This is a genomic window from Streptomyces sp. NPDC001599 (assembly GCF_042893535.1).
GTDB lineage: Bacteria > Actinomycetota > Actinomycetes > Streptomycetales > Streptomycetaceae > Streptomyces.
Genome location: NZ_JBIAVA010000024.1, coordinates 1 through 57005 on the forward strand (window position 1 = coordinate 1; position 57005 = coordinate 57005).

Consider the following 57005-nt stretch of genomic DNA (forward strand, 5'->3'; position numbering starts at 1 on the left):
GAACCACACCAGCGACCAGCACCCGTGGTTCCAGGAGTCCCGCAAGAACCCGGACGGGCCGTACGGCGACTACTACGTCTGGGCCGACGACGACACCCGGTACGCCGACGCCCGCATCATCTTCGTCGACACCGAGGCCTCCAACTGGACCTACGACCCGGTCCGCGGCCAGTACTACTGGCACCGCTTCTTCTCCCACCAGCCGGACCTCAACTACGAGAACCCGGCCGTGCAGGAGGAGATGCTGGCCGCCCTGAAGTTCTGGCTGGACCTGGGCGTGGACGGCTACCGCCTCGACGCCGTGCCCTACCTGTACGCCGAAGAGGGCACCAACTGCGAGAACCTGCCCGCCTCGCACGCGTTCCTCAAGCGGGTGCGCCGGGAGATCGACGCGCAGTACCCGGACACCGTGCTGCTGGCCGAGGCCAACCAGTGGCCCGAGGACGTCGTCGACTACTTCGGCGACTACGCCACTGGCGGCGACGAGTGCCACATGGCCTTCCACTTCCCGGTCATGCCCCGCATCTTCATGGCGGTCAGAAGGGAGTCCCGCTACCCGGTCTCGGAAATCCTCGCCAAGACCCCGGCCATCCCGTCCGGCTGCCAGTGGGGCATCTTCCTGCGCAACCACGACGAGCTGACCCTGGAAATGGTCACCGACGAGGAACGCGACTACATGTACGCGGAGTACGCCAAGGACCCGCGCATGCGCGCCAACATCGGCATCCGCCGCCGGCTCGCCACCCTGCTGGACAACGACCGCGACCAGATCGAGATGTTCACCGCGCTGCTGCTCGCCCTCCCGGGATCCCCGATCCTCTACTACGGCGACGAGATCGGCATGGGCGACAACATCTGGCTCGGCGACCGCGACGCCGTGCGCACCCCCATGCAGTGGACGCCCGACCGCAACGCCGGCTTCTCGACCTGCGACCCGGGCCGCCTCTACCTGCCCGCGATCATGGACCCGGTCTACGGCTACCAGGTCACGAACGTCGAGGCGTCCATGGCCTCGCCGTCCTCCCTGCTGCACTGGACCCGGCGCATGATCGAGATCCGCAAGCAGAACCCCGCCTTCGGCCTGGGTACCTACACCGAGCTGCCGTCGTCCAACCCCGCGGTCCTGGCCTTCCTGCGGGAGTACGAGGACGACCTGGTGCTGTGCGTGAACAACTTCGCGCGGTTCGCCCAGCCCACCGAGCTGGACCTGCGCGAGTTCGCCGGACGCCATCCGGTCGAGCTGTTCGGCGGGGTCCGCTTCCCCGCCATCGGTGAACTGCCGTACCTGCTGACCCTCGGGGGCCACGGCTTCTACTGGTTCCGGCTCACCCGAGTCGCATCCCGCATCGGCCGCCGCGCTTGAGCGTGGGCCGAGGAAAGGACGCGTCACCATGCCGAAGACCGCACCCCTGCGCCCCAGACGCAGGCAGCTCGCCGAGCCGATGGCGTCGCTCGGCGAGTTGCTGCGCCAGTGGCTGCCGCGCCAGCGCTGGTTCGCCGGCAAGGACCGGCCCGTGGCCGAGCTGGGTCTGCTGTCGATGACCGAGCTGTTCCCGGGCTGTCTGCACCTCCTGGTGCACACCGGGCAGGGCTCCGTGCCCTCCCCGGGCGGCGCTCCCCCGGCCGGGGACTGCTACCAGTTGCTCCTCGGCGTGCGCGAGCAGCCCGCGCCGCGGCTGGGCAGGGCCGTCATCGGGCAGGTGCAGGACGGGCCGCTGGCCGGGCGGACGGTCTACGACGCGCTGCACGACCCCCGGACCGCACAGCTTCTCCTGGAACGGCTCCGGCACCCGGGGAAGGCGGGCCCCCTGCGCTTCGAGGCCGACCCCGCGCGGCCGGTGCCCGGCCATCTCGCGCCGCGGCTCCTGGACGCCGAGCAGTCCAACTCCTCGCTGATCTACGGCGACGAGTTCATCCTGAAGCTGTTCCGCCGCATCCAGCCCGGCGTCAACCCCGACCTGGAGGTGCCGGACGCGCTGGCCCGGCAGGGCTGCGGCCGGGTACCGGCGCCGGTGGCGTGGATGCGCACGACCCATCCGTACGGGGCGACGCTCGGCGTGCTCCAGCCGTTCCTGCACGGTGCCTCCGACGGCTGGACCCTCTCCCTGAACGCGCTCGCCGCCGGGGACGAGTTCACCGTGCAGGCCCACGAGCTGGGGCAGGCGATGGGCGACGTGCACCTCGCGCTGGCCTCGGCCTTCCCGGTCGGCGCGCCCGGCGAGAACGGACGCACGGCGGCGGCGATGACCGAGCGGCTGACCGCGGCGGCGCACTGCGTACCGGCGTTGCAGCCCTTCGTCCCAGGTCTGCGGGCAGCCTTCGCGGCACTGTCGACCTGCGACTCCGGGCCGCCCGCCCAGCGCATCCACGGCGACCTCCACCTGGGTCAGGTGCTGCGGGCCGGCCGGGACTGGTTCGTCATCGACTTCGAGGGCGAGCCCTCGCGTCCGCTGGCCGAGCGGCGCAGCGCCCACTCCCCCGTGCGGGACATCGCGGGGATGCTGCGTTCCTTCGACTACGCCGCCCGGCAGCGCCGGCCGTGGCGCCCGGAGTGGGCGCGCCGCTGCCGGGAGGCGTTCTGCGCGGGCTACGCCGCCCGCGCCGGGTGGGACCCCCGTAAGAAGCACGGCCTGCTGCGCGCCTACGAGACGGACCGTGCCGTGTATGAGGTGCTGTACGAGGCCCGGCACCGCCCCGACTGGCTTCCCGTACCCATGGCGGCGATCGAACGACTCGCCGTGAGAGGAGACTGACCCGTGGCCCTCCGCGACACCTCGATCCCCGAGCCGTCCGGTCCCGTCGCGCCCGCACCCGGTGCGTGCGCGACCGCGCCGCCGCTGGACCCCACCGACCGGGGGCGCCTGCTGGCGGGCGCCCACCACGACCCGCACGCACTGCTGGGCGCCCACCCGGTGCCCGGCGGCATCGCCTTCCGGGCGCTGCGCCCCTCCGCCCGCGAGGTGGGTGTGGTCGTGGACGGCGAGCGCCACGCCCTCACGTCGGAGGAGGACGGCCTGTTCTCCGGTGTCCTGCCGCTCGCCGGGATCCCGGCGTACACCCTCGTGGTGTCGTACGAGGACGGGGCGCCGCAGGAGACGCACGACCCGTACCGCTTCCTGCCCGCCCTCGGCGAGCTGGACCTGCACCTGATCGGTGAGGGCCGGCACGAACAGCTGTGGCAGGCCCTCGGCGCCGAGCCGATGACCCACGAGGGCGTCACCGGCACCCGGTTCACGGTGTGGGCGCCGAACGCCCAGGGAGTGCGCGTCGCGACCGACTTCACGCACTGGGACGGCACCGCGTTCCCGATGCGTTCGCTGGGTTCGTCCGGGGTGTGGGAGCTGTTCCTGCCGGGCGTCGGCGAGGGCACCCGGTACAAGTTCGAGATCCACTCGCGGTACGGGCACCGGTTCCTGAAGGCCGACCCGATGGCCCGCGCGGCCGAGGAGCCGCCGAACACCGCGTCCGTGGTGACCGCCTCGCGCTACGAGTGGGGCGACGCCCGGTGGATGCGGACCCGCGCCGACACACCCGTGCACGAGGCGCCGCTCTCGGTGTACGAGGTGCACCTGCCGTCCTGGCGGCCCGGGCTGACCTACCGCGAGCTGGCCGAGGAGCTGCCCGCCTACGTCAAGGACCTGGGCTTCACCCACGTCGAGCTGATGCCGGTCGCGGAGCACCCGTACGGGCCGTCCTGGGGCTATCAGGTCACCGGCTTCTACGCGCCGACCGCGCGCCTCGGCTCGCCGGACGACTTCCGCTTCCTGGTCGACGCGCTGCACCGGGCCGGGATCGGCGTGATCATGGACTGGGTGCCGGCGCACTTCCCGAAGGACGACTGGGCGCTGGGCCGCTTCGACGGCGACCCGCTGTACGAGCCCGGGGACGACCGGCGCGCGACCCACCCGGACTGGGGTACGTACACCTTCGACTTCGCGCGGACCGAGGTGCGCAACTTCCTCGTGGCGAACGCCGTGTACTGGTGCGAGGAGTTCCACATCGACGGCCTGCGCGTGGACGCCGTCGCCTCGATGCTGTACCTGGACTACTCGCGCGACTCCGGCCAGTGGGAGCCCAACCAGTACGGCGGCCGGGAGGACCTGGCGGCCATGGCCTTCCTCCAGGAGATGAACGCGACCCTCTACCGGCGCTGCCCCGGCGTGGTGACCATCGCCGAGGAGTCGACCGCGTGGGGCGGGGTGACCCGGCCGACCGACACCGGCGGGCTCGGATTCGGCCTGAAGTGGAACATGGGCTGGATGCACGACTCGCTGGAGTACGTCGCCCACGAGCCGGTGCACCGCAAGTACCACCACCACGAGATGACCTTCTCGATGGTGTACGCCTACAGCGAGAACTACGTGCTGCCGATCTCCCACGACGAGGTGGTGCACGGCAAGCAGGCGCTGGTCTCGAAGATGCCCGGCGACTGGTGGCAGCGACGGGCGAACGTGCGCGCCTACCTGGGCTTCATGTGGGCGCACCCCGGCAAGCAGCTGCTGTTCATGGGGCAGGAGTTCGCGCAGGGCGCCGAGTGGTCGGAGAAGCAGGGCCCCGAGTGGTGGCTGCTGGACGAGGGGTACCACTCGGCGGGCGACCACCGCGGAGTGCGGGACCTGGTCCGCGAGCTCAACACCCGCTACGCCCGCACCCCGGCCCTGTGGCAGCGCGACACCGACCCGGCCGGCTTCCGGTGGGTCTCGGTGGACGCGGCCGAGGACAACGTCTTCGCCTTCCTGCGGTACGGCAAGGACGGCACTCCGCTGCTGGCGGTGTCGAACTTCTCGCCGGTCGTGCGGCACGCGTACGGGCTCGCCGTCGGCGACGAGGCCGTCGCCTGGCAGGAGGTCCTCAACACCGACGCCGAGGAGTACGGCGGCAGCGGCGTGGCCAACCCGGACCCGGTGAAGCCGGAGGACGGGAGCATCCGGATCACGCTGCCCCCGCTGGCGACGGTGTGGCTGATGCCGTACGCCCTGTGAGCCGGCCAGGTGTCCGGCCGGCTGTCCGGGGCAGTCGGTCGGTGGCACCGGCCCACAGAGAGGCGGCATCACGTGCGCACCGTCGGAGTGGAGGAGGAGCTCCTCCTGGTCGATCCCGCGACCGGTGAGCCGCGGGCGCTGTCCGCCGCCGTACTCGCCCGGGCCTTCCTCGACGGCTCCGGGCAGGACGTGTTCGAGAAGGAGCTGCACGAGCAGATGCTCGAGTTCGCCACGCATCCGCAGGCGGACATGGGGCGGCTGCACACCGAGATCGTCCGCTGCCGCGAGGAGGCCGGGCGGCATGCCGGGGGGATCGGGTGTGCCGTCGCCGCGCTCGCCACCTCACCGCTGCCGGTGACGCCCTCCATCGGCGTGAACCGGCGCTACGAGTGGATGGCCGAGCAGTACGGCGTCGTGGTCCACGAGCAGCTGGTCCTGGGGTGCCACGTGCACGTCTCGGTCGACTCCGACGAGGAGGGCGTCGCGGTGATCGACCGGGTGCGGCCCTGGCTGCCGGTGCTGGCCGCGCTGAGCGCGAACTCGCCGTTCTGGCAGGGCCGGGACTCCTCGTACAGCAGCTATCGCAGCCGGGTGTGGCAGCGCTGGCCGTCGGCCGGTCCCACCGAGCTGTTCGGCTCGGCGGAGCGTTACCACCGCAGGGTCGCGGACATGCTCGCCACCGGGACGATCCTGGACGACGGGATGGTCTACTTCGACATCCGGCTCTCCCAGCGGTATCCGACGGTCGAGTTCCGGGTCGCGGACGTCTGCCTGGACGCCTCCACCGCGGTCGTCCTGGCCGCGCTCGCCCGCGCGCTGGTCGACACGGCGGCGCGGGAGTGGCGCGAGGGCGCGGAACCGGCCGAGCACAGTGTGAGCCTGCTCCGCCTCGCGGCCTGGCGGGCCGCCAGGTCCGGGCTGACGAGTGAGCTGCTCCACCCGGCGACGATGCGGCGGATGCCGGCCGAGACGGTCGTACGGGACCTGCTGGAACACGCCGGGGAGGCCCTCGCGGCCGCGGGCGACCTGGAACGGGTGCGCGAGGGTGTCGAGGAGCTGCTGCGGCACGGCAACGGCGCCCGGGTCCAGCGCGAACTGCTGGTGCGCACGGGCAGCCTGCGGGAGGTCGTCGCCGCGTGCGTGCGCCGCACTCAGGCGGCCTGAGACATCAGTGGATCAGGGGCATCAGTAGATCAGAGGCCTCGGTAGATCAGGGGCCTCAGTAGATCAGCACGAGGGCGTAGCCCAGCAGGCCCGCCGCGAAGATCAGCACGACCGCGAGGATCAGGGCCATCGGCCCCTTGGCCCAGCCCTTGGCCGGATTGCTGAGCAGGTCCTGCGGGCCTGCCTCGGGCATGCTGCTCTCCGCCGGCGGGGTCTCCCCGGGCGGCACTCCGCCGCCCGGCTCCAGGCCGGTGCTGAGTCGGGGTTCGGGATCCGGATTCACGTAGCTCATGTCCCCCGAGTCCCCCGATCGGGCCGAGATCACCGGGTGGGAACACTTCTGCCGTCCGGGCCCCCCGCCGCCTGCGGCTGGGCTAGCCTCCGAGCACCGTCGACCACGGTGTTCGTCCGGGACGTCACCGTCCGTACATGTCAGGAGCCGGCGCATGCACGACCCCGCACTCGCTCCCCGGACCGTCCCGCGGCTGACCGGCGGTCTCGCCGACAGCCTCTTCGAGACGGCCGCCCGCACGCCGACCCTGCCGATGCTCGCCCGCCGCCGCGGTCCCGGCTCGACGGCGTGGGACGAGGTGACCGCGGTGGAGTTCCGCGACGAGGTGGTCGACCTGGCCAAGGGCCTGATCGCGAGCGGGGTCTCGCCGGGCGACCGGGTGGCGATCCTGGCCCGCACCCGGTACGAGTGGACGGTCTTCAGCTACGCCCTGTGGACGGTGGGCGCCGAGGTGGTGCCGATCTACCCGACCTCCTCGCGCGACCAGGTCGAGTGGATCCTGCGGGACGCGGGCTGCGTGGGCGTGCTGGTCGAGGACGAGCAGAACGTGATGACCGTCGGCTCGGTGTGCGCGTCGCTGCCCGCGCTGCGCCACGTCTGGCAGCTGGACGCGGGCGCGCTGGACACGCTGGTGGCGCGCGGCGCGTTCCTCTCGTCCGCCACGGTCGACTCCATGCGCCGCATCGTGCTGCCGGACGCCACGGCGGTGGTGGCCTACACCTCGGGCACCTCCGGCCGCGCGCGGGGCTGTGCGCTGAGCCACCGCGGCCTGGCCGGCCCGTGCGACACGCTGCTCGCCGGGTGGGGCCACACGGTGGCGCCGCCGGGAGAGCAGGGCGCGGTCCTCGCCTACCTGCCCTTCTCGCACGTGTACGGGCTGATGATCCAGAACCTGTGCGTCCGCGGCGGGTTCCTGATGGCCCACGAGCCCGTGCTGACCGGGGAGGCGCTCTCCTCGGCGCTGCGTTCCTTCCGTCCGACGTATCTGTACGCCGTCCCGTCGGTCCTGGAGAAGATCTACAAGAATTTCCTGCGCACGGCCCAGCAGGCGGGACGCGGTGCCCTGTTCGAGCGGGCCGCGGACACCGCGCGCGACTTCGCCACGGCGCTGGAGCGCCGGCGCCTGGGCAGGGGAACCGGGCCCGGATTCGACCTGCGCCTCCAGCACGCCCTGTACGAGCGGACGGTGTACCGGCGGCTGCGCACCGCGCTGGGCGGCCGGGTGACCCGGGCGACGTCGGGCGGTTCGCCGCTCAGCCGCGAGCTCTCCCTCTTCTACGAGGGCATCGGCGTCTACGTGCACGACGGCTACGGGCTGACGGAGACCAGCGGCGGGCTGACGATGCAGCCGCTGGGCCGGGAGAAGTCGGGCACCGTCGGGCAGCCGCTGCCCGGCATGGAGATCCGGGTGGCCGACGACGGGGAGATCCTGGTGCGCGGGCCGTCGCTGTTCCAGGGGTACGTCGGCGACGAGGCCGCCACCCGTGAGGTGCTGCGCGGCGGCTGGCTGGCCACCGGCGACCTCGGGCACCTGGACGACGAGAACTACCTGGCGATCACCGGCCGCAAGAAGGACGTGATCATCACCAGCGGCGGCAAGAGCGTGGCCCCGGCCGCCCTGGAGCAGCGGCTGCGGATGCACCCACTGGTCCACCAGGCGGTGCTGGTCGGCGACAACCGGCCCTGCATCGGTGCGCTGATCACCCTCGACCCGGAGTTCCTGACGCACTGGCGGGCGTCCCTGGCCCTGCCCGGCGACGCCCCGGCCCGGGAGGCACGCGAGGAGAACGCGCTGCGGGAGGAGATCGCGCGGGCCGTGGCCGCGGCCAACAGCGCGGTGTCGCGCTCGGAGTCCATCCGGGTCTTCCGGGTCCTGCCCGACCCCTTCGACGTGGCGGGCGGACTGCTCACCCCGTCGATGAAACTCCGGCGGGACGAGATCGTACGGACCTACTCCCTGGAGATCGACGCCATGTACGAGGCGCGGTCCCACCGCCGGCCGGCCCCGCCGCCCCGGGAGCCGGCCGGCTGGGAGGAGACGGACAACGTGTTCTTCCGCTGACCCGGCACCGGGCCCGTCCCCGGCCCGGCACACCGGCGCGACTAGGTTCGGCCCGCACGGGAACTTACAGACGAAGGGGATGCGAAGGAGAAGGAACGACGCCCGGCCGCTGCCGGGCCGGGAAGGCGCAATGGCAGCCGAACCGCGTTGGGACAGGACACTGGCTTCCGAGGAGATCACGAACCGCACCGCCAGCTTCACCGGGGAGCTGCACAACGTGACCGGTGCGCGGCTGGTCGCGGAGGAATTCCTCTACGACCTCGCCCGTGCGGCGCCGCCCGCGGCGCCCGAGCACTGGGACGACATCCTCCTCGTCGTCACGGAGCTGGCGGCCAACGCCGTGCAGTACGCTCCGGGACCCTTCCAACTGCGGCTGCGGCGGACCTTCGACGGCGTGCACGTGGTGATGCACGACACCAGCACGACGGAGCCCGCGCCGCGCCCCTTCCATCCGAGCAAGGGCGGCGGCGGCATCGGCTGGCATCTGATCCACACCCTGTCCGACCAGGTGAGCGTCGTCACCGGGGAACGGGGCAAGGACATCCACGTCTTCCTGCCCTGGTGACGGGCAGCCGCCGGGGCATCGCCCGCTGTCGTCGTGGACGGCGATCCGCGCAGGCCGGGCGTGACCCGTACGGGGGTAGGCGTTCGGCCGAGTGACACAGCGCTTTGTCCGCGCCGGGGACCTGGGTTAGCCTCTGGCGTATTTTTCTCCTGGGGCGCATCCGTGAACTGCGCGAACGCGGGGACGGGAGGCCGGACCGCCCGAACGGTCCGGCAGGGGGTGGTGGGTCCTCGCCACGAGGACCCCCGGGGAGCGGAACGAGGATACGCATGACCAGCGACAGCACGGGACCGGTCGACGCGGTTCCGGGCGATCAGGAGTTGCGCCGTCTCCTGGCGGGCCTGACGGCCGTGCGGGACGGCGACTTCGGCACCCGTCTGCCGGACGACGCGGACGGGCTGATGGGCGACATCGCCAAGGTCTTCAACGGCATGGTGGACCAGTTGTCCGTGTTCACCTCCGAGGTCACGCGGGTCTCCCGCGAGGTCGGCACGGAGGGCGCCCTCGGCGGGCAGGCGCGGGTGCCGGGGGTCTCGGGCACCTGGGCCGACCTGACGGACTCGGTCAACGCCATGGCGGGCAACCTCACCACCCAGGTCCGTGACATCGCCCAGGTGGCCACGGCGGTCGCCCGGGGGGATCTCTCCCAGAAGATCGACGTGGACGCCCGCGGCGAGATCCTCGAGCTGAAGAACACCATCAACACCATGGTCGACCAGCTCTCCGCCTTCGCCGACGAGGTCACCCGCGTCGCCCGCGAGGTCGGCACCGACGGCCGGCTCGGCGGCCAGGCCGACGTCCAGGGCGTCCGGGGCACCTGGCGCGACCTCACCGACTCGGTGAACTTCATGGCGGGCAACCTGACCAACCAGGTCCGCAACGTCGCCCAGGTGGCCACCGCCGTCGCCGAGGGCGACCTCTCCCAGAAGATCACCGTGGACGCCCGCGGCGAGATCCTCGAGCTGAAGAACACCATCAACACCATGGTCGACCAGCTCTCCGCCTTCGCCGACGAGGTCACCCGCGTCGCCCGCGAGGTCGGCACGGCCGGGAACCTGGGCGGGCAGGCCCGGGTGCGCGGGGTCTCGGGCACCTGGAAGGACCTCACCGACAACGTCAACGTGATGGCGTCGAACCTGACCGGTCAGGTCCGCTCCATCGCCCAGGTGGCCACCGCCGTGGCCCGGGGCGACCTGTCGCAGCGGATCACCGTGGACGCCGAGGGCGAGGTCGCGGCGCTGGCCGACGTGATCAACACCATGGTCGACACGCTGTCGGCGTTCGCCGACGAGGTCACCCGCGTCGCCCGCGAGGTCGGCACCGACGGGCGGCTCGGCGGCCAGGCGAACGTACCGAACGTCGCCGGGACCTGGAAGGACCTCACCGACAACGTCAACTCGATGGCCAACAACCTGACCAACCAGGTGCGCAACATCGCCCTGGTGACGACCGCGGTGGCCCGGGGCGACCTGTCCAAGAAGATCGACGTCGACGCCCGCGGCGAGATCCTCGAACTCAAGACGACCATCAACACCATGGTCGACCAGCTCTCCGCCTTCGCCGACGAGGTCACCCGGGTGGCCCGCGAGGTCGGCACCGAGGGCAGGCTCGGCGGCCAGGCCGAGGTGGAGGGCGTCTCCGGCACCTGGAAGCGCCTCACGGAGAACGTCAACGAACTGGCCGGCAACCTCACCCGCCAGGTCCGCGCGATCGCCGAGGTCACCTCCGCCGTCGCCGAGGGCGACCTGACCCGGTCGGTCACCGTGGAGGCGTCCGGCGAGGTCGCCGAGCTGGGTGACAACATCAACGCCATGGTGGAGTCCCTGCGCGAGACCACGCGGGCCAACCTGGAGCAGGACTGGCTCAAGACCAACCTCGCCCGCATCTCCGGCCTGATGCAGGGGCACCGGGACCTGCCCGTCGTCGCCGAGCTGATCATGGACGAGCTGGTGCCGCTGGTGTCGGCCCAGTACGGCGCCTTCTACCTGGCCGAGGACGGGGACGACGGTCCCGAGCTGCGGCTCGTCGGCTCCTACGGCTACCCGGAGGACACGGCCAGACCCACCCGTATCGCCTTCGGCCGCACCCTGGTCGGCCAGGCCGCGCGCAGCCGGCGCACCATCATGGTGAACGAGCTTCCGCCGGGCTACCTGACCATCTCCTCGGGGCTCGGCGAAGTGGTCCCGGCCGCGCTGGTGCTGCTGCCCATCGTGGTCGAGGGGCAGGTCCTCGGGGTCATCGAACTGGCCTCGGTCGCCGCCTTCAGCCAGATCAACCAGGACTTCCTGGAAATGCTGATGGAGACCATCGGCGTCAACGTCAACACGATCGTGGCCAACGCCCGTACCGACGAACTCCTCGCCGAGTCGCAGCGCCTGACCGGCGAGCTCCAGGCCCGCTCCGCGGAGCTGCAGACCCAGCAGGAGGAGCTCCAGCACTCCAACGCGGAGCTGGAGGACAAGGCGTCCCTGCTCGCGGCGCAGAACCGGGACATCGAGGCGAAGAACCTGCAGATCGAGCAGGCCAGGCAGGAGCTGGAGGCGCGCGCCCAGCAGCTGTCGCTGGCCTCGAAGTACAAGTCGGAGTTCCTGGCCAACATGAGCCACGAGCTGCGCACCCCGCTCAACAGCCTGCTCATCCTGGCCCAGTTGCTCGCCCAGAACCCCTCGCGCAACCTCACCCCGAAGCAGGTCGAGTACGCGGGCATCATCCACTCGGCGGGCTCGGACCTGCTGCAGCTGATCAACGACATCCTGGACCTGTCGAAGGTCGAGGCGGGGAAGATGGACGTCTCCCCCGAACGCGTGACGCTGCGCCAGCTCATCGAGTACGTCGAGGCCACCTTCCGGCCGATGACGAGCCAGAAGGGCCTGGAGTTCAGGGTGACGACGGCCCCCGGGGCACCGGTGGACCTGCTGACCGACGACTCCCGGCTGCGGCAGGTGCTGCGCAACCTGCTGTCGAACGCGGTGAAGTTCACCGAGCGGGGCGGCGTGGAGCTGACCGTCGAACCGGCACCGGACGACGCGGTGCCCAGGGGCGTGGTGCGGGGCGGGCCCGTGGTGGCCTTCCGGGTCAAGGACACGGGCATCGGCATTCCCGAGCAGAACCTGGAGTCGATCTTCGGCGCCTTCCAGCAGGCGGACGGCACGACGAGCCGCAAGTACGGCGGCACCGGGCTCGGCCTGTCCATCACCCGGGAGATCGCCCAGTTGCTGGGCGGCGCCGTCACGGTGGACAGCACGCCCGACCGGGGCAGCACCTTCACGCTCTACCTGCCGGTGGCCCGGCCCGACTTCGAGGACCTGCTGGCCCGCTCCCCCGAGCACCTCGCGGCCGACGCGTCGGCCGACGTCCTCGACCGCCCGGCACCGGTGGCCGAGCTGACCGGCGGCCACCGCCGGCGGCCCCGGCGCCTGCTCGTCGTGGAGGAGCGTCCGCGCGGTCTGCTGACCCTCGTCGCGGAGAGCGTGGTCGCCGACCTGACCCACGGGCGGGACGACGCGGGCGACCGGCCCCCGCTCGACGTCATCACGGCCGTGAGCGCCGAGGAGGCCGCCGGAGCACTGGCCGCCGAGCCGTGCCACTGCGTCGTCCTGGAGCTCGGCATGCCGGACGACGAGGCGTCCCGCTTCCTGCGGGCGCTGCGGGGCGACTCGGCGCTGGCGAGCGTGCCGGTGCTCGTGCACAGCGGCCACCGGGCGGACGCCGCCGTGGAGGAGGACCTGCGCTCGCGCACGGCCGGCGGGACGCTGGAGTTCCTGGCCGGCCTCGACGAGCTGCGCGAGCGCATCGCACTTCACCTGGCCGCCGAGGAACCCGGGGACGTGCTCTCCCTGGTGCGGCCGGAGGAGCCGCCGCGTCCGGACCCGCGGGCCGGTCAGGGTCCGCCCGCCGGGCGCACCGTCCTCGTCGTGGACGACGACGCGCGCAACCTGTTCGCGCTCAGCGGGATCCTGGAGCTGCACGGGTTCCGGGTGCTGCACGCGGAGAACGGCCGCCGGGGCATCGAGGCGCTCATGGCCCACCCGGACGTCGCACTGGTCCTGATGGACGTGATGATGCCCGAGATGGACGGCTACACGGCGACGGCCGAGATCCGCCGCATCCCGAGGTACGCCGAGCTGCCGATCATCGCGGTCACGGCGAAGGCGATGCCCGGCGACCGGGAGAAGAGCCTGGCCTCGGGTGCCAGCGACTACGTCACCAAACCCGTCGACACCCAGGACCTGATCGCCTGCGTCCGCCGGTGGCTGCCCGCATGAGCGTGTCCGAGCAGCCCGGCGAGCCGGGCGCCGGTGTCCGGCTCGCCGGGCAGGTCGGCATGACGCCGCTGTCGCCCGTGGGCAGGCTGGCGGCCACGGTGGACCGGCTCAGCCGCGAGGTGCGGGCCGCCCAGGCGGAGGCCGAGGGCCGGGCGCTGATCGAGCTGGCCAAGGGCATCCTGGTCGCGCGGCTCGGCTGCGGCCCGGCCGAGGCCGCCCGGCAGCTCGCCGAGCTGGCCGAGCAGTCCGGGGCGACGCCGCTGGAGTTCGCGGTCGACGTCATCAACCAGGCCGCCCGGGACCGCGTGTCGGAGGTGACGGACGCGTTTCTCGCGGCCACGGCCGCGGTGCGGGCGGCGGCCCCCGAGGACGGCACGGACAACCCGGACAACTCTGACAACGCGGGCGGCAATCGCGCCGGGGAGGCGGGCGAGGCGGTCGCCGAGTCCGCCGCCGTACGCCTGCGGGCGGCCGAGAGCGGCGCACTGGCCGCGGACGACACCCAGGCCGTCGCCGACGCGCTCCTGGAGCAGGCGCTGCGCCCGCTCGGCGCGGTCGCGGTGGCCATCTGGTCGGCCGGGTACGACGGGTCGCTCACCCTGGTGGGCAGCGCCGGGTTCCCGCCCGCCGAGGCGGCCCGCTGGCGGTACGTGCCGCCGGACGTGGCGACGGTGGCCCGGTGCGGACTGACGGAGCGCTCGGGACAGTGGTTCGCGTCCCTCGCCGGGACGGGGCTGCCCAGCGTGGGCCGGCACCAGTACCCGGACGGCGGCAGGGTCGCCGTGCCCGCCGGCACCGGGGGGCGCATCCACGGCGTGCTGGAGATCGCCTGGCCGGTGCCGCTGGCCCCGCAGCCCCCGCAGGTGGTCCGTCAGGTGGAGGCCCTGGCGGAGCTGTGTGCGCACACCCTGGAGTCGTACACGCCGCCGCGCGAGGCCGGGCAGGAGCCGCGGGTCCTCCCGGACGCGGTGGAGCTGATGGACCTGGCCGACGGGCTGCACGACCCCGCCCTGGTGCTGGTGCCGCACCTGGACGCGGCCGGGCAGCTGGCGGACTTCCGCATCCAGCACGTGAACAGGCGCTTCATGGATCCGGCCGGACGGCCGCGTGCCGTCGTGGGCGGTGCGCTGCTGCTCGAGGCCTATCCGATGGCCGCCGGGGACAGCGAGCTGTTCCAGAACGTGGAGCGCGTGTACGCCACGGGCGAGCCGTTCCGCGCCCGGCATCTGAACCTGACCGCGCTGGTGGACCAGGTGCCGCTGTCGGCCGTCGCGGACATCAGCATCAGCCGGCACGGCAACGCGGTGCTGCTCATCTGGCGCATCGAGGACGAGACGGCCCGGCTGGCCAGCCTCCTCCAGCACGCCCAGCGGCTCGGCCGCATCGGCGGTTTCGAGGAGAACCTGCTGACCGGCGAGATCACCTGGAACGGTCAGCTGTTCGACCTGTACGGGCGCCCGCACACGAGCACGCCGGTGCCGCTGGAGGAGCTGGCCGCCCACGCCCACCCGGACGACGCCGTGGCCATCGGGCGGTTCCTGCGCACGCTGCTGCACCACCGGCGGCCGGCGTCGGCGGCGTTCCGGCTGCGGCGGCCCGACGGGGTGACCCGGCACGTGCGGGTGGTGGCCGAGCCGGTCCTGGACACCGACGACCGGCTGCTCCTGGTCCGGGGTGCCTGTCAGGACATCTCGGCCCAGCACTGGACGGAGGTGGCGCTCGCCGCGACCCGCGACCAGCTGGCGCACACCGAGCAGCAGGCCGTCGAGCGCGCCCGGCTCACCCTGCAGTTGCAGCACGCCATCATGCCGCCCGCCCAGACCCCGCTGCGGGTGCCGGACCTCCAGGTCGCCGTACGGTACCGGCCCGCGGAGACGGAGCAGCTGGTGGGCGGCGACTGGTACGACGCGGTGATGCTGCCGAGCGGTCTTGTGCTGCTGTGCGTGGGCGACGTCGCCGGGCACGGGATAGAGGCGGCGACGAGCATGGTGGTGCTGCGCAACGCGCTGCGCGGCCTCGCGGTGACCGGGGCCGGTCCCGGACAGCTGCTGTCCTGGCTCAACATCGTGGCGCACCATCTGACGGGCGGGGTCACCGCCACGGCGGTGTGCGGCCTGTACGACCCGGCCCGGCGCACGCTGCGCTGGGCCAGGGCGGGCCATCTGCCGCCGGTGCTGGTGCGGGGCCCGGGAGCGGAGCCGCTGCCGCTGGTGCGGGGCATGCTGCTGGGTGCGGTGGCGGAGGCCGCGTACGAGGAGGCGGAGGCGCAACTGGCCGCCGGGGACACGCTGCTGATGTACACCGACGGCCTGATCGAACGCCGCGACCGGCCGGTGGAGGAGGCGCTGGCCCAGCTGCTGAGCACGGTGCGTCCGACGCCCAACACCCTGGACCAGCATCTGGACCGGCTGCTCACCTACAGCAGGTCGGACACGGACGACGACACCTGTCTGGTGGGCATCCGGGTGAGCTGAGGCACGGTGGGGCGAACGGGCCCGGCCGGCAGGTGTGGAGTCGGGATCCGGGGGTATCCGCCCGGCGCGGTGGGCCACACGCCGGTCCGCCGCGCCGCCGCGTTGTTGGAGGTACACGTGCCCATAGCCCAGAACCCGTTGTCCGTCGAGGTGACGCTGCCCCGGGAGGATGTCGCGCTGCTCAAGGTGGAGGGGTACCTGGACGTCGACACGGCGACCGAGTTCCAGCACCATCTGGCCAACCAACTCCACCACGGCCGCAGGCACTTCCTGCTGGATCTGTCGGCGGTCCCGTTCATGGACTCGTCCGGCATGAACATCATCCTGCGGGTCTACCAGGAGGCCCGTGAGCTGCCGGGCAGCGTGCACATCATCTCGCCGGCCCCGGCGGTGCTGCGCGTCCTGGACCTGACGGGGGTGAGCATCACGGTGCCGGTCTCGGAGAGCCTCGACGAGGCCCTCGCCCGTGTGGACGCCCAGCCGGAGGGTCCGCGGGTGCCCGACGCCTGAGCCGCCGCACGCCCGCGTCCCGCCCCGTGCCGGTCGTGCGGAAGCGGGTGACGCGCCAGGTCGGCGGGTGGTTAGAGTTGTCGACCGGCTTGGGTCACGCCGCCGGCACACCGTCCCGGTCGGGGTGGGGTGCGGCGCAACGCGGATGAGGAGTGGGACAGGTGCCGGAACAGGCGGAGGGAACGGCGGGAGCGCCGACGCGCGAGGTCAGGGACTTTCTGCGGCGCCACCGTGAGCAGATCGCCCAGCGATGGGCGGACGAGCCCTTGTTCCGGGCGGTGTTCACCGTCTCGCGCGACGAGGCGGTCGAGGCGGGCAAGGCCGTCGTGGACGCGCTGGCCCAAGTCGCGGACGCGGCGCGGGTCGAGGACCCGGACGCCGCCGGATTCACGGCGGTGCGCGAGCAGTTGGCCCGGATGGGCGCGGCCCGCTCGCGCGCCGGGCTGAGCACCGCACAGGTGTCGAGCGAGCTGGCCGCGCTGCGTCCGCCCGTCGAGAACCTGCTGGTGGCCGCCCTGCCCGAGCAGTACCCGGCGGAACACGTCCGGGACTGTGTCACCGCGCTGAACGTCCTGATGGGCACCCTGCGGGTCGTGGTGATGCAGACGGCGCTCAGCGAGGGGCAGGCGCTCATCGACCGCCAGCGGCTGCAACTGCTGGAGGTGGCCACGCCGGTCATCAAGCTGTGGGACGGCATCGTGGCCGTGCCGCTGATCGGCACACTGGACAGCGCGCGCAGCCAGGTGGTGATGGAGACCCTGCTGGAGTCCATCGTGGAGCAGCAGGCGCGCTACGCGATCCTGGACATCACCGGCGTGCCGACCGTCGACTCGCTGGTGGCGCAGCACCTGATGAAGACGGTCGCGGCGGCCCGGCTCATGGGCGCCGAGTGCATCGTCTCCGGCATCCGGCCCGCGATCGCGCAGACGATGGTCCACCTCGGCCTGGATCTGGGCACGGTGGTGACCCGGGCGAGCCTCGCCGACGCGCTGGGGTACGTGCTGCACCAGCTCGGGGTCGGCATCGTGACGCCCGGCACGAACGGTGCGGTCGCGCGGTGAGCCAGGCGTTTCCCGGGCCCCACGGGGCTCCGGTGACAGGGCATGTACCGGTGCTCCGGCTCGGTGAGGTCCTGCTGGTCACCCTTCAGGGGGATCTGCACGACAGCACGGCGCAGCAGCTCCAGGAGGATCTCGCCGAGACCATCGTGCGCAGCGGCGCCACCGGCGTGATCATCGACGTCTCCGGCGTGGAGATCGTCGACTCGTTCCTCGGCCGGGTCCTGGCCGAGATCGCCGGACAGACCGGTCTGCTGGCGGCGCGGACCGTGCTGGTCGGGATGCGGCCCGCGGTGGCCATCACCCTGGTGGAGCTGGGGCTGACGCTGCCGGGCGTGCACACCGCGCTCAGTACCGAGGTGGCCCTGGAGCTCCTCAGGCAGCAGGCCCCGTCGTCCCGCTTCGGCGGCCTGCGCCAGGAGAGTCAGTGATGCACACCGCCGCGGGCTCCCAGGCCCGCCTGCCGATCCGTTCGGACATGGATCTGGTATGGGTGCGACAGCATGTGCGCCAGGCCGCCGCCCAGCTCGGCTTCGGGCTGGTGGACCAGACCAAGCTGGTCACGGCGGCCAGTGAGCTGGCCCGCAACACGCTCGTGTACGGCGGTGGCGGCACCATGGAGACGGAGTCGCTCGTGGAGGGGACCACGCACGGGCTGCGGCTGACCTTCAGCGACCAGGGGCCCGGCATCCCGGACGTGGAGCAGGCGCTCAGCGACGGGTTCACGTCCGGCGACGGCCTCGGCATGGGGCTGGGCGGCGCGCGGCGCCTGGTGCACGAGTTCGCCATCGAGAGCGCCCCGGGCTCCGGAACGACCGTGCGGGTGGCGTCCTGGGTGGGCCGGCCGCCACGCCCGCGTGAGGAGTCCTGATGCCCCGCGTGTGGGACGTCCCGGTGCACGACTCGACCCGGGTGCGGGACGCCCGGGTGGCCGCCGAGCACGCGGCGGCCCTGGCCGGTCTCGACGAGCAGCGGACGTCGGCGGCGGCGCTGGTGGCGACCGAGCTGGCCACCAACCTGCTCAAGCACGCGGGGGGCGGCCGGGTCGTCGTCGACGTGGTCGCCCCTGCCGTCCTCACGGCCGACGGGGAGCCGAGGCCGCGTGTGCAGGTCGCGACGCTCGACCACGGCCCGGGGATCGCCGACGTGTCCGCCGCGCTGCGCGACGGTTTCACCACCACGGGCTCCCTCGGTGCGGGCCTGGGCACCTGCGCGCGCGTCGCCGACGACTTCGACCTGCACAGCGTCCCCGGCCGGGGCACGGTGGTGGTCGCCCGGGTCGGCGTGTCCGAGACCCGCGCCGCCGATCCCGGTCCGGCGGCGCGGTTGCGGGCCGGCGCGGTGAACGTCCCGTTCGGCGGTGCGGAGTACTCGGGCGACGCCTGGGCCTGGGTGCGGGACGGCGACCTCGTCACCCTGATGCTGGCCGACGGTCTGGGCCACGGCCCGGAGGCCGCCCGTGCCTCGACCGCCGCCGTGGAGGCACTGCGCGCCTCGGCCCACCTGCCGCCCGGCGAGGCGGTGCGGCGACTGGACCGGGCGCTGTCCGGCACCCGCGGCGCCGCGGTAGCGGTGGCCCAGGTCGACACACGTGCCTCGGTGCTCCGGTTCACCGGCGTCGGCAACATCGGGGCGCGGCTGTGCGAGGGCGGCACCTGGCGGCACCTGGTGTCGCGGCCCGGCATCGTCGGCACCCACCGGCCCAGCACGCTGCGCGAGGAGGAGACGGCCTGGGCGGACGACCGGGTGCTGGTCCTGCACAGCGACGGTCTGCCGAGCCGGTGGTCGCCGACGTCCGACACCTGCCGCACCACGACCGACCCGGCGGTGACCGCCGCCGTCACGATCCGTGACGCCAGCAGCTCGGCGCGGCCCGTGCGGGACGACACCGCCGTCGCCGTGCTGGCCCCGACCCCGCCGGATGGCCCATGACCCGTACCTGGCAGATCAGCGACGTCACCGACGCGGCGGCGGCACGCATCGCCGCCGCACGTCTGGCGACGGCCTTCGGAGTGCCGCCCGTGGAACGCGCGCGGCTGACGGCCTTGCTCGGCGCACAGCTGCGGCTGTGCCTGACCAAGGGCGGCACCTGGCGGCTCGCCCTGGAGACGGGCACGGTCTCCCGCGCCGCTCCACAGACCGCGGAGCGTGTGCTGCACGCCGTGGTGACGCCGTCGCCCGAGGCCGCTGCCGCCGGTCAGCCGCCGTGGCGGGTGACGGTGCCGTGCCCCGAGGCGGCGGCGGACGTCGGCACCGACGCCGGCGCCGTGGCGGACGACCCGGCGCAGCTGGCTCAGGCCCTGCTGGGTGCCGACGAGGACACGGCGCTGGTGCTGGAGCGGCTCACCGAGCAGGAGGGCCTGGTCGACTTCCACCGGGAGGAGCTCCAGCAGACCAACCAGGGCGTGGTGGCGCTGCACGCCGAACTGGACGCCGCCGGGCGGGCCCAGCGCGAGGCGTTCGCCGCCGAGCGCAAGGCGCGTACGGAGGCGGAGCACGCCCGGCGCAGGCTGACGTTCCTCGCGGACGCGAGCGCGGTGCTGACGGCGTCGCTCGACCATCACGAGATCGTGCGCAGGCTGCCGGAGCTGCTGGTGCCGGAGTACGCGGCCGGTGTGGACATCTGGCTGTTCGACCAGGACGGCGACCGGCCGGGCCCCGCCCACGCGGCCGCCGCGGTGATCGCCGCCCGCACCGGTCGCCCGCAGTACGCCGCCGCGCACCCCGGCGGGCTGCCCGGCGTCGACGACCAGCCGCCCTCGGCGCTGGCCCCGGACCGGCCCCTGCTGTGCATTCCGCTGCCGACGCGGCAGGCTCCGCTGGGCGTGGTGACCCTGTCCCCGCCCGGGGAGCGCTGGGACCCGGACGACGCCGTGATGCTGGTGGAGCTGACCCGGCGGGCCAGCATCGCGATCGACCACGCCCAGCGCTACCAGCACAACCGCGACATCGCGGAGACGCTTCAGCGGGCCCTGCTGACGGAGCTGCCGGCCCCGCCCGGGCTCGCCCTGGCCGCGCGCTATCTGCCGGCCACCCACGGGCTGAACATCGGCGGCGACTGGTACGACGCCTTCCGGCAGCCCGACGGCGGGGTCATCGCCGTGGTCGGGGACGTCACCGGGCACGGGCTGCGGGCGGCCGTGATGATGAGCCAGCTGCGCACCGCCCTGCGCGCGTACGCGGTCGACGGGGGCAGCCCCGGGCAGCTGCTGACCCGGCTGCACACCTTCCTGCACCATCTGCAGCCCGACCTGTTCGCCACCGCGGTCATCGCACGCTTCCACCCCGACGACCCGACGGTGACGTGGGCGGCCGCAGGCCATCCGCCGCCGGTGCTGCGTACCCCGGACGGGAGGGTTCGCACCCTGGACGCCAAACCCGGTGCGATGCTCGGCATCCCGATGCGCCAGGAGATCGCGGACCACAAGGTGCCGATGGCGCCCGGTTCGACGCTGGCGCTGTACACGGACGGTCTGGTGGAGCGCCGCGCCCGCGGCATAGACCCGGGCATCGCGCGGCTGACGGACGCGCTCGGGTCGTTCGGTGCGGCGGAGCTGGACACGGACCTGGAGGGCTCGGCCGACGGGATCCTGCATCCGATGCTCAGCGACTCCGAACGGGACGACGACGTGTGTCTGCTCCTGTGTCACCTGCGCGGTACGGGCTGATCTCCCGGAAAAGTTCCAGGCGGTTCGCTCCCGCCCGGTGCGCTGCGGGCCCGGGCGGGGCATGGTGGTGATCAGGACGTGTCGCCTGCCTGCCGCACCCGGCTGGCCGAAGCGGTGCGGGCACGGTGGCATGGACGAGGTGCGAAGCGGCGATCCACGGGCAGGCGAATGGCGTTCGCGGCAGACCGCCCCGGAGCCGCAGAAAGGGATGAACACCGTGACACGACCCAGGATCCTGGTGGTCGGCGCAGGTTTCGCCGGCGTGGAGTGCGTCCGTCGCCTGGAGCGGCGGCTCTCCCCCGACGAGGCCGACGTCACCCTGGTGACGCCGTTCTCCTACCAGCTCTATCTGCCGCTGCTGCCGCACGTCGCCGCCGGGGTGCTCACCCCCCAGTCGATCGCGCTCTCCCTGCGCCGCAGCAGCCGCTACCGGACCCGCATCATCCCGGGCGGCGCCATCGGGGTGGACCTCGAGGCGAAGGTCTGCGTGGTGCGCACCATCACCGACCGGATCGTCAACGAGCCCTACGACTACATCGTGCTGGCGCCCGGCAGCATCACCCGCACCTTCGACATCCCGGGGCTCACCGACAACGCGTTCGGCATGAAGACCCTGGCGGAGGCCGCGTACATCCGCGACCACGTCATCTCCCAGCTGGACCTCGCCGACGCCAGCCAGGACCCCGTGGAGCGGGCCTCCCGGCTGCAGTTCGTGGTGGTGGGCGGCGGTTACGCGGGCACCGAGACCGCGGCGTGCCTCCAGCGGCTGACGCACGCGGCCGTCAAGCGCTACACCCGGCTGGACCCGGCCCTGATCAAGTGGCACCTGATCGACATCGCGCCGAAGCTGATGCCGGAGCTGGGCGAGAAGCTCGGCCGCGACGCGCAGCAGATCCTGACGCGGCGCGGCATCGACATCTCCCTGGGCGTGTCCATCGCCAAGGCGGCGCCCGAGGAGGTCACCTTCACGGACGGCCGGGTGGTGCCCACCCGCACGCTGATCTGGACCGCGGGCGTGGTGGCGAGCCCGCTGATCGCGACGCTGGGCGCGGAGACGGTCAAGGGGCGGCTCGCGGTCACCGCCGAGATGTGCCTGCCGAACCACGACGGGGTGTTCGCGCTGGGCGACTCCGCGGCCGTGCCCGACCTCGCCAAGGGCCAGGAGGGTGCCGTCTGCCCGCCCACCGCCCAGCACGCGATGCGCCAGGGGCGGCACGTCGCCGAGAACCTCATCGCCACCCTGCGCAACCAGCCGATGCGGCCGTACGTCCACAAGGACCTGGGCCTCGTCGTCGACCTCGGCGGCACCGACGCGGTCTCCAAGCCGCTCGGGGTCGAGCTGACGGGCCTGCCCGCGCAGGCGGTGGCCCGCGGCTACCACTGGTCGGCGCTGCGCACGGGCGTGGCCAAGGCCCGGGTGGCGGCCAACTGGGCGCTCAACGCGGTCGCCGGCGACGATTTCGTCCGCACCGGTTTCCAGGCCCGCAAGCCCGCGAAGCTGAAGGACTTCGAGTACACCGACGCGTATCTGACACCGGAACAGGTGCGGGAGCGGGTCGCGGAGGCGGACCGGGCGAAGCCGTGACGCCCGCCCGCCCCCACCTCCCGTGACGGACCGGGGCATGACATGCTGAGAAGTGGATCTCGGCGTGAACCGGCCGGGACATGGCTGGAACCGGCTGTGAGGGCCGGCTGTGAATCGGGAGAGTGTACGGCGGCGTGAAGGCAGCGGGACGCTCGGCGCGGACACGGCTGCGCGACCGCGTCGCCGCGTCCGACCCGGGTCTGTTGCGGCTGACGGCGGGTTTGCGGACGGTGGGCGCCATCGCGCTGACGCTGGGCGTGCTCGCCGTGTTCGGCGTGGACGTCAAGCATCTGGTCGCGGGCGCCATGGCGGCGATGGTCGCGACGTTCGCCATCCGGGAGAAGGAACCGGGCCCGCAGGCGGTCACACTGGCGCTGGGGCTGCCCGTCGCCCTGGCCTCGGTCTCCCTGAGCACGCTGCTCACCTCCCTGGTCGTCGTCGGCGATGCCTTCTTCGTCGTCCTGATCTTCTGCGCGGTCTTCGTCCGCCGGTTCGGCGACCGGGGCACCGCGCTCGGGCTGATCGGCTTCCAGGTCTACTTCGTGTCGCTGTTCGTCGGCGCGAAGGTGTCGGGGCTGCCGGGGCTGTGGGCCGCCGTCGCCGTGGCGTTCGCGTCCAGCGCGGTGGTGCGTTTCGGGGTGGTCCCGGCGACGCCGGCGCGCATCCTGGGTCTGCTGCGGCAGGCCTTCCGGGCCAGGCTGGCACAGCTGATCGCCACCCAGATCGAGTTGCTGGACGCCGGTCCCGACGACATCGACAAGACGCTGGAGCGCCTGCGCGAGGGCACCGCGCGCCTGCACGAGACGGCCCTGATGATCCAGTCCCGGCTGGACGAGGGCACGCCCGACGCGTCCACGGCACGCCTGGTGCAGCGGCGCATCGCGGACGCCGAGATCGCCGCCGAGCGCCTCGGTCTGCTGCTGCTGACCGCGCGCAGCGCCGAGCGGGCCGACACCCTCACGCTGCATCTGCCGGGCGCGCCCGCTCCCGCGGTGGGCCACTCACCCGCGCCCGGCGAGGCCACGGAGCTGCTGCGCCGCGATCTCACGGCGCTGCGCACCCTGGTGCTGCGGCCGCCCGCGGAGGCGCGCGGCACGGCCCTGTCCCACCTGCGCAACCGGCTGCTCGGCTACCGCGACGAGGAGAACCTGCCCGAGGCGACCGCGGCCGTCCAGGACGTGTTCCGCGGCATCGGGGAGACGGCGCGAGCGGTCATGGGCCTCAGGATCGCGCTGGACGGTCCGCAGGACGAATCCGACGACTCACCGGCCACCGCCCGTTCCCGGGAGGAGCTGGACGCCGAGGACGCGGCCATCGACGCCGGCGAGGAGGCGGCCGAGGAGGAGGAGCAGACCGGGCTTCGGCGGCCCACCACACGCGCCGCGGTGCAGGTGGCCGTGGGGTCCTCGCTGGCCATCGTCGGCGGGGAGTTCCTGTCCTCGCAGCGCTGGTACTGGGCGGTGCTGACCTGCTGGATCGTCTTCATCAACACCGCTTCGACCGGCGAGATCCTGGTCAAGGGCTACCGCCGGCTGCTCGGCACCGTGCTGGGCGTGGTGGCGGGCATCGTGCTGGCCGGCCTGGTCGGCAACCACACCTGGACCGCGTTCGGGCTGGTGCTGGTGCTGATCTTCGCGATGTTCTACACGGCGCCGCTGTCCTACACGCTGATGTCGTTCTTCGTCACCGCGATGCTCGGACTGCTGTACACGCTGCTGCACACCTACAGCCTGTCGGTGCTGCTGCTGCGCATCGAGGAGACGGCGCTCGGCGCGGCCTGCGGGATCGTGGCGGCGGCGCTGGTGCTGCCGATACGGACCGACCGGCGGACCAACGACCTCCTCGGCACGGTGCTGGAGCGGCTCACCGACGTCACGGAGGGCGCCGTCGACCAGCTCAGCGGCGGACCCGCGGCGGACCTGCTGGACACCGCGCGGGAGCTGGACCAGGCGCTGGGCGACCTGCGGGCCGCCACCCAGCCGCTGACCCATCCGATCACGCCGCTGCGGGCCCGGCGGGACACGGCCCAGTACGTGGTGGCGCTGCTGGAGACCTGTGCCTATCACGCCCGGTCGCTGGCGGCGACGGCCGAGCTGCTGCCCACCCATCCGTCGATCGCGGCCGACCCGCGGCTGCGCGGCGCGGTGCGGCGCACGGTGCGCAACATCGAGGCGATCGCCGCCCACGTCACGGACGAGAACGCCGGGACGCAGGTGGAGACCGGGCCGAGCATCGCCTCGCTGCTGGAACCGGACGCCGCCGGAGTACCGCGGTACGGCCGCATCACGGGCCGGGTGCTGCGGCACCTGGAGCGGCTGGACGAGGCGGTGGTCGGCCTCGCCCGGCCGCTGGGCGTGTCCGTCAGGGCGCCGCAGCGGTGACGGCCCCGCCCGGGTGGTGAGGGTCAGAAGTCGCTGGGCAGACCGCTCGCCTCGGCGATGCCGCGCAGCTCCTCGTTCTGCTGGTGGCGTTCCTTGAGGTAGTCGGCGATCTCGCCGAGTCGTTCGGGGTCGGAGGCGGTGGCCGCGTCGGTGACGACCCGGACCGGGCCGGTCTCGTCGGTGCTGATCTCGACGACCTCGTTGTCGAGGCGTCCGGTGACGGCGGTGGCGATGACCAGTGCGGCCTCGTCCCGGATCTCCTGGGGCAGCGCCTCGGTGCTGTCCCCGTCCAGCGAGAAGTCGATGGTCGGCATCTGCTGCTCGTCGATCGCCTGGAGGACCGGTTCCACCACGCTGAGCAGCAGCTGGTAGTCGTCGCTGGCCATGCGCACGCGCAGCAGGTCGAGGTAGACGTCCACGGGACGTCCGTCCGGCGGAGGAATCTCGTGTTCGTTCATTCGCCCCGTGTTCCCCGTGCCGGGAGGCTCAGACCCTCCGCCTACGGGCGAGGACGAACGAGAAGACGCCGAACAGCACCAGCCCCGCGGCGACCAGTGCCAGGAACCAGGGCCCGAGCGGGGTGCCGGCGAAGGAACGGAGGGTGTCGTCCAGTCCCTTCGCCCGGTCGGGTTCGTAGGCGACGGCGGCCCGTACGGCGAAGGCGCCCGCCGCGGCGAACACGATGCCGCGGGCCGTCCCGCCGCCGACGCCGGTGACGTCGACCAGCAGCCGGGCCCGGGGGCTCAGTCCACCGAGCTTCATCTTCTTGCGATAGGTGCGGCGCAGCGCCTGTACGCCGATCACCACCCCGGCGACGACGATCGCGACACCCGCGGCGCCCACGAGCCACCGGCCGGCGGGCATCTCCATCACCCTGGCCGTGACGTCCCGGGACTGCCGGTCGCTGGAGCCGCCGCCGCCCGCTCCGGCCGCGAAGGCCAGGACGGAGTAGGCGACGAACGCGTAGAAGACGCAGCGGGCCGCGGCGGGCAGGCGCTTCCTCGCCGTGTGCCCGTCCTTGCCGGTGACTCCGAAGGCCGCCTCGGACAGTCTCCACAGGGCCATTCCGACGAGTCCGGCGCCGAGCGCCCACAGCAGCACCGCGCCGAAGGGCCGGTCCGACAGCTCGGCCAGGGCGCCGCCCCGGTCCGCCTGCCGGTCCCCGCCGCCGAAGGCGATCTGCAGGGCGAGGGTGCCGACCAGCACGTAGATGACCCCGCGTGCGGCCAGTCCCGCCCGGGCCGCCCCCTCGGCCGCCGATCCGTTCGCCGCCCGCCGGGCGCGGCCTCGCCCCGTACGTGCCAGGTCGCCCGCGGCGCCTGCGTTCATGTGGTCCCCTCCCCGACTCCGCACCCGGTGGTGCCGTCCTCAGCCCGGCCGTTTCCCGTCTCAGTCCGCCACGCCCGCGTGTGCGGCGCCGGGCACGGGCTCCGGCGCGTCCGCGAGGTGGCGCCGGGCCGTCTCCAGGGCCCGCCGTACGTCACGCGTGCCGGTCGACACGCACAGCGTGTAGGCCAGGTCCCGGGTCCGCGGGCCCGGTTCGCCCGTCGCGTCGGCGGGCTCGTTCACCGCGGCGGCCTCGTACTCCGCGAGGAGTCTGCGCAGCACCGCGGGGTGTGGCATCAGCATCCGTCCCGTCCCCTCCCTGTCCCTCCCTGTGGCCCCCGCGTCCGCCATCAGGTCCGCGCCGGGTGGCCGGGACGGGCCGTGCGCTGCCCCATCGCCTCGTCGCGGACGCGGGCGCAACTGCGGCTAATGAGCCGCGAGACGTGCATCTGCGAGATGCCCAGGCAGTCGGCGATCCGGCTCTGCGTCATGTCCTCGAAGAAGCGCATGTAGAGGATGGCGCGCTCGCGTTCGGGCAGCCTGCGCAGGCCCTCCTTGGCGGACTCGCGGTCGATCACCGTGTCGTACGAGGTGTCGGCGGCGCCGAGGGTGTCCGCGAGGCTGTAGCCGTCGTCGCCCGCCGACAGTTCGGCGTCCAGCGAGAGGGTGCTGAAGCTCTCCAGCGCCTCCATACCGGCGCCGACCTCGTCCTCGCTCAGCCCGGTGTGGGCGGCGAGCGCGGCCACCGAGGGTTCGGGACTGCCCGGGCTCTGGGCGAGTTCCCGGCGGGCGACGCGCACCTTGTTGCGCAGTTCCTGGACCCGGCGGGGCACCCTCAGGGCCCACATCCGGTCGCGGAAGTGGCGCTTGACCTCGCCGGTGATGGTGGGCACGGCGTAGCTCTCGAAGGCCCCGCGCTCCGGGTCGAAGCGGTCGATGGCCTTGACCAGGCCGAGCGCCGCGACCTGGCGGAGGTCCTCGATGGACTCCCCGCGGTCCCGGAACCGCCCCGCGATGCGGTGGGCCATGGGCAGCCACGCCGTGACGAGTTCGTCGCGGACGGCGTCGCGTTCGGGTCCGTCCGCCAGCCCCGCCAGCCGGCCGAAGAGGACCATGGTGTCGGGGGCGTCGTCGTGGCGGCGGCGGGCGGAGGCGGTCGAGGGGTGGGCGGGCTGGGTGGGCTGGGGGGTACCGGGACGGATGGTGGGCGTTTCTATGAGCATGCGGATCCGCTCCTGAACGGTGGTCTCAGGGACTTTCCGCGGGAACGGCGCTGTCCGGGTCGTCCCCTGCACAGCCGGGGCACCGAAGCAGCCCTACCGCTCCCGCTGCTGCGCCTCCGGTCCGAAGCACGAATCTGCGACTGCCCCCGGCCCGGTGGAACAAACTCCGCTTTTCGAAAAGTCATCAGGACAGCGGAACGACCACCGTGATGCACTTGCCGCCGGAGGGAAGATCTGCCACCCGCACCTCGCGGGCCAGCCGGCAGACGATCGGCCAGCCCCGGCCGCCGAGGCGTCGTCGGCCCCGGTCGTCCGTGGACGGCACCGCCACCGGCAGGTCGTGGCTGCGGTCGCACACCGAGAGGCGCACGCCCGGTCCCACGACGTCGACCTGGAAGTCGGTGATGCCGCCGCCGTGCAGGATGGCGTTGGTGGTCAGCTCCGAGGCGACGAGCACGGCGTCCGACACGGCGCCCGCGTCGCACGACGCCCGGCGCCCGGCGCCGCGGCACTCGGTGACGGCGCGTTCGACCGCCGCGCGCGCGTCGGCGGGCCGGCACGGCCGGTACCGGCGGCCGGTGTCCCTGCCGCGCTGCTCGACGACGGGTTGAGTCGTGTCCCTGTCACGCATCGGTCAGCTCCCTGGTCGGTCGGACGGTCCGGTCCGGCTCTGCGCTCGCCGTGCGGCCCGTCACCTTCGGCTGACCTCTGCCGGTGGGGGCAAACCTCCGGTCCTCCGTGCGGCCCAAGGGCCATCCGGGCGCCCTGCGGGGGTAGGCGGAGTACATGACCGATGTTGTGGACGCGGACGAACTACTGCGCCGGATGCACCGCGCGAGGACCTGCGCGCTGGAGGAGGGGCGGAGCTGGCGGGCACGCAGCGAGGCGCTGCGGTCGACCGACCCGGAGGGAGCCCGGGAGGCCGCCGTACGGACGGTGGCGTACGAGGCGGTGCTGCGGGTGCTGGACGAGGTGTTGACTCCGGGCCGGAACGCGGACCGGCGGTCCCCGGCGGATTGACGCGGCGCCGGACGGGAAACCGGGTCGGCATGACAGTCGACCACCACCGCGCACCCGTCCTGGAAGCCCTCGTCGAATACCGCCGTGCGGGACGGCTGTCGTTCACACCGCCCGGGCACAAGCAGGCGCGCGGGGCGGACCCCGCGGTGCGCGAGGTGCTGGGTGACGCCGTGTTCCACGGGGACGTGCTGGCGACGGCCGGACTCGACGACCGGCTCACCCGCGGACGGGTGCTCCAGCGCGCCCAGGAACTGATGGCGGACGCCGTCCACGCCGATCACACGTTCTTCTCGACGTGCGGCAGTTCCCTGTCGGTGAAGGCGGCGATGCTGGCGGTGGCGGGTCCGCACGAGAAGCTGCTGATCGGCCGGGACGCCCACAAGTCGGTGGTCTCGGGGCTGATCCTGTCCGGCATCGAGCCGGTGTGGGTGGAACCGCGCTGGGACGCGGAACGGCATCTGGCCCATCCGCCGTCGGCCGAGTCGTTCGAGGAGGCGTTCACGGCCCATCCCGACGCCAAGGGCGCCCTGGTCACCAGCCCGACGCCGTACGGTGCGAGCGCGGACCTGAGGGCCGTCGCCGAGGTCTGCCACCGGCGCTCGCTGCCGCTGATCGTCGACGAGGCGTGGGGGGCGCATCTGCCCTTCCACCCGGATCTGCCGTCCTGGGCGATGGACGCGGGCGCCGACATCTGCGTGACCAGCATCCACAAGATGGGCAGCGGTCTCGAACAGGGCTCGGTGTTCCACCTGCGCGGCGACCTGGTACCGCCCAAGCTGCTCGGCATGCGCGCCGACCTGCTGAGCACCACCAGCCCGTCGGTGCTGATCTTCGCCGGTCTCGACGGCTGGCGCCGCCAGATGGCGCTCGGCGGACAGGAGCTGATGGGCGGCGCGCTGGAGCTGGCGGCCGGAGTCCGGGCGGCCGTCGAGGAGATCGACGGCATGCACGTCAACGATCGCGAGGACTTCTGCGGTCCGGGACTGGCCCACGGTTTCGATCCGCTGCCGGTCGTCATCGACCTCGACGGGCTGGGCGTCTCGGGCTTCCGGGCGGCGGACTGGCTGCGGGAGCACCGCGGTGTGATCGCCCACCTCACCGACCACCGCCGCATCGGCGCGCAGATCACCCACGGCGACGACCGGGGGACCGCCGGCGAGCTGCTCACCGCCCTCAAGGACCTCGCCCGGGCCGCCCCGGGCCTGAAGTCCGCTCCGCGCGTCGAGGTGCCGTCGCCGGCCGGGCTGCGGATGCCTCAGGTCTGCCTGCCCCGGGACGCGTTCTTCGGCCCCACCGAGGACGTGCCCCTGGACCGGGCGGCCGGCCGGGTCGCGGCGGAGATGATCACTCCGTATCCGCCCGGCATTCCGGCCGTGCTGCCGGGCGAGCGGCTGTCCGAGCCGGTTCTGCGCTATCTGCGCAGCGGCCTGGAGGCCGGGATGTACCTCCCGGACCCGACCGATCCGGCACTGGAGACGGTCAGGGTCGTCGCGGAGGCCGGCGAGTGAAACGGGTCACGTGTCCCGGTGCCGGTTTCGCGGAACGCACAGAGATGGTTTAGCGTTCATCCATACGTGGCGACGGAGTCGATCGAAATGTCCTCCGCGGCCACCGCTTACGGCCCTGGCCGGCCTCCCCCGTCCGGCCAGGGCTTTTTCACGCCCTCGCACCCCCGTCCCCGGTTCCGGCACGGAATCCGTACGGGATCCCGCCGTCCGCCGAGGTGCTCAGCGCGGCGACAGAGACTGAAATGGGCATAGGGAAAGCCCCGGAACCGAATCGCCGGCGAGGAGCCCCGTGCCATGACCAAAGCGATCAAACTGCTGAACGCCCTCCCCCTCCCCCAGCGCGCGCGGCTGATGGAGCTGGCCCAGGAGGTCTCCTTCCCGGAGGACGACCGGATCTTCGAGGCGGGAGGCCGGGCGGACCGCTTCTGGGTCATCCGCTCCGGCGCGGTCTCCCTGACCCAGCAGGTGACGTCCTTGCAGCGGGTCACGGTCGCCAGTCTCGGCGTGGGTGACCTGCTCGGCTGGTCCTGGCTGTTCCCGCCCTACGAGTGGGACTTCGGCGCCGAGGCGTTCAGCCCGGTGCGCGCCTACGAGTTCGACGCGGCCGCGGTGCTCGACCTGTGCGAGCGGGACCCGCAGCTGGGCATCGTGCTGGTGCGGTCGGTCGCGGAGATCCTCGCGCACCGGCTGGAGTCCACCAGGGGCCGGCTCATGGAGCACTACGCCCTGCACGGGCGCGGCTCCCTGTGAGCCGCCGTCAGACGCGGTAGCGGCGCAGCACGGGCATCGCGACGGCCAGGGCCAGCATCACGGCCACGACGAGCAGACCGCCGCCGGCCACGGCCTGCCGGGCGCCGAAGGCGGAGCCCGCGCCGCCGTGCAGGACGTCGGCCAGCCGCGGGCCGCCCGCCACGACGACGGTGAACACGCCCTGCATGCGCCCGCGCATCTCGTCGGTGGCGGCGGACAGCAGGATCGCCCCGCGGAACACCATGGAGACCATGTCGGCGACACCGGCCACGACCAGGAAGGCGACCGCGAGCCACAGACTGCCGCTGAGCCCGAAGCCGGTGATGGCGACCCCCCAGACGACGACCGCGCCGATCACCATCCAGCCGTGCCGCCGGGCCCGCGAGAAGGTGCCGGAGAACAGTCCGCCGGCCACCGCGCCGATCGGGATCGCCGCGAACAGCAGACCGAGCGCGAGCCCTTCGCCGTACGGGGCGTACGTCTCGGCGGCGAGCTGCGGGAACAGGGCGCGGGGCATGCCGAACACCATGGCGACGATGTCGGCCAGGAAGGACAGCAGCAGCACCTTGTGCCCGGCGATGTAGCGGAAGCCGGCCACCACCTCGCGCACGCCCGCGCGCCGGACCGCCGTGCCCGCGAGCGGCGGCAGCGCGGGGAGCCGGTAGACCGCCCACACGGTGACGCACAGGGCCAGCGCGTCGATCAGGTACAGCTCGGGCAGTCCGATCACCGGGATCAGCGCACCGGCGAGCAGCGGCCCGACCACCTGCCCGGTCTGCATGACGGTCGAGCCGAGGGCGTTGGCGGCGGGCAGCTCGTCCTCGGGCACGAGGCGGGCGATGGAGGCGTTGCGGGCCGGGGCGTTGAGGCCCCAGAAGGCCTGCTGCAGCGCGAGCAGCAGCATCAGCGCGGCCACCGAAGCCATGCCGGTGACCGCCTGTATCCAGAAGAGCAGCGAGGTCACCGCGATGCCGGTGTTGGTGATCAGCAGCAGCTTGCGGCGGTCCATGGTGTCGGCCACCGCGCCGCCCCACAGGGCGAAGACGACGAGCGGCAGCAGCCCGGCGAGGCTCGCGGCGCCGACCCAGGCCGAGGAGCCGGTGATGTCGTAGATCTGCTTGGGCACGGCGACCGCGGTGAGCTGGCTGCCGACGGCCGTGACGATGGTCGAGGACCACAGCCTGCGGTAGGCCGGGCGGCGCAGGGGCCGGGTGTCCATGGCCCAGCGGCGCCATCCGCGCTGCCGCGTCCCGTCCGGCGCCGGGGCCTTCGCGTCCGGTTCGGTGCCGCTCTCGCTGCTGCTCTCGCTGGTGTCCACGCGCTTCCTACATGCTCGGTACATCTTTCGATTGCGAGGATCACTATCGCAGCTTCGTTCGAGCTCGTCGGGGCGCGTACGGCCGGATCCGGCCCGCTCAGGCTCCGGCGACGAGGGAGACACCGAGGACGATCATGGTGGCGGCCACCAGTCCGTCCAGGACCCGCCAGGCCGCGGGCCGGGACAGGAAGCGGCCCAGGTAGCGGGCGCCGAAGCCGAGCGCGGCGAACCAGACCAGGCTGGCGGCGGCGGCTCCGAGGCCGAAGGTCCAGCGCAGCGGTCCGCGGTCGGCGGCGACGGAGCCCAGCAGGAACACGGTGTCGAGGTAGACGTGCGGGTTGAGCCAGGTCAGCGCCAGGCAGGTGAGCACGGCCCGGCGGCGCGAGCCCGCGGCGTCGCCGTCCGCCCGCAGCGCACCGGACGGCCGGAACACCCGCCGGGCGGCCAGGGCCCCGTAGCAGAGCAGGAAGGCGCCGCCGATCCAGCCGACGGCGGTCAGCGCGCCCGGCCAGGCCACCACCACGGCGCCGACCCCGCCGACGCCCAGGGCGATGAGCACGGCGTCGGACAGCGCGCAGATGCCGACAACGGCGAGCACCGCGTCCCGGCGGGCCCCCTGACGCAGGACGAAGGCGTTCTGGGCGCCGATGGCGACGATGAGCGAGAGGCCGGTGCCGAAACCGGCGGCGGCCGCCGTGAGCGCGTTGTTCATGTCCTCGACGCTAGGCGGACGATCACTGGACGTACAGCTAAGGATTCTTACGTATCATTAGCCGATGTGATGACGACATGACGTCGGCCTACCCGCCGGCCTTCGCGGATCTGCCGCTGGACCACGTGCGCACCCTGCTGGCGGTGGTGGACGAGGGCACGTTCGACGCGGCCGCCGCCGCCCTGCACGTGACGCCGTCCGCGGTCAGCCAGCGGGTGAAGGCGCTGGAGCAGCGCACCGGCCGGGTGCTGCTCCTGCGCACCAAGCCGGTGCGGGCGACCGACTCCGGAGCCGTGCTGGTGCGGCTGGCCCGGCAGGTGGCGCGGCTGGAGCGGGACGCCTCGGCCGAGCTGGGCCTGAGAGGGGCGGGCGAGCCCACCCGGGTGTCGGTGGCGGTGAACGCGGACTCGCTGGCGACCTGGTTCCTGCCCGCGCTCACCCGCCTTCCCCCGGAGCCCGCGCTCTGCTTCGAACTGCGCCGCGAGGACGAGGGCCACACGGCGACGCTGCTGCGGGAGGGCGTGGTGATGGCCGCGGTGACGTCGTCACCCGAACCGGTGCCCGGCTGCACGGTCCGGGCGCTGGGCCGGATGCGCTATCTCCCCTGCGCCACCGCGGACTTCGCCGCCCGCCATCTGGCGGGGCCGCCGCGGGAGGTCGTCGCCGGGGCTCCCGTGGTGGTCTTCGACCGGCGCGACGACTTCCAGGACGCCTTCGCGCGGCGGCTCGGCCACGACGGCGCGAGCGCCGCGCGGCACTACGTGCCGACCTCGGAGGGCTTCGTCGAGGCGGTCGCCGCCGGGCTCGGCTGGGGCATGGTGCCGCAGCCGCAGGCGGAGCCCCTGCTGCGTACCGGCCGGCTCGTCGTCTTCGCCCCGGACCTGGCGGTGGACGTCCCGCTCTACTGGCAGCAGTGGAAGCTCGACTCCCCGGCGCTGGCGGCGGTGGCGGACGCGGTCACGACGGCGGCGGCGCAGGCGCTGCGGCGGTAGCGGACCCGGGCGGCCGTCGCAGCCACGCCGGTTTCGCCCCGCGGTCGACAGGTCACCCGCAAGGGAGTAAGCCATGCACGAGGGCGCGAACGATACCGATCGCAGGTGACTTTGATGGACAACTGGCGCGAACACGCCGCATGCCGGACGGAGGACCCCGACCTCTTCTTCCCGATCGGCACCACCGGCCCGGCCGCTTTGCAGACCGAGCAGGCGAAGGCGGTCTGCCGGACCTGTCCGGTCCGGGAGCAGTGTCTGCGCTGGGCGCTCGACACCGGGCAGACCCTCGGCGTCTGGGGCGGCACCAGCGAGCTCGAACGCCGGGCGCTCAAGCGGCGCGAGGCCGCCCGCCGGAGGTCCGGCTGATGCCCGGCGCCCGCGCCGGGCACCGGCCGGCGGGAGCGTCGTCGGCCGTGGGAGGACCGCAATGAGCGCGCGCGTGCGCCGCGTCTACGACCCGCCGGATCCGGACGACGGCGTACGGGTCCTCGTGGACCGGCTGTGGCCCCGGGGCGTGTCGAAGGATGCGGCGCGGGTGGACGAGTGGCCGAAGGGACTCACCCCGTCGACCGAGCTGCGCCGCTGGTACCACGCGGGCCAGGGCTCCTACGAGGAGTTCGCGCGCCGGTACGAGGCGGAGCTGAGCGCCCCGGAGGCGAGCGAACTCCTCGACCGGGTACGGAAGCTGGCCGAGGCGGGCGGCGTGACGCTGCTGACCGCGGCCAGGTCGCCCGGCGAGAGCCACGCCGCCGTGCTGCTCCGTCTCCTCGACTAGGGGCTGTCGTTTGGATCAGGCCGGCCGCAGCCTGCGTTGCCTTGTGGCCGCCCCGAGCGGGGGCGATAGGGGCACCTCCCACGCCCTTCAGGCAGTGGGAGAGCGCGTGCCGGACCCCGCGACCCCGGCCTGATCCAAACGACACCCCCGAGGAGCGAGGGCCGCGGAACGGCCGGCCGGCGGGTCCGCCGCTCAGGCGGTCTGCCGTGCCGCGGCCCGGCCCGCCGCCCGTCCGGAGAACAGGCAGCCGCCGAGGAAGGTGCCCTCCAGGGCGTTGTACCCGTGCACCCCTCCCCCGCCGAAGCCGGCCACCTCACCGGCGGCGTACAGGCCCTCGACGGGGGTGCCGTCGGCGTCCAGGGCGCGGGAGTCGAGGTCGGTCTGGATGCCGCCGAGGGTCTTGCGGGTGAGGATGTGCAGCTTGACGCCGATCAGCGGGCCGGCCGCCGGGTCGAGGAGACGGTGCGGGGTGGCGACCCGGCCGAGCCGGTCGCCGATGTAGCGGCGGGCGTTGCGGATGCCCTGCACCTGGGCGTCCTTGGCGTACGGGTTGGCCAGCTGGAGGTCGCGGGCCTCGATCTGGCGCCGGAGCGCGGCGGCGTCCAGGAGGGGTTTGCCGGTCAACCGGTTCATCTTCTCCACCAGTTGCTCCAGGTTCGGCGCGGTCACGAAGTCTGCGCCGTGGCGCAGGAACGCGTCCACCGGGGCCGGGGCACCCTTGCCGAGCAGGCGTTCGCGCAGGAAGCCTGCGCGGTCCTTGGCGGTGATGTCGGGGTTCTGCTCGGAGCCGGAGAGCGCGAACTCCTTCTCGACGATCTTCTGGGTGAGGACGAACCAGGAGTGGTCGTGTTCCGCGAGGCCCTCGGCCGTGCGCAGGTGGCGCAGGGTGCCGAGGGTGTCGTAGCCGGGCAGGTACGGCTCCGGCAGCCGGCGGCCGAGCGCGTCGAACCACATCGAGGACGGTCCGGGCAGGATGCGGATGCCGTGGCCGGGCCAGATCGGGTCCCAGTTGCGCACGCCCTCCGTGTAGTGCCACATGCGGTCGCGGTTGACCAGGCGGGCGCCCGCCTCGGCGCTGATGTCGAGCATCCGTCCGTCGACGTAGGCGGGGACGCCGGTGACCATCTCGGCGGGCGGGGTGCCCAGGCGCTCGGGCCAGTGGCGGCGGACGATGTCGTGGTCGGCGCCGATGCCGCCGGAGGTGAGGACGACGGCCCGGGCGGTGAGTTCGAACTCTCCGGCCGCGTCGCGGTTGGAGGCGACGCCGCGCGGTGAGTCGTCCGGGGCGAGGACCGTGCCGCGCACTCCGCGCGCGGTGCCGTCCTCGACGACCAGGTGGTCGACGCGGTGGCGGTGGTGGAAGGTGAGCAGTCCGTCGCGCGCGGCCTGCTTCGCGTACCGCACGAAGGGCTCGACGACCCCCGTGCCGGTGCCCCAGGCGATGTGGAAGCGGGGCACGGAGTTGCCGTGCCCGCCCGCCCTGAGGTCGCCGCGCTCGGCCCAGCCGACGGTGGGCAGGAAGGTGATGCCGTGCCCGGCCAGCCAGGACCGCTTCTCCCCCGCCGCCCACTCGACGTACGCCCGTGCCCAGCGCACCGCCCAGGAGTCCTCGTCCTCGGTCCGGTCGAATCCGGCGCTGCCCTGCCAGTCGTTCCAGGCCAGGTCGAGGGAGTCCTTGACGCCGAGCCGCCGCTGCTCCGGGGAGTCGACGAGGAAGAGGCCGCCGAAGGACCAGAAGGCCTGCCCGCCGAGGTTGGCCGCGTTCTCCTGGTCGACCAGGGCGACCCTCCTGCCCCGGCTGGTCAGCTCGTGGGCCGCGACCAGGCCCGCCAGACCCGCTCCGACCACGATGACGTCGGCATCCATGGCGACCGTCCCTTCCTGTTGTGTCGGTGACCCTGTGGTCAGTGACGCGTGCTGCCGTCGGTGAGCAGCGCGGTGAGCAGCTGTCCCAGCCAGACCCGGGCGCCCGCGACGTCCCGGTCCAGGAGCAGTTGGGTGGTGACCCCGTCGTACGCGGCGACCACGGCGTGCGCGGCCTCCTCGGCGTCGCCGGGCAGTGCGGTGTGTCCGCGGGCCCGGGCTAGCCGGTCGGCGATGGCCCGCCTGAGCCGGGCCCGGTGCTCCAGCAGGGTCCGGGCGACCTCCGGGTCGCGGGCGGCGTGCACCAGGAAGTCCGTCTTCACCAGGAGCCAGTCCCGGTCCAGGAGCAGCACCTCGGTGACGCGTTCCACGGCGGCGGGCACGTCCAGGCCGGGGCCGTCGGCGGCGAGGGCGGTGGTCACCTGCTCGGCGATCAGATCGGCCCGTTGCTCGTAGAGGGCGAAGAACAGCTCGTCGAGACTGTCGAAGTTGGAGTAGAAGGCGCCCCGGCTGTACCCGGCGGTCTCGCAGACCTCCTCGATCGACACCCGTCCGAAGCCCTTGGCGGCGAACACCGCGAACGCGGCGTCCAGGAGGTTCGCGCGGGTGCGCACGCGCCGCCTGGTCACCCGCCCGGTGGTCGCCTTCGCCGTCATGTCCGGACCCTTCGCTCGGTTCGATACGGGAATGTATCGGATACACCGGCGTATCGAAAGGGACGGTCGCGGGCCGGGGACCGCGCCATCGATAGAACGCATTTTCGAATAAGGAGTACGCTGGTCCCATGACCACGCACCACCTCCAGGGCTCGCTCTTCGACCAGACCGACGAGGTCCGGCTGGGCCCCCTCGACGGTCTGCGCCGCACCCACCTCGACCCGGGCGCCTGGATCGACCTGCTCCCCGGGTGGCTGAGCGGCGCCGACGCGCTGTTCGAGCGGCTGGCCGCCGAGGTCCCCTGGCGCGCGGAACGGCGCGAGATGTACGAGCGCGTCGTCGACGTACCCCGGCTGCTGGCGTTCTACGGCGCGGGCGACGCCCTCCCGCACCCGCTGCTGGCAGAGGCGCGCGACGCCCTGTCGGCCCACTACGCCGAGGAACTGGGCGAGCCGTTCACGACCGCGGGCCTGTGCCACTACCGCGACGGCCGGGACAGCGTCGCCTGGCACGGCGACCGGATCGGGCGCGGCGCGCGCCAGGACACCATGGTCGCGATCCTCTCCGTCGGCGCACCCCGGGACCTGCTGCTGCGCCCGGTGGGCGGGGGCGGCGAGACCGTGCGCCGCCCGCTGGGCCACGGCGACCTGATCGTGATGGGCGGCTCCTGCCAGCGCACCTGGGAGCACTGCGTCCCCAAGAGCACCCGCGCCGCCGGGCCCCGCATCAGCGTCCAGTTCCGCCCGCACGGCGTGCGCTGACGCCGGGCAACCGCCCGCGCCCGGTTTCTGGTTGGCTGTCCCGCGCGGGGACCACCGAACTGGAACGCGGGAGACCATGAGCACGGACGTACGGCAAGTGGCCGACGGCACCTACCTGGTGCACGGCGGCAACACCAACTGGGTCGTCCTCACCGACGGCGACGCGGTGACCCTCGTCGACACCGGATACCCCGGCGACCGCCGGGCCCTGCTCGACTCCCTGGCCGCCGTCGGGAGTTCGCCCGAGGCCGTGGCGGCCGTGCTGATCACCCACGCCCACAACGACCACCTGGGCTCGGCCGAGTACCTGCGTGCCACCCACGGCACCCCGGTCCTGCTGCACGAGGCCGAGGTGCCGCACGCGCGGCGCGACTTCCTCCAGCAGGTGTCGGTGGGCACGGTGCTGCGCAACGCCTGGCGGCCGGGCGTGCTGCCGTGGATGGTGCACGTGCTGCGCACCGGCGGCACCGAGCAGCACCCGGTGACCGCGCCCGCGGCCTTCCCGGCGGACGGCGCCCTCGATCTGCCCGGCCGGCCCGTGCCGGTGCACACCCCCGGGCACACCGACGGCCACTGCGTCTACCACCTCCCCGACGCCGGGGTGGTGATCTCCGGCGACGCGCTGGTCAGCGGGCATGCCATCTCCCGGATCGAGGGACCGCAGCTGCTGCCCGACCTGTTCCACCACGACCGGACGCGCGCGATCGCCTCGCTCGACGTCATCGCAGGTCTGGAGGGCGACGTGCTGCTGCCGGGCCACGGTCCGGTCCACCGCGGGCCGGTGAAGGACGCCGCGGCACGGGCCCGGGAACGGGCGTTCTAGAGTCGGGGCATGGCCTTGCAGATCAGCGCCACCAATCCGGAGCACCCCGCGCTCCTGCTCGAACTGCCCTGGCAGCTGCCGCTGGAGCAGTGGCCCGAGGAGTACCTCGTGCCGCTGCCCCGCGGCATCTCCCGGCACGTGGTCCGCTACGCGCGCGCCGGGGACGAGGTGATCGCCGTCAAGGAGCTGGCCGAGCGGCCCGCGCTGCGCGAGTACCAGCTGCTGCGCGACCTGGACCGGCTCGCCATCCCGGCGGTGGACGCGCTGGCCGTGGTCACCGGCCGCTCCGACGCCGCCGGTGAGGCGTTGGAACCGGTGCTGGTCACCCGGCACCTGGGCGGCTCGCTGCCGTACCGGTCGATGTTCGAGACGACGCTGCGCCCGGCGACCATGCACCGTCTGATGGACGCCCTCGCGGTGCTGCTGGTCCGGCTGCACCTGGCCGGGTTCGCGTGGGGGGACTGCTCGCTGTCCAACACGCTCTTCCGGCGCGACGCGGGCGCCTACGCCGCCTACCTGGTCGATGCCGAGACCGGCGACCTGCACCCGCGGCTCAGCGACGGGCAGCGCGACTACGACCTCGACCTCGCCCGGGTGAACATCAGCGGTGAACTGCTCGACCTGGAGGCCTCGGGGGCGCTGCACCCCTCGGTCGACCCGGTCGAGTTCGGCACCGAGATCTGCGCCCGCTACCGGAGCCTGTGGCAGGAGCTGACCCGTACCTCCGTGTATCCGGCGGGCAAGTACCACTACATCGAGCGCCGCATCCGGCGCCTGAACGACCTCGGTTTCGACGTGGCCGAGATGCAGATCGAGCATGCCTCCAACGGCGACACGGTCACCTTCGTGCCCAAGGTCGTCGACGCCGGCCACCACCAGCGCCAGCTGCTGCGCCTGACCGGCCTGGACGCCGAGGAGAACCAGGCCAGGCGGCTGCTGAACGACCTGGAGAGCTGGATGGCCACCCAGGACGACTACGCCCCGGGCGACCCCCTCGGCGCCCGTCCTGAGGTCCTCGCGCACCGCTGGGTGCGCGAGGTCTTCAGGCCCACCGTGCGCGCCGTGCCGGTGGAGCTGCGCGGTGCGATGGACCCGGCGGAGATCTACCACGAGCTGCTGGAGCACCGCTGGTACCTCTCCGAGCGGGCCCAGCACGACATCGGCCTGGACACGGCCGTCGAGGACTACCTGGTCAACATCCTGCCCAGGGCCCGGGAGACCCTGCAGCCCACGGCGGACTGAGCGGCGCGGCGGCCGCCGCTCACGTGTGCGGGACCACCGCCACCGGGCACTCCGCGTGGTGCAGCACTCCGTGCGCCACCGAGCCGATCCGGGCACCGACGGCCGTACGGCGGGCGCGGCGCCCGACCACCATCAGCTGGGCGTTCGCGGACACCGACAGCAGGACCTGGCCGGCGCTGCCCATCTCCACGTGCTCCACCACCGGAACGTCGGGGAAGCGCTCTCGCCACGGTGCGAGTGCCTCGCCGAGCGCCTTGCGCTCGTACTGCTCCAGGCCCCCGGCCTCGTCCGCGAGGGCCATCGAGCCGGGGCTGTAGGTGAAGACCGTCGGCAGGGCCCAGGCCCGCACGGCGCGCACGGTGGCACCCCGGGCGGCGGCCGCCTCGAACGCGAACCCGATGACGTCGGCGCTGTCCTCCGGCTCGCCCTGCTGGCCCACGACCACCTCGCGGCCCCCGGCCTCGGCGGCGGCCTCGTCACCGGCCCGTACGAGGACGACGGGCCGGGTCGCCTCGGCGATCACCTGCTGGCCGACCGAGCCGAGCAGGAAGCCGACCACCGCGCCGTGGCCGCGCGAGCCGAGGACCAGCGTCTCGGCGTCGGCCGCGGCGGCGAGCAGGGCCGCGACGGCGTCGCCCTCGCGGACGTCGGTGGTCACGGTGAGGCCGGGGTGCCGTTCGGTGACCGTCCCGACCGCCTGGGCGAGGGCGTCGCGCGCCCAGCCCTCCTGCGTCTCCCGGTCCACCGCCCCGGCCACGCCCTGCCCCTGGAAACGCCAGGCGTGCACGACGTGCAGCGGCGCGCCGCGGCGCACCGCTTCCCTCGCCGCCCAGGCCAGTGCGGCCAGGCTCTCCTCCGAACCGTCCGAGCCTGCCGTGATCGGGCGCGTCATGCGGGTCCCTCCCTGGGTCGCGGGAACGTCGTTCTCGCAGCCCAGTCTTCCCCAAGCCGTCCGCACGTCCGCGCGGGGGGAGGGGACGGACGCCGACGGCCTGCCCCCGCCGCCCGAGCGAGGACCCGCGATCGAACATACGATGGCCGCAGGCCGGTGCGGTGACGGGGACGCCGTGCCGTGAATCCGGCCGCTCGACGTGGGGGACGTATGGCACAGGCCGACGGGGAGACACGGACCGTCATCATGACCGTGGACGACGATCCGGGGGTCTCCCGCGCCGTCGCCCGCGACCTGCGGCGGCGCTACGGCGCCACGTACCGGATCGTGCGCGCGGAGTCCGGCGAGTCGGCGCTCGACGCACTGCGTGAACTGAAACTGCGCGGCGACCTGGTGGCCGTGATCCTGGCCGACTACCGGATGCCGCAGATGAACGGCATCGAGTTCCTGGAACAGGCCCTGGACGTGTATCCGGGCGCCCGGCGGGTGCTGCTGACGGCGTACGCGGACACCAACGCGGCGATCGACGCGATCAACGTCGTCGACCTGGACCACTACCTGCTCAAGCCCTGGGACCCGCCCGAGGAGAAGCTCTATCCGGTCCTGGACGACCTGCTCCAGGCCTGGCGCACCGGTGACCACCGTCCGGTGCCCAGCACCAAGGTCGTCGGGCACCGCTGGTCGGCGCGGTCCTCGGAGGTGCGGGAGTTCCTGGCCCGCAACCAGGTGCCGTACCGCTGGTACTCCTCGGACGAGCCGGAGGGGCGGCGGCTGCTGTCGGCGGCCGGGCAGGACGGGCAGCGGCTGCCGGTGGTGATCACGCCGGACGGGACTCCGCTGGTCGAGCCGGAGGCGCCCGAGCTGGCCGCCCGGGTGGGCCTGGCGACCACGCCGACGGCGGACTTCTACGACCTGGTGGTGATCGGCGGCGGCCCTGCCGGGCTCGGCGCGGCCGTGTACGGGGCCTCGGAGGGGCTGCGTACGGTGCTGGTGGAGCGGTCGGCGACCGGCGGGCAGGCCGGGCAGAGCTCCCGCATCGAGAACTACCTGGGCTTCCCCGACGGCGTGTCCGGCGGGCAGCTGACCGAGCGGGCCCGGCGGCAGGCGGCGAAGTTCGGCGCCGAGATCCTCACCGCCCGCGAGGTGACCGGCCTGGAGGCGAACGGCGGGGCGCGCGTCGTCCGGTTCTCGGACGGCTCGGCGATCGCCGCGCACAGCGTCATCCTGGCGACCGGCGTGTCCTACCGGCAGCTGACCGCGCCGGGCACCGAGGACCTGGCCGGCTGCGGGGTGTTCTACGGCTCGGCGCTGACCGAGGCGGCCTCCTGCCAGGGCCACGACGTGTACATCGTGGGCGGCGCCAACTCGGCCGGGCAGGCGGCGATGTACCTGGCCCGGGGCGCCAAGTCGGTGACCCTGCTGGTGCGCGGCGGCTCCCTGGAGGCGTCGATGTCGTACTACCTGATCCAGCAGATCGAGGAGACTCCCAACATCCGGGTGCGCTGCGGCACCCTCGTCGAGGGCGCGCACGGCGACGGCCACCTGGAGCGGCTGACGCTGCGCGACGCGGTCAGCGGCGCCACGGAACTCGTCGACGCGCAGTGGCTGTTCGTGTTCATCGGCGCGGCGCCGCTCACCGACTGGCTGGACGGCACGGTGCTGCGGGACGAGCGCGGTTTCATCCTCGCCGGGCCCGACCTCACCCCCGACGGGCGGCCACCGGCCGACTGGGAGCTGGACCGGCCGCCGTACCACCTGGAGACCAGCGTCCCGGGCGTCTTCGTGGCGGGCGACGCCCGTGCGGAGTCCGCCAAGCGGGTCGCGTCCGCCGTAGGAGAGGGAGCCATGGCCGTGATGCTCGTCCACCGGTACCTGGAGCAGTCGTGAGCGGGCGGCCGATGCCGTGCAGCCCCGACGAGATCGGGAAGCTGTTCCTGTTCGAGAAGCTGACGCCCGGGCAGCTGGGCCGGCTGTGCGCCGAGGGCCGGGTGGAGCTGTTCGGCCCCGGTCCGGTGTACACCGAGGGCGAGGACGCCACCTGCTTCTACGTGATGCTGGAGGGGACGGTCGTGCTGACCCGCCGGGTCGGCGCGGACGACGTGGAGACCAACCGCACCTCGCAGCCGGGGGTGTACGCGGGCGCGATGCAGGCGTACGTCGGCGACCGGGTGCCGCAGGTCTACAACAACTCCATGCGGGTCACCGAGCCGACGCGGTTCTTCGTGCTTCCGGCGGACACGTTCGCGGCCGTCATGCGGGAGTGGTTCCCGATGGCGGTGCACCTGCTGGAGGGGCTGTTCTTCGGCTCCAAGAACACCCAGCGCACCATCGGGCAGCGCGAACGGCTGCTGGCGCTTGGCTCGCTGTCCGCCGGTCTCACGCACGAGCTGAACAACCCGGCGGCGGCCGCGGTGCGGGCCACCTCGACCCTGCGGGAGCGGGTGGCGAAGATGCGGCACAAGCTCGCCGTGATCGCCGAGGGCCCGTTCTCCCGCGAGGCGCTCGCGGGGCTCATCGAGATACAGGAGCGGACGGCGGAACGGGTGGCCAAGGCCCCCTCCCTCAGCCCGCTGGAGGCCGCCGACCGGGAGGACGACCTCGGCGACTGGCTGGAGGACCACGGCATCGAGCACGGCTGGCAGCTCGCGCCGACCTTCGTGCAGGCCGGTCTGGACACCGAGTGGCTGGAGCAGGTCGCGGCGGCCGTGGACGAGGAGATCCTGCCGGGAGCGGTCGGCTGGCTCAACTACACGGTCGAGACCGAGCTGCTGATGAACGAGATCGCGGACTCCACCGCCCGCATCTCCCACCTGGTGGACGCCGCCAAGCAGTACGCGCAGCTGGACCGGGCGCCCTACCGGACGGTCGACGTGCACGAACTGCTCGACAGCACGCTGCTGATGCTCTCCGGGAAGATCGGCCCGCGGATCGAGGTCGTCAAGGAGTACGAACGCACGGTGCCGCGGGTCCCGGCCTATCCGGCGGAGCTGAACCAGGTGTGGACCAACCTGATCGACAACGCCGTCGCCGCGGTGAACGACGCGGGCGGCGAGGGGACGCTGACCGTGCGGACGGCCCTGCACCACGACCGGCTGCTGGTGGAGTTCCGCGACACCGGCACCGGGATCGCGCCGGAGATCAGGGAGCGCATCTTCGACCCGTTCTTCACCACCAAGCCGGTGGGCGAGGGCACCGGGCTGGGGCTGGACATCTCCTGGCGCATCGTGGTCGACAAGCACCACGGCAGCCTCCAGGTCGAGTCCGTGCCGGGCGACACCCGGTTCCAGGTCCTCCTGCCGCTCACCGCCGCGGAACCCGCCCAGACCGATCCGACGGATCCGACCGACCCGACCGATCCAACGGACCCGACCGATCCGACCGATCCGACCGATCCGACCGAGGAGCCGGTATGACCAGCGACACCGGAATCGATCCCACCGTCCCGCCGAGCGGCACCGGGTGCACCGAGTGCGACGCGGACGGCGGCTGGTGGTTCCACCTGCGGCGCTGTGCGAGCTGCGGCCACGTCGGCTGCTGCGACAGCTCGCCGGGACAGCACGCGACCGGCCACTACCGGTCCACCGGGCACCCGGTGGTGCAGAGCTTCGAGCCGGGCGAGGAGTGGTTCTGGGACTACGCGACCAACGAGGTGCGCGAGTCGGGCCCGGACCTCGCCCCGCCCGGCAGCCACCCGGCCGACCAGCCGTCCCCCGGCCCGGCGGGCCGGGTCCCGGCCGACTGGGCGAGCACGCTCCACCGCTGACCCGGCGGCGGGCCCGGCGGCCGGGCCCCGAAACCAGGAAGCCCGCTGTCCGGCCCGCGTGTCAGGATGGGCGGCGTGCCGCACACCTCACTCACCAGTCCGCTCGTCGGCCGCGAGGACGAACTTGCGCGTCTCACCGGCGTACTGGAACGCGCCCGCGCCGGTGAGGGACGCGCGGTCCTCGTCGCCGGGGACGCCGGAGTCGGCAAGACCCGGACCCTGGACGAGGTCGCCGGGCGGGCCGCCGCGGCCGGGACGACCGTGCTCACCGGTCACTGCGTGGACCTGGGCGACGTGGGCCTGCCGTATCTGCCGTTCACCGAGATCGTGGGCCTGCTCGCCGCCGACGAGCGCTTCGCCGCCGTGCTGGCCGGGCATCCGGTGGCCGACCGGCTGCTCGGCGGCGGCCCGGACGACGGGACCGACGCCGCGCCCTCACGGCTCAGGCTCTTCGAGGGCGTGGCCGCCCTGCTGACCGACCTGGCGGACGTCGCACCGCTGCTGGTGGTCCTGGAGGACCTGCACTGGGCCGACCAGTCCTCCCGGGACCTGCTCAGGTTCCTGCTCGGCCGGGGCGTCCTCCAGCGCCCGGCGGGCGGGGCGCCCGGCCACCGGCTCGCGCTGTTCGCCTCCTATCGGGCGGACGACCTGCACCGCCGCCATCCACTGCGCCCGCTGCTGGCCGAGCTGGTGCGCCTGCCCGGCGTTGAGCGGCTGGAGCTGCGGCCGCTGCCGGACGCCGACGTGGCCCGGCTGGTGCGCTCGCTGCGGGAGCGGCGGCTGCCGGACAGCACCGTGCGCCGGATCGTGGAGCGGGCCGAGGGCAACGCCTTCTACGCCGAGGAGCTGGTCGCCGCCACGGACGCGCCGGCCGGGGGCGTCCCCAGCGGGCTGGCCGACGTCCTGCTCATCCGGTTCGAGCAGCTGTCCGAGACCGCCCAGCAGGTGCTGCGCACCGCCGCCGTGGCGGGCCGCCGGGTGGGGCACGACCTGCTGCGGGACGCCGTCGCGCTGCCCGAGGAGGAGCTGGAGTCGGCGTTGCGCGAGGCGGTGGAGCGGCAGTTGCTGGTCTCCGGCGACGGGGACACCTGCTCCTTCCGGCACGCCCTCGCCCGGGAGGCGGTCTACGCCGATCTGCTGCCCGGTGAACGGGCCCGGCTGCACGGCGCGTTCGCCCGGCTCCTCGCCGGTCCCGACCGCCGGTCCGACAGCGCGGCCGAGCGTGCGCACCACTACCGCGAGAGCCACGACCTGCCCGAGGCGCTCGCCGCCTCCCTGGAGGCCGCCGACCACGCCCAGCGGGTCGGCGCGCCCGCCGAGGAACTGCGGCACGTCGAGGCGGCGCTCGACCTGTGGACCGCGGTCGACGCCACCGCGCGGCCCACCGGTCCGGACGCGGTGACGCTCACCCTGCGCGCCTCCGCGGCCGCCGTGCACGCCGGTGAGCTGCACCGCGCGGTCTCCCTCACCCGCTCCGCGCTGGCCGGTCTCGGCCAGGACGCGGACCTGGAGCTGGCCGCCCGCGTCCGCTACACCCTGGCCGACAATCTGCTGAGCGTCGACAACCTGGAGTCCGCCTACGCCTACAGCAGCGAGGCGCTGGGCCTGATCCCCGCCGAACCCCCCTCGTCGACGTGGGTGTGGGCGGCCGCCACGCATGTGACGGCGGCCCGCCAGGTCGGGGAGAACGAGACGGCGCTGCGCGTGGCCCGCCGGGCGCTGGGGGTCGCCGAGGAGCTGGAGGTCACCGACGCCCGTGCCGATCTGCTGATCTCCCTGACGAGTCTGGAGGGCCGCAACCGCGCCACCCCCGAGGGCCGGGAGCGGCTCCTGGAGGCACGCCGGCTGGCGCGGCGTGCGGGCAACGCGCCCGTGGAGCTGCGGGCGCTGTTCAACCTCGCCATCGGCTGCTTCGAGTCCGGCGACCTGGAGGAGTGCCTGCCCTGGGCGTCGGAGGGTCTGGACCGGGCCCGTCGTTCCGGGCTGCTGTCGTCGCCCTATCCGCGGGAGATGCGGTATCTGCGGCTGCTGGCGCGGTACACGCTGGGCCACTGGGACGAGGTGCTGCGCGAGTCCGCCGAGGATGCCGGGGAGCGGTCGGCCCTGGACGGTCACGCCCTCGGGCCGGTGTTGTACGTGGCGCTGGCGCGCGGCGACTCGGGGGTGACCGACCGGGCCCGCGCCCTGCTGAACGGGCCGTTCGACTGGATGGCGCGGATGGTCGCGGGGATCGTGCTGACCGACGCGGCGGCGCTGCGCGGGGACGCGGAGGACGCCGTGCGCTGGATGCGCTCCAGCGTCGAGGCGCTCACCGAGGCGGGGACCCGGCCCACCGTGACCCTGCGCCTTGCCACCCTCGCGCTGTCGGCGGTCGCCGACACCGTGACCGAGCTGCGCCGGGCCGGGGACGACGCCGGGGTGGCCCGCTGGTCGGACACGGCGGCCGAGCTGCTGGCCGACGCCCGCTGGTCCGCCGGGCACGGGTACGACGACGTTCCGCAGGGCCCGGAGGGCCAGGCGTGGCTGGCGCGCGCCGAGGCGGAGTGGTCCCGGGTCGCCGGCGCCGCGCCGGACCCGGCCGCCTGGGAGCGGGCGGTGGCCGCCTTCACGTACGGCGACGCCTACGAACGCGCCCGGTGCAGGCTGCGGCTGGCCGACGCCCTGCTGGCGGTTGACCGCCGCGAGGAGGCGGCCGCCGAGACCGACACCGTACGCCGGGAGGCCGACCGGCTCGGCGCGACGGTGCTGCGCGAACGCGTCGACGACCTGGCCCGCCGCGGCCGGCTCGCGGGCCCGGCACGGGCCGGGGCGGGCGCCGCGGTGCTGACCGCCCGCGAGCAGGACGTCCTGCGGCTGCTCGCGCTGGGGCACAGCAACCGCCGGATCGGGGAGGAGTTGTTCATCAGCGCCAAGACGGCGAGCGTCCACGTGTCCAACATCCTCGCCAAGCTGAACGCGGCAAGCCGTACGGAGGCGGTCGCGGTCGCGCACCGGCAGGGCCTGATCGCCCCGGAGCCGACGTCGCCGCACTGAGGCGGTCCCGGGAACCCCGGCCGTCCGGCGGACGTTGACCCGGCACCGACAGCCACGCCCGGAGCGCGCACCACGACACAGGACGGCACGATGAGCGACTTGGTTCCCGGGGGCAACGTCCCTCTGCCGGGCGGCCCCGTGAGCGTACGGGTGCCCGGCGGCTTCGACGTGTCGGCGCTCGTCACGGACGAGGGCGGCAAGGTCGGCGGCGACGAGGACTTCGTCTTCTACAACCAGCCCGAGGCACCCGGCGCGCGGCTGCGGGGCGACACGCTCACCGTCGATCCGGCGCGGCTGCGGCCGGGCGCCGCCCGGGTGACGGTGGCGGTCAGTCCGTCGGATCCCGGCACTGTGCTGAGCGCGCTCCCCTCCCCCACGGTCCGTGTCGCCGACGCCCGCGGCCGGGCGGTCGCCCGGTTCACCCCCGCGCGTCCCGGGCAGGAGACGGTGCTGCTGCTCGTGGAGTTCTACCGGCGCGGCGAGGGCTGGAAGGTGCGCGCCCTGGGCCAGGGGTACGCGGACGGACTCGCAGGTCTGGCCCGGGACTTCGGCGTGGAGGTGACCGACGACGCGCCGCCGGCGCCGGACACGGCACCAAAACCGCCCACGCCCGATGCCGACCCCGACGGGTTTCTGGACCTGGTCAACTCCGCCCGTGCCGCCGTCGGTTCGCCCGCCGTACGGACCGACCCCCGGCTCCGCTCGGCGGCCCGCGCGCACGCCGCCGCCATGGCCGCCGCGGGCACGCTGAGCGTCGAGACGCGGGACGGCGTCTCGGTCCACCAGCGCGTCGTCTCGGCCGGGTTCGCGTATCTCACCGTCGGCGAGCACCTGGTCTCGGGCCCGCGCACGCCCGCCGAGTTCGTCGCGTACTGCCTCGGCGCCGAGCGCACCCGGCGCACGCTGCACGACACCGTCTTCACGCACGCCGGGTGGGCGTACGTCACCGGCGGGCCCTCGGGCGACACGTACTGGACGGCGCTGTGGGCCGTGCCGCTCACCCCGGACGGCCTGGCCCGCACGACGGCGGAGGTCGTCGGCCTCACCAACCGGGAGCGGGCCGGGGCAGGGCTGCCCGCCCTGGCCGTCGACGCCCGGCTGACCGCCGCGGCACAGGCACACAGCGCGGACATGGTGACCCGCGACTTCTACTCGCACACCGACCCCGACGGCGGCAAGCCGTGGGACCGGGCGGCCGCCGCGGGCGCGGACCGGCGCACGGTCGGCGAGAACATCGCCTGTGGTCAGCGCTCCCCCGCCGAGGTGGTGGAGGGCTGGATGAACAGCCCCGGACACCGTGCCAACATCCTCAAGGCCGACTTCACCCACATCGGCGTCGGTCTGGCGGGCGGCGGCCGGGCGGGCACGTACTGGACGCAGCTCTTCGGCGGTTGAAGGATGACCCCATGAAGGGTGACCTCTTTTCCAGCGAGCACATGGTGCAGCCCGCCACGGCGCCGGGCATGACCGTCGAGAACTCCAAGTGCATCCGTTACGCCGTGAACGGCGAGATGCTCGCCCGGCAGGGCGCGATGATCGCCTACCGCGGCAGTCTCCAGTTCGAGCGCAAGGGCCAGGGCGTGGGCGGCATGCTCAAGCGCGCGGTCACCGGGGAGGGACTGCCGCTGATGGCGGTGCGCGGACAGGGCGAGGCCTGGTTCGCGAACGAGGCCCAGAACTGCTTCGTCGTCGAGGTGGAGCCGGGCGACGAGTTCACGGTCAACGGCCGCAACGTCCTGTGCTTCGACGCGTCGTTGTCGTACCGCATCTCCACCGTGAAGGGCTCGGGGATCGCCGGGGGCGGACTGTTCAACAGCGTCTTCACGGGACACGGCAGGCTGGGCCTGGTGTGCGAGGGCAATCCGCTGGTCATCCCGGTCTCGCACCAGTACCCGGTCCACGTCGACACGGACGCGATCGTCGGCTGGTCCGCGGGACTCGCGACCTCCCTGCACCGTTCGCAGTCGATCGGCTCGATGCTGCGCGGCGGTTCGGGCGAGGCCGTGCAGCTGGTGCTCCAGGGCGAGGGCTTCGTCGTGGTACGGCCGAGCGAGGCGACCCCGCAGAAGCCGCAGCAGCACTGAGCCCTCCCCGGAAGGAAGACTGCCTTGATCGCGATCACGGAGATCGAAGCCGCCGCCGAGCGGATCGCCGGACATGTCGTACGTACCCCGACCGTGCCGAGCCCGGGTCTGTCCGCCCTGCTCGGCGTGCCGGTCACCGCGAAGCTGGAGCTGCTCCAGCGCACCGGCTCCTTCAAGGCGCGCGGGGCCACGGCGAAACTGCTGTCCCTGACCGAGGCCGAGCGGGCCGCGGGCGTCGTCGCGGTCAGCGGCGGCAACCACGGCATCGCGGTGGCGGTGATGGCCGCCGCCCTGGACGTGAAGGCCACGGTGGTCATGCCGCGTACGGCGCCGGCCCGTTCCGTGGAGATCGCCGAGGAGGCGGGCGCGCTGGTGCGGCTCACCGACGGCATGGACAGTGCCTTCGCGCTGGTCACCCGGCTCCGGGAGGAGGGGCTGACCCTGGTCCACCCCTTCGACGACCCCGTGGTGGTCGCGGGGCAGGGCACCGTGGGACTGGAGTTCGCCGAGGACGCCTCCGACCTCACCGACGTGCTGGTCAGCATCGGCGGCGGGGGGCTCGTCGCGGGCGTGGCGGCGGCGCTGCGGGCGCTGCGGCCCGGGGTGCGGGTGTGGGGTGTGGAGACCGAGGGCGCCGAGGCCATGTCGCGGGCGCTCGCGGCGGGCGGGCCGCTCACGGTGCCCCTGTCGTCGGTCGTCACCACGCTCAGCGCGCCGTCCGTCTCGCAGCTGACGTACGACCATGTGGCGGAGCTGGTCAGCGAGGTGCTCGTGGTGCCGGACCGGGAGGCCGTCGAGGGTTCCCTCGCGCTCGCCGAGCACGCCAAGGTGTGGACCGAGCCGGCCGCCGGCTGTCTGCTCCCGGCGGCCCGGCGGGTGGTGGAGCGCGTGGGGGACGGAGCCCGGATCGGGCTCGTGGTGTGCGGTGGCAATGCCACGGTGGGCGACATGGCGGTGTGGGCGGACCGTTTCGGCCTGCGCTGACGTCGGGCCGGGCCCGGACCCGGCGGGCCGCGGTTCTTGGAGAAGGGTCAGAAACGGGGCCGGGACGCGCGATCGCTGAACACACCCCGGTGCCCCCGACGTACCTCTGGTCGAGCGAGGAACCGGCGGTGCGAGCGAGGGATGGCCATGGGCAGGGCGCACGTCTCCACACACGAGCTGGTCGCCGGACGCTACCGCCTGTTCGAGGTCGTCCAGCGCGAGACGAACCGGGTCTGCTGGTCCGGGGAGGACGCCACGACGGGCCACCCGTGCCTGGTCACGCGGATCGAGCTGCCGGAGGGCCGGGCGGGCGAGGCGGCCCGCAGGGCCCCGGGCCGGGTGATCCGCACCGGCGAGATCATGACGTCGCTGTGCCCCGGGCGGATCGCCCCGGTACTGGACGCGGTGGTCGAGGACGGCATGCTGTGGACGGTCACCGAATGGGTCGCCGGTGTGCCGCTCGGCGACCTCCTGGACCGTCGGGGCGCGTTCAGCTACGCCCGGGCCGCACGCGTCGGTCTGGAACTGCTCGCGGTGCTGGAGGCGGCCCACACCCACGGGGTCACGCACGGCGAGCTGAGCCCTGGGCAGGTGTTCGTGCGCGAGGAGGGGTCCGTCCTCGTCACCGGCTTCGGGCTGGCCGGCGCCACCCTCGCCCCACGGCTGACCGCCCCCGCGTACGCCTCGCCCGAGCAGGCCCGCGACGAGCGGATCGGGCCCGCGGCCGACCTGTGGACGCTGGGCGCGATCCTCTACACGATGGTCGAGGGCCGTCCGCCGTTCCGTGACCGGGGCCGGCCCGAGGCGACGCTGAAGGGAGTGGACCGGCTGCCGCTGCGCACCCCGGCGCGCGCCGGTCCGCTCGCCCAGGCCGTGCAGGGACTGCTGCGCAAGGACTCCCGGGAACGGCTGACCCGCCCGGTGGTGCGCGCTGCCCTCGCGCGGGCGCTGACCGAGGACCCCGGCACCACCGTGGCCGAGGTGACCACCAGGCCCGGGCTGCGCGGCGTGTACGCGGCCGCCCGGAAGTCGGGCCGCGACCGGTCGCGGCGGACCGTGGCCGCCGGGACCGCGCTGGCCGTCGTGACGGTCGCGGTCGCCGTCCTCGCGGTCCTCGCCGTCACCGACGGGCTCCCCGGTACGGGCGACGGCGCCGCCACGGGCGCCCGGCAGCGGCCCTCGCCGACCGCCGCCCCGCCCACCGGCTCCGCGCCCGCCGCCGCCTCCCCCGCGCTCCCCTCTTCCCCTGCCTCCCCGGCCTCTCCCTCCTCCCCCGCCGACCCGCCCGGCGCGAGCGCCTCTCCGTCGGAGGCGGGCGTCCCCGCTCCGGCCGGGTTCCGCCGCTACGACGCGCCGGAGGGCTTCTCCGTCGCCCTTCCCGGGGGCTGGCGGCGCCTGGACACCTCGGGCGCGCCCGGTGGCGCGTACCGGGTGGTCTTCGGCGCGACCGGCGACCCCCGTACGCTCGCCGTCACCTACAGCAGGCGCGCGGGCGCGGACCCGGTGGCCGTCTGGCGCGACGACGTCGAGCCGGGCCTCGCACGCGCGGACGGCTACCGGCGGATCGGCGAGATCCGCGCGACCACCTACCGGGGGCGCGCGGCGGCCGACATGGAGTGGCTGGTCCGGGACGACGGCACCCGGGTCCGCACCTTCGGCCGCGGCTTCCTGCTCGGCGGCGGACGCAGCTTCTCGCTGCGCTGGACGACGCCGGCCGGCGACTGGGACGACAGCGCCAACGAGCGGGCGCTCGCCGCGTTCCTCGGCACCTTCCGGGAGGATACGGCCTGACCCCTTCCGGCCCGTTTACACCTGTTTTTCCTCGGGCCGGGCGGGGACCCGGCCGCCATGGCACACATCGGATACACGATGATGACCGAGCAGGCCGGCCCGCGGGAACTCGTCGGCCATCTGGTGCGGGCCGAGGAGGTGGGCTTCGACTTCTCGGTGACCTCGGACCACTACTTCCCCTGGCTGCGCGCGCAGGGCCACTCGCCCTACGCCTGGAGCGTGCTGGGAGCCGCGGCACAGGCGACCTCGCGCATCCCGCTGATGACGTACGTGACGTGTCCGACGTTCCGCTACCACCCGGCGGTGGTGGCGCAGAAGGCGGCGACGCTCCAGTTGCTGTCCGAGGGCCGCTTCCGGCTGGGTCTCGGCTCGGGCGAGAACCTCAACGAGCACGTGGTGGGCGGCGGCTGGCCGTCCGTCGACGTGCGGCACGAGATGCTCCGGGAGGCCGTGGAGATCATCCGGGGACTGTTCGCTGGCGGCCACGTCAACCACCGCGGCACGCACTTCGACGTGGAGTCGGCCCGGCTGTGGGACCTGCCCGAGAGCGCGCCCCCCATCGGCATCGCGGTCTCCGGCGAGCGTTCCTGCGAGCTGGCGGGCGAGTTCGCCGACCTGGTGATCGCCACCGAGCCGAAGGCCGGGCTGCTGGAGTCCTTCGACCGGCACGGCGGCACAGGCAAGCCGCGCGTGGGCCAACTGCCCGTCTCCTACGACCCCGACCGGAACACGGCGATCGAGCGGGCCCACGCGCAGTTCCGCTGGTTCGGCAGCGGCTGGAAGGTCAACTCCGAACTGCCGCATCCCGACGCCTTCGAGGCGGCCACCCAGTTCGTGACGCCCGACGACGTCGCCCGGTCCATCCCCTGCGGCGACGACCCGGACGCCTTCGTGGCGGCCGTACGCCCGTACGTCGAGGCCGGGTTCACCGACGTCGCCCTGGTGCAGATCGGCGGCGAGTCGCAACCCGCCTTCCTGGACTGGTCGGAGAAGACCCTGCTGCCCGCCCTGCGGGAGGCGTTCGGGCGCGACTGAAACCCGGGGACGGGCGAATCACCCGGATGACTGAGCATCTTGCCGGTGGGCGGGGTACTAGAGGGCTCTACGTCCGTCCTCCTGGAGGCCCCCGTGAACACCGTCGTGCACAAGACCCTGGTCGTGCAGCTCCAGGCGGGCGCCACCGCCGACCGGTTCCCGGTGCTCGCGCACCTCGCGTACGACGCGGCGGAGCCGTTCGCCCTCACGGCGGTCTTCAGCCACGACGGCCGGGTGCTCGCCCGCTGGACGCTGGACCGGGAGATGGTCGCCGAGGGGCTCACCCGTCCGGTGGGCGTGGGCGACGTGCGGCTGCGGCCGGAGTCGCGCGGCATGTGGGACGAGCTGCGCATCGAGCTGCTGGGCGACGACCGGGCCGACGGGGAGCGCCACCGCGCGGTGGTGTTCGTGTGGGCCGCGGCCGTCGAGGCCTTCCTGCGCGAGACGCACGAGGTGGTCCGGCCGGGGCGTGAACAGGTGCGCGTCGACGACTTCCTCGCCGAGCTGACCGCCGAGGGCTGAGCCGCCCGGGTCGGCCGGGCCTCGGGTCCGCCGGGCGGGGGCTCGGCCGCCCCGGGGTCCGACCGTCTCAGCGTGCCGTGTGGCGGTGCCGGGTCCACAGCGGGATCCCGAACCAGCACAGCAGGTACCAGAGCACCACACCGGTGACGAGGTAGGGCACGAAGCCGTCGTGGGTCGCGACCCGCAGGATCAGCAGGAGCGAGCAGGCCGTCGTGGCGAGCAGCAGCACGAGGCCGAGCACGGTCAGCCGGGAGGCCCACCGCACCGCCTGGGGTTTCACCCGGCGCCCGGAGACGAGCCGGTGCAGGGAGACCGGGCCGATCAGGGCGCCGGTCGTCACGGCGCCGAGGACCACCGTGATCAGGTAGATCATCTGATCGGTGTCCGAGAGACTCTCGTACTTCGGCTGGAAGACGACCGTGAGCAGGAAGCCGAACAGGATCTGCACGCCCATCTGCGCGACGCGGACCTCCTGGATCAGCTCGGTCCACATCCGGTCGGCCCGCTCTTCCTCGGTCTCGTTGCGGCCCCTGCGCCGTCCCGAGCCCTCAGCCGCTTCCGCGTCCCTCACGTCGTCCTCCCGGTGCCCGTCGCCTGCGTCCTCTTCCCTGTTCCCGGGATCCCGGCACTCAGGCGCCGGGCCGGGGCGGTGACGCCCGGTTTGGGTGATCGGGGGGCGGTTACACGGGCCGGGACCGACCCAAGCCCGGCAAGGAAGGCGAAGGATGTCCGACACTCGGCTCACCGTGACGCTCGACGGCGGCGGCATCGACGACGCGCGGGCGATCGTCCGCGCACTGGAGGGCGTCTTCGGGGCTCCCGACGGCCGGCCCGCGGACGAGGGGGCGACGGTGCGCACCGCGACCTTCGACGCCTCGGGCGCCCCGCACGTCCCGGACGCGTCCTCGGCGGCGCGCACGACGGGCGGCGCGCTGTCCGCACCCGTGACGGTCACCGTTCAGGGCACGCCGCAGGCCGTGGAGGCGGCGAGCGAGACGCTGTCCCGCGCCTTCACCGCGCGGAACGAGGGAGCGGCCTCGGGCGACCAGGAACGGGAGCGGGAGTTGCTCCTGGTGCCGTGAGGCCGGGACCGCTCACCCGTCGGCCGCCTACCAGCGGCCCTCGATCTGGTCCTTGACGCGCCGGTCGTAGAGGTCGCCGATCGCGGCCAGGGTGTCCTCGGACAGCTCCGGCAGCCGGGCGGCGTCCGTGTTGGCGCGGGCCTGCTCGGGCGAACGGGCGCCCGGGATCACACTCGTCACGCCGGGCTGCTGGACGATCCAGCGCAGCGCCAGCTGGGCCGGGGTGTACCCCTCGGGCGCGAGCGCGGCGAACTCGGCGGCGGCCTCCACCCCGGTGGCGTAGTCCACGCCGGAGAAGGTCTCGCCCTGGTCGAAGGCCTCGCCGTGCCGGTTGAAGTTCCGGTGGTCGTTGGCCGCGAAGACGGTGTCCTTGGTGTACTTGCCGGTCAGCAGGCCGGACGCCAGCGGCACCCGGGCGATGATGCCGACGCCGGCCTCGCGGGCCGCGGGCAGGACCTCGCGCAGGGGCTTCATCCGGAACGGGTTGAGGATGATCTGGACGCTCGCCACGTTCGGCCGGGCGATCGCGGTCAGCGCCTCCGCGCAGGTCTCGACGCTCACGCCGTACGCGGCGACGCGCTCCTCCTCGACGAGGGTGTCGAGCGCGTCGAACACCTCGTCGCTGGAGTAGACGGGCGTCGGCGGGCAGTGCAGCTGCACCAGGTCGAGGCGGTCGACGCCCAGGTTGCGGCGGGAACGGTCGTTCCACTCCCGGAAGTTGTCCAGGACGTAGTTCTGCGGGATCTGGTCGACCCGGCGGCCCATCTTGGTGGCGACCAGCACGTGCAGGTCGGGCCTGCTCGCCAGGAAGGTGGCGATGGTCTGCTCGCTGCGGCCGTCGCCGTAGACGTCCGCCGTGTCGAAGAAGGTCACCCCCGACTCGGCCGCCGCCTCCAGTACCGCGAGGGCTTCCTTGTCGTCGACGTCTCCCCAGTCGGCGCCCAGTTGCCAGGTGCCGAGGCCGACCACCGACGCGTGCTGATCCGACCTGCCGAAAGTGCGCTCGTCCATGGCGTCAGTCTGTCACCCGCGGTGCGCGGGCACCGCGTCGGGATGCCCGGAGCGGCCCCGCCCGGCTCCGGTGGCGAGCCTGCGTGCCTGGACCGTGCGCGCGATCACGGGCCCCAGCCGGCGCTTGACCCTGCGCAGGGTCTCCAGCCGGCCCGCCGCCCGGTCGATCCGGTAGTACAGCCGGGGCGGGAGGTGCGGCAGCAGCGGCGAGTGCCGCTGGCCGAGCAGGGCGAACATCTGCTCCGGCGGCAGGTGGATGTAGCGGGGCAGGTTCTCGTACCACTGGGCGCTGAGCCGGGCCGCGCTCTGCACCGGCAGCAGGGCCGTCCGGCGTTCGCGTTCGTAGTGGGCGAGGGCGTCCGGGAGGCTGTCCCGCTCGCGCAGGGCGGTGGCCAGGGCCATGGCGTCCTCCAGGGCGAGCGTGGTGCCGGCGCCGATGGAGTAGTGCGTGGTGTGGGCGGCGTCGCCGAGCAGCACGAGGTTGTCCCGGGACCAGGTGCGGTTGGTGAGGGTGCGGAAGACGGGCCAGGCGGCACCGGCCCGGCCGGAGGACCGCGCGGTGAGCGGGTGTCCCTCCAGGACGTCGGCGAAGAGCTTCTCCAGCAGGACGAGCCCCTCGGCCTCGTCCGCGCGGTCCAGGCCGAGGCCGGTCCGGGTCTCGGGCGCGCACTCGACGACGCAGGTACTGCCCTCGGGGCCGTAGCCGTAACCGTACGCCCAGATCCAGCCGTGGTCGGTCTCGACGAAGGCGAAGGTGAAGGCGTCGAAGACCTTGGTGGTGCCGAGCCACACGTAGTGGTCGCGGCCGCCGGTGATCTCGGTGCCGAAGTGGT

The 57005-nt window shown here is 73.5% G+C and carries 50 protein-coding genes (1 of these 50 running past the window's edge); 36 read left to right on the plus strand and 14 right to left on the minus strand.

Annotated features, from left to right (window positions below; all coding sequences use genetic code 11):
• The 4 genes from treS to ACFYZ3_RS36035 all read left to right on the plus strand — a co-directional run.
• Window positions 1-1363, plus strand: a 1363-nt coding sequence (gene treS, locus ACFYZ3_RS36020) for a maltose alpha-D-glucosyltransferase (protein ID WP_388526932.1), incomplete at its 5' end; no start/stop codon positions are given.
• Window positions 1364-1391: 28 nt separating this feature from the next.
• Window positions 1392-2753, plus strand: coding sequence for a maltokinase (locus tag ACFYZ3_RS36025; protein ID WP_388526935.1), 1362 nt, complete (start codon window positions 1392-1394; stop codon window positions 2751-2753).
• A gap of 3 nt (window positions 2754-2756) precedes the next feature.
• Window positions 2757-4982 (plus strand): 1,4-alpha-glucan branching enzyme, encoded by a 2226-nt coding sequence (glgB, locus tag ACFYZ3_RS36030; protein WP_388526938.1) that lies wholly within the window; start codon window positions 2757-2759, stop codon window positions 4980-4982.
• Window positions 4983-5054: 72 nt separating this feature from the next.
• On the plus strand, window positions 5055-6146 hold the full coding sequence (locus tag ACFYZ3_RS36035) for a glutamate--cysteine ligase (protein ID WP_388526941.1): 1092 nt from the start codon (window positions 5055-5057) through the stop codon (window positions 6144-6146).
• Between the two features lie 55 nt (window positions 6147-6201).
• Here ACFYZ3_RS36035 and ACFYZ3_RS36040 read toward each other — a convergent pair whose 3' ends face one another.
• Window positions 6202-6438: a DUF6480 family protein gene (locus ACFYZ3_RS36040; RefSeq protein WP_361014724.1), complete on the minus strand. Its 237-nt coding sequence runs from the start codon at window positions 6436-6438 to the stop codon at window positions 6202-6204.
• A 154-nt stretch (window positions 6439-6592) separates the two neighbouring features.
• On the opposite strand from ACFYZ3_RS36040, the gene ACFYZ3_RS36045 reads away from it, so the two are divergent.
• The 12 genes from ACFYZ3_RS36045 (at window position 6593) to ACFYZ3_RS36100 (ending at window position 25006) form a co-directional block, all read left to right on the plus strand.
• Entirely contained in the window at window positions 6593-8500 is a 1908-nt protein-coding gene (locus tag ACFYZ3_RS36045; RefSeq protein WP_388526945.1) for an AMP-dependent synthetase/ligase, read from the plus strand.
• A 130-nt stretch (window positions 8501-8630) separates the two neighbouring features.
• On the plus strand, window positions 8631-9065 hold the full coding sequence (locus tag ACFYZ3_RS36050) for an ATP-binding protein (protein WP_388526948.1): 435 nt from the start codon (window positions 8631-8633) through the stop codon (window positions 9063-9065).
• A 269-nt stretch (window positions 9066-9334) separates the two neighbouring features.
• Entirely contained in the window at window positions 9335-13330 is a 3996-nt protein-coding gene (locus ACFYZ3_RS36055; protein WP_388526951.1) for a HAMP domain-containing protein, read from the plus strand.
• On the plus strand, window positions 13327-15804 hold the full coding sequence (locus tag ACFYZ3_RS36060) for a SpoIIE family protein phosphatase (RefSeq protein WP_388526954.1): 2478 nt from the start codon (window positions 13327-13329) through the stop codon (window positions 15802-15804). Before ACFYZ3_RS36055 ends, ACFYZ3_RS36060 begins: the two co-directional genes overlap by 4 nt.
• A 117-nt stretch (window positions 15805-15921) precedes the next feature.
• On the plus strand, window positions 15922-16314 hold the full coding sequence (locus tag ACFYZ3_RS36065; protein ID WP_361014715.1) for an STAS domain-containing protein: 393 nt from the start codon (window positions 15922-15924) through the stop codon (window positions 16312-16314).
• Window positions 16315-16475: 161 nt separating this feature from the next.
• Window positions 16476-17375 carry an STAS domain-containing protein gene (locus ACFYZ3_RS36070; RefSeq protein WP_388526958.1) on the plus strand — a complete coding sequence of 300 codons (900 nt, stop codon included), beginning with the start codon at window positions 16476-16478 and terminating at the stop codon, window positions 17373-17375.
• A complete protein-coding gene (locus ACFYZ3_RS36075; protein ID WP_361014712.1) occupies window positions 17372-17803 on the plus strand; it encodes an STAS domain-containing protein in 432 nt (143 codons plus the stop codon). Before ACFYZ3_RS36070 ends, ACFYZ3_RS36075 begins: the two co-directional genes overlap by 4 nt.
• Window positions 17803-18243, plus strand: a complete 441-nt coding sequence (locus tag ACFYZ3_RS36080; protein WP_361014711.1) for an anti-sigma regulatory factor — start codon at window positions 17803-17805, stop codon at window positions 18241-18243. The genes ACFYZ3_RS36075 and ACFYZ3_RS36080 overlap by 1 nt, the downstream gene beginning before the upstream one ends.
• On the plus strand, window positions 18243-19304 hold the full coding sequence (locus ACFYZ3_RS36085) for an ATP-binding SpoIIE family protein phosphatase (protein ID WP_361014709.1): 1062 nt from the start codon (window positions 18243-18245) through the stop codon (window positions 19302-19304). Before ACFYZ3_RS36080 ends, ACFYZ3_RS36085 begins: the two co-directional genes overlap by 1 nt.
• Window positions 19301-21040: a PP2C family protein-serine/threonine phosphatase gene (locus ACFYZ3_RS36090; protein ID WP_388526963.1), complete on the plus strand. Its 1740-nt coding sequence runs from the start codon at window positions 19301-19303 to the stop codon at window positions 21038-21040. Before ACFYZ3_RS36085 ends, ACFYZ3_RS36090 begins: the two co-directional genes overlap by 4 nt.
• Before the next feature lie 208 nt (window positions 21041-21248).
• A complete protein-coding gene (locus ACFYZ3_RS36095; RefSeq protein WP_388526966.1) occupies window positions 21249-22625 on the plus strand; it encodes an NAD(P)/FAD-dependent oxidoreductase in 1377 nt (458 codons plus the stop codon).
• A 134-nt stretch (window positions 22626-22759) separates the two neighbouring features.
• Window positions 22760-25006, plus strand: a complete 2247-nt coding sequence (locus ACFYZ3_RS36100) for an FUSC family protein (RefSeq protein WP_388526969.1) — start codon at window positions 22760-22762, stop codon at window positions 25004-25006.
• Window positions 25007-25029: 23 nt separating this feature from the next.
• Here the strand turns inward: ACFYZ3_RS36100 and ACFYZ3_RS36105 are convergent, their stop codons facing one another.
• The 5 genes from ACFYZ3_RS36105 to ACFYZ3_RS36125 all read right to left on the minus strand — a co-directional run bounded on the left by ACFYZ3_RS36105 (window position 25030) and on the right by ACFYZ3_RS36125 (window position 28186).
• Window positions 25030-25464: a hypothetical protein gene (locus tag ACFYZ3_RS36105; protein WP_087811174.1), complete on the minus strand. Its 435-nt coding sequence runs from the start codon at window positions 25462-25464 to the stop codon at window positions 25030-25032.
• Between the two features lie 28 nt (window positions 25465-25492).
• On the minus strand, window positions 25493-26335 hold the full coding sequence (locus tag ACFYZ3_RS36110) for a DUF1206 domain-containing protein (protein ID WP_388526972.1): 843 nt from the start codon (window positions 26333-26335) through the stop codon (window positions 25493-25495).
• A gap of 60 nt (window positions 26336-26395) precedes the next feature.
• Entirely contained in the window at window positions 26396-26635 is a 240-nt protein-coding gene (locus tag ACFYZ3_RS36115) for a DUF5133 domain-containing protein (RefSeq protein WP_388526975.1), read from the minus strand.
• A gap of 47 nt (window positions 26636-26682) precedes the next feature.
• The gene (locus ACFYZ3_RS36120; RefSeq protein WP_388526978.1) at window positions 26683-27555 is read right to left on the minus strand and encodes a SigB/SigF/SigG family RNA polymerase sigma factor; all 873 of its coding nucleotides are present in this window, start codon (window positions 27553-27555) and stop codon (window positions 26683-26685) included.
• A 184-nt stretch (window positions 27556-27739) separates the two neighbouring features.
• On the minus strand, window positions 27740-28186 hold the full coding sequence (locus tag ACFYZ3_RS36125; protein ID WP_388526981.1) for an ATP-binding protein: 447 nt from the start codon (window positions 28184-28186) through the stop codon (window positions 27740-27742).
• Window positions 28187-28341: 155 nt separating this feature from the next.
• Here ACFYZ3_RS36125 and ACFYZ3_RS36130 point away from each other — a divergent pair, with 155 nt between their 5' ends.
• The 3 genes from ACFYZ3_RS36130 (at window position 28342) to ACFYZ3_RS36140 (ending at window position 30833) form a co-directional block, all read left to right on the plus strand.
• Window positions 28342-28575 carry a hypothetical protein gene (locus ACFYZ3_RS36130; protein ID WP_121713935.1) on the plus strand — a complete coding sequence of 78 codons (234 nt, stop codon included), beginning with the start codon at window positions 28342-28344 and terminating at the stop codon, window positions 28573-28575.
• Between the two features lie 29 nt (window positions 28576-28604).
• Window positions 28605-30083 (plus strand): aminotransferase class I/II-fold pyridoxal phosphate-dependent enzyme, encoded by a 1479-nt coding sequence (locus tag ACFYZ3_RS36135; protein WP_388526984.1) that lies wholly within the window; start codon window positions 28605-28607, stop codon window positions 30081-30083.
• 294 nt (window positions 30084-30377) lie between these two features.
• The gene (locus ACFYZ3_RS36140; RefSeq protein WP_388526987.1) at window positions 30378-30833 is read left to right on the plus strand and encodes a cyclic nucleotide-binding domain-containing protein; all 456 of its coding nucleotides are present in this window, start codon (window positions 30378-30380) and stop codon (window positions 30831-30833) included.
• Between the two features lie 7 nt (window positions 30834-30840).
• On the opposite strand, the gene ACFYZ3_RS36145 is transcribed toward ACFYZ3_RS36140, so the two are convergent.
• Window positions 30841-32151 carry an MFS transporter gene (locus tag ACFYZ3_RS36145; protein ID WP_388526990.1) on the minus strand — a complete coding sequence of 437 codons (1311 nt, stop codon included), beginning with the start codon at window positions 32149-32151 and terminating at the stop codon, window positions 30841-30843.
• 97 nt (window positions 32152-32248) lie between these two features.
• Window positions 32249-32863 (minus strand): LysE/ArgO family amino acid transporter, encoded by a 615-nt coding sequence (locus ACFYZ3_RS36150; RefSeq protein ID WP_356864581.1) that lies wholly within the window; start codon window positions 32861-32863, stop codon window positions 32249-32251.
• Between the two features lie 77 nt (window positions 32864-32940).
• On the opposite strand from ACFYZ3_RS36150, the gene ACFYZ3_RS36155 reads away from it, so the two are divergent.
• The 3 genes from ACFYZ3_RS36155 (at window position 32941) to ACFYZ3_RS36165 (ending at window position 34630) form a co-directional block, all read left to right on the plus strand.
• Window positions 32941-33855, plus strand: coding sequence for a LysR family transcriptional regulator ArgP (locus ACFYZ3_RS36155; RefSeq protein WP_388526993.1), 915 nt, complete (start codon window positions 32941-32943; stop codon window positions 33853-33855).
• Between the two features lie 114 nt (window positions 33856-33969).
• A complete protein-coding gene (locus ACFYZ3_RS36160) occupies window positions 33970-34221 on the plus strand; it encodes a WhiB family transcriptional regulator (protein WP_361014681.1) in 252 nt (83 codons plus the stop codon).
• Between the two features lie 61 nt (window positions 34222-34282).
• Window positions 34283-34630: a DUF488 domain-containing protein gene (locus ACFYZ3_RS36165; RefSeq protein ID WP_388526996.1), complete on the plus strand. Its 348-nt coding sequence runs from the start codon at window positions 34283-34285 to the stop codon at window positions 34628-34630.
• A gap of 192 nt (window positions 34631-34822) precedes the next feature.
• Here the strand turns inward: ACFYZ3_RS36165 and ACFYZ3_RS36170 are convergent, their stop codons facing one another.
• Together ACFYZ3_RS36170 and ACFYZ3_RS36175 are read right to left on the minus strand one after the other, a co-directional pair.
• On the minus strand, window positions 34823-36496 hold the full coding sequence (locus ACFYZ3_RS36170) for an FAD-binding dehydrogenase (protein ID WP_388526999.1): 1674 nt from the start codon (window positions 36494-36496) through the stop codon (window positions 34823-34825).
• Window positions 36497-36534: 38 nt separating this feature from the next.
• Window positions 36535-37149, minus strand: coding sequence for a TetR/AcrR family transcriptional regulator (locus ACFYZ3_RS36175; protein ID WP_388527002.1), 615 nt, complete (start codon window positions 37147-37149; stop codon window positions 36535-36537).
• A 128-nt stretch (window positions 37150-37277) separates the two neighbouring features.
• Between ACFYZ3_RS36175 and ACFYZ3_RS36180 the strand changes: the two genes are divergently transcribed.
• From ACFYZ3_RS36180 to ACFYZ3_RS36190, 3 genes are all read left to right on the plus strand, one after another.
• Complete coding sequence (locus ACFYZ3_RS36180; protein ID WP_388527005.1) at window positions 37278-37910, plus strand: alpha-ketoglutarate-dependent dioxygenase AlkB; 633 nt, start codon at window positions 37278-37280, stop codon at window positions 37908-37910.
• Window positions 37911-37986: 76 nt separating this feature from the next.
• The gene (locus tag ACFYZ3_RS36185) at window positions 37987-38733 is read left to right on the plus strand and encodes an MBL fold metallo-hydrolase (protein ID WP_388527007.1); all 747 of its coding nucleotides are present in this window, start codon (window positions 37987-37989) and stop codon (window positions 38731-38733) included.
• A 9-nt stretch (window positions 38734-38742) separates the two neighbouring features.
• Window positions 38743-39975, plus strand: coding sequence for a DUF4032 domain-containing protein (locus tag ACFYZ3_RS36190; RefSeq protein ID WP_109028928.1), 1233 nt, complete (start codon window positions 38743-38745; stop codon window positions 39973-39975).
• Between the two features lie 19 nt (window positions 39976-39994).
• Here ACFYZ3_RS36190 and ACFYZ3_RS36195 read toward each other — a convergent pair whose 3' ends face one another.
• On the minus strand, window positions 39995-40867 hold the full coding sequence (locus ACFYZ3_RS36195; RefSeq protein ID WP_388527010.1) for a universal stress protein: 873 nt from the start codon (window positions 40865-40867) through the stop codon (window positions 39995-39997).
• Window positions 40868-41077: 210 nt separating this feature from the next.
• On the opposite strand from ACFYZ3_RS36195, the gene ACFYZ3_RS36200 reads away from it, so the two are divergent.
• The 10 genes from ACFYZ3_RS36200 to ACFYZ3_RS36245 all read left to right on the plus strand — a co-directional run bounded on the left by ACFYZ3_RS36200 (window position 41078) and on the right by ACFYZ3_RS36245 (window position 54079).
• Complete coding sequence (locus tag ACFYZ3_RS36200) at window positions 41078-42754, plus strand: FAD-dependent oxidoreductase (RefSeq protein ID WP_388527013.1); 1677 nt, start codon at window positions 41078-41080, stop codon at window positions 42752-42754.
• Window positions 42755-42765: 11 nt separating this feature from the next.
• The gene (locus tag ACFYZ3_RS36205) at window positions 42766-44280 is read left to right on the plus strand and encodes an ATP-binding protein (protein WP_388527135.1); all 1515 of its coding nucleotides are present in this window, start codon (window positions 42766-42768) and stop codon (window positions 44278-44280) included.
• Window positions 44277-44630, plus strand: coding sequence for a UBP-type zinc finger domain-containing protein (locus ACFYZ3_RS36210; RefSeq protein ID WP_388527016.1), 354 nt, complete (start codon window positions 44277-44279; stop codon window positions 44628-44630). Before ACFYZ3_RS36205 ends, ACFYZ3_RS36210 begins: the two co-directional genes overlap by 4 nt.
• Before the next feature lie 66 nt (window positions 44631-44696).
• On the plus strand, window positions 44697-47663 hold the full coding sequence (locus tag ACFYZ3_RS36215; RefSeq protein WP_388527019.1) for an AAA family ATPase: 2967 nt from the start codon (window positions 44697-44699) through the stop codon (window positions 47661-47663).
• A 90-nt stretch (window positions 47664-47753) separates the two neighbouring features.
• A complete protein-coding gene (locus tag ACFYZ3_RS36220) occupies window positions 47754-49058 on the plus strand; it encodes a CAP domain-containing protein (RefSeq protein ID WP_388527022.1) in 1305 nt (434 codons plus the stop codon).
• A gap of 11 nt (window positions 49059-49069) precedes the next feature.
• Window positions 49070-49747: an AIM24 family protein gene (locus ACFYZ3_RS36225; protein WP_388527025.1), complete on the plus strand. Its 678-nt coding sequence runs from the start codon at window positions 49070-49072 to the stop codon at window positions 49745-49747.
• Between the two features lie 24 nt (window positions 49748-49771).
• Window positions 49772-50731 carry a threonine/serine dehydratase gene (locus ACFYZ3_RS36230; RefSeq protein WP_388527028.1) on the plus strand — a complete coding sequence of 320 codons (960 nt, stop codon included), beginning with the start codon at window positions 49772-49774 and terminating at the stop codon, window positions 50729-50731.
• Window positions 50732-50872: 141 nt separating this feature from the next.
• Window positions 50873-52522: a serine/threonine-protein kinase gene (locus tag ACFYZ3_RS36235; RefSeq protein ID WP_388527031.1), complete on the plus strand. Its 1650-nt coding sequence runs from the start codon at window positions 50873-50875 to the stop codon at window positions 52520-52522.
• A gap of 57 nt (window positions 52523-52579) precedes the next feature.
• Window positions 52580-53557, plus strand: a complete 978-nt coding sequence (locus tag ACFYZ3_RS36240; RefSeq protein ID WP_388527033.1) for an LLM class F420-dependent oxidoreductase — start codon at window positions 52580-52582, stop codon at window positions 53555-53557.
• Window positions 53558-53650: 93 nt separating this feature from the next.
• The gene (locus tag ACFYZ3_RS36245) at window positions 53651-54079 is read left to right on the plus strand and encodes an SsgA family sporulation/cell division regulator (protein ID WP_388527036.1); all 429 of its coding nucleotides are present in this window, start codon (window positions 53651-53653) and stop codon (window positions 54077-54079) included.
• Between the two features lie 67 nt (window positions 54080-54146).
• Here ACFYZ3_RS36245 and ACFYZ3_RS36250 read toward each other — a convergent pair whose 3' ends face one another.
• Window positions 54147-54572 carry a DUF6328 family protein gene (locus ACFYZ3_RS36250; protein WP_388527138.1) on the minus strand — a complete coding sequence of 142 codons (426 nt, stop codon included), beginning with the start codon at window positions 54570-54572 and terminating at the stop codon, window positions 54147-54149.
• A gap of 232 nt (window positions 54573-54804) precedes the next feature.
• Here ACFYZ3_RS36250 and ACFYZ3_RS36255 point away from each other — a divergent pair, with 232 nt between their 5' ends.
• Window positions 54805-55161 (plus strand): hypothetical protein, encoded by a 357-nt coding sequence (locus ACFYZ3_RS36255; RefSeq protein ID WP_388527039.1) that lies wholly within the window; start codon window positions 54805-54807, stop codon window positions 55159-55161.
• Window positions 55162-55188: 27 nt separating this feature from the next.
• Here the strand turns inward: ACFYZ3_RS36255 and ACFYZ3_RS36260 are convergent, their stop codons facing one another.
• Together ACFYZ3_RS36260 and ACFYZ3_RS36265 are read right to left on the minus strand one after the other, a co-directional pair.
• Entirely contained in the window at window positions 55189-56172 is a 984-nt protein-coding gene (locus ACFYZ3_RS36260) for an aldo/keto reductase (RefSeq protein WP_388527042.1), read from the minus strand.
• 12 nt (window positions 56173-56184) lie between these two features.
• Window positions 56185-57005: the 3' portion of an FAD-dependent monooxygenase gene (locus tag ACFYZ3_RS36265; protein ID WP_388527045.1), read on the minus strand. It continues 439 nt past the right edge of the window; the window shows 821 of its 1260 coding nt (coding positions 440-1260); its start codon lies off the right edge, out of view; its stop codon occupies window positions 56185-56187.

Coding starts and splice junctions, on each gene's coding strand:
- ACFYZ3_RS36110 (WP_388526972.1), bottom strand. CDS start 26,335: ATGAACGCAGGCGCCGCGGGCGACCTGGCACGTACGGGGCGAGGCCGC.
- ACFYZ3_RS36205 (WP_388527135.1), top strand. CDS start 42,766: ATGCCGTGCAGCCCCGACGAGATCGGGAAGCTGTTCCTGTTCGAGAAG.
- ACFYZ3_RS36185 (WP_388527007.1), top strand. CDS start 37,987: ATGAGCACGGACGTACGGCAAGTGGCCGACGGCACCTACCTGGTGCAC.
- ACFYZ3_RS36160 (WP_361014681.1), top strand. CDS start 33,970: ATGGACAACTGGCGCGAACACGCCGCATGCCGGACGGAGGACCCCGAC.
- ACFYZ3_RS36175 (WP_388527002.1), bottom strand. CDS start 37,149: ATGACGGCGAAGGCGACCACCGGGCGGGTGACCAGGCGGCGCGTGCGC.
- ACFYZ3_RS36190 (WP_109028928.1), top strand. CDS start 38,743: ATGGCCTTGCAGATCAGCGCCACCAATCCGGAGCACCCCGCGCTCCTG.
- ACFYZ3_RS36215 (WP_388527019.1), top strand. CDS start 44,697: ATGGGCGGCGTGCCGCACACCTCACTCACCAGTCCGCTCGTCGGCCGC.
- ACFYZ3_RS36025 (WP_388526935.1), top strand. CDS start 1,392: ATGCCGAAGACCGCACCCCTGCGCCCCAGACGCAGGCAGCTCGCCGAG.
- ACFYZ3_RS36180 (WP_388527005.1), top strand. CDS start 37,278: ATGACCACGCACCACCTCCAGGGCTCGCTCTTCGACCAGACCGACGAG.
- ACFYZ3_RS36080 (WP_361014711.1), top strand. CDS start 17,803: ATGCACACCGCCGCGGGCTCCCAGGCCCGCCTGCCGATCCGTTCGGAC.
- ACFYZ3_RS36085 (WP_361014709.1), top strand. CDS start 18,243: ATGCCCCGCGTGTGGGACGTCCCGGTGCACGACTCGACCCGGGTGCGG.
- ACFYZ3_RS36170 (WP_388526999.1), bottom strand. CDS start 36,496: ATGGATGCCGACGTCATCGTGGTCGGAGCGGGTCTGGCGGGCCTGGTC.
- ACFYZ3_RS36155 (WP_388526993.1), top strand. CDS start 32,941: ATGACGTCGGCCTACCCGCCGGCCTTCGCGGATCTGCCGCTGGACCAC.
- ACFYZ3_RS36235 (WP_388527031.1), top strand. CDS start 50,873: ATGGCCATGGGCAGGGCGCACGTCTCCACACACGAGCTGGTCGCCGGA.
- ACFYZ3_RS36060 (WP_388526954.1), top strand. CDS start 13,327: ATGAGCGTGTCCGAGCAGCCCGGCGAGCCGGGCGCCGGTGTCCGGCTC.
- ACFYZ3_RS36220 (WP_388527022.1), top strand. CDS start 47,754: ATGAGCGACTTGGTTCCCGGGGGCAACGTCCCTCTGCCGGGCGGCCCC.
- ACFYZ3_RS36055 (WP_388526951.1), top strand. CDS start 9,335: ATGACCAGCGACAGCACGGGACCGGTCGACGCGGTTCCGGGCGATCAG.
- ACFYZ3_RS36095 (WP_388526966.1), top strand. CDS start 21,249: ATGAACACCGTGACACGACCCAGGATCCTGGTGGTCGGCGCAGGTTTC.
- ACFYZ3_RS36045 (WP_388526945.1), top strand. CDS start 6,593: ATGCACGACCCCGCACTCGCTCCCCGGACCGTCCCGCGGCTGACCGGC.
- ACFYZ3_RS36250 (WP_388527138.1), bottom strand. CDS start 54,572: ATGTGGACCGAGCTGATCCAGGAGGTCCGCGTCGCGCAGATGGGCGTG.
- ACFYZ3_RS36040 (WP_361014724.1), bottom strand. CDS start 6,438: ATGAGCTACGTGAATCCGGATCCCGAACCCCGACTCAGCACCGGCCTG.
- ACFYZ3_RS36050 (WP_388526948.1), top strand. CDS start 8,631: ATGGCAGCCGAACCGCGTTGGGACAGGACACTGGCTTCCGAGGAGATC.
- ACFYZ3_RS36115 (WP_388526975.1), bottom strand. CDS start 26,635: ATGCTGATGCCACACCCCGCGGTGCTGCGCAGACTCCTCGCGGAGTAC.
- ACFYZ3_RS36210 (WP_388527016.1), top strand. CDS start 44,277: ATGACCAGCGACACCGGAATCGATCCCACCGTCCCGCCGAGCGGCACC.
- ACFYZ3_RS36255 (WP_388527039.1), top strand. CDS start 54,805: ATGTCCGACACTCGGCTCACCGTGACGCTCGACGGCGGCGGCATCGAC.
- ACFYZ3_RS36140 (WP_388526987.1), top strand. CDS start 30,378: ATGACCAAAGCGATCAAACTGCTGAACGCCCTCCCCCTCCCCCAGCGC.
- ACFYZ3_RS36200 (WP_388527013.1), top strand. CDS start 41,078: ATGGCACAGGCCGACGGGGAGACACGGACCGTCATCATGACCGTGGAC.
- ACFYZ3_RS36120 (WP_388526978.1), bottom strand. CDS start 27,555: ATGCTCATAGAAACGCCCACCATCCGTCCCGGTACCCCCCAGCCCACC.
- ACFYZ3_RS36150 (WP_356864581.1), bottom strand. CDS start 32,863: ATGAACAACGCGCTCACGGCGGCCGCCGCCGGTTTCGGCACCGGCCTC.
- ACFYZ3_RS36090 (WP_388526963.1), top strand. CDS start 19,301: ATGACCCGTACCTGGCAGATCAGCGACGTCACCGACGCGGCGGCGGCA.
- ACFYZ3_RS36135 (WP_388526984.1), top strand. CDS start 28,605: ATGACAGTCGACCACCACCGCGCACCCGTCCTGGAAGCCCTCGTCGAA.
- ACFYZ3_RS36130 (WP_121713935.1), top strand. CDS start 28,342: ATGACCGATGTTGTGGACGCGGACGAACTACTGCGCCGGATGCACCGC.
- ACFYZ3_RS36105 (WP_087811174.1), bottom strand. CDS start 25,464: ATGAACGAACACGAGATTCCTCCGCCGGACGGACGTCCCGTGGACGTC.
- ACFYZ3_RS36260 (WP_388527042.1), bottom strand. CDS start 56,172: ATGGACGAGCGCACTTTCGGCAGGTCGGATCAGCACGCGTCGGTGGTC.
- ACFYZ3_RS36240 (WP_388527033.1), top strand. CDS start 52,580: ATGGCACACATCGGATACACGATGATGACCGAGCAGGCCGGCCCGCGG.
- ACFYZ3_RS36125 (WP_388526981.1), bottom strand. CDS start 28,186: ATGCGTGACAGGGACACGACTCAACCCGTCGTCGAGCAGCGCGGCAGG.
- ACFYZ3_RS36165 (WP_388526996.1), top strand. CDS start 34,283: ATGAGCGCGCGCGTGCGCCGCGTCTACGACCCGCCGGATCCGGACGAC.
- ACFYZ3_RS36225 (WP_388527025.1), top strand. CDS start 49,070: ATGAAGGGTGACCTCTTTTCCAGCGAGCACATGGTGCAGCCCGCCACG.
- ACFYZ3_RS36195 (WP_388527010.1), bottom strand. CDS start 40,867: ATGACGCGCCCGATCACGGCAGGCTCGGACGGTTCGGAGGAGAGCCTG.